Source organism: Cryptosporangium phraense, assembly GCF_006912135.1.
GTDB classification, from domain to species: domain Bacteria; phylum Actinomycetota; class Actinomycetes; order Mycobacteriales; family Cryptosporangiaceae; genus Cryptosporangium; species Cryptosporangium phraense.
The window spans coordinates 56,413-113,716 of record NZ_VIRS01000022.1; the positions used below are offsets into that span (position 1 = coordinate 56,413).

General features: G+C 69.1%; 49 protein-coding genes, 2 tRNA genes and 1 riboswitch (1 of these 52 cut by a window edge). Of the genes, 23 read left to right on the top strand and 28 right to left on the bottom strand.

Features of this window, described 5'->3' with window-relative positions; all coding sequences use genetic code 11:
* The 4 genes from FL583_RS27615 to FL583_RS27630 all read left to right on the top strand — a co-directional run.
* Positions 1-352 carry the 3' end of a S8 family serine peptidase gene (locus FL583_RS27615; protein WP_170323891.1) on the top strand. It extends 2,423 nt beyond the left edge of the window, so the window shows 352 of its 2,775 coding nt (coding positions 2,424-2,775); its start codon lies beyond the left edge, outside the window; the stop codon is at positions 350-352.
* 31 nt (positions 353-383) lie between these two features.
* Positions 384-827 carry a GGDEF domain-containing protein gene (locus FL583_RS27620; protein WP_142707767.1) on the top strand — a complete coding sequence of 148 codons (444 nt, stop codon included), beginning with the start codon at positions 384-386 and terminating at the stop codon, positions 825-827.
* A 272-nt stretch (positions 828-1,099) separates the two neighbouring features.
* Complete coding sequence (locus FL583_RS27625; RefSeq protein ID WP_142707768.1) at positions 1,100-1,756, top strand: tyrosine-type recombinase/integrase; 657 nt, start codon at positions 1,100-1,102, stop codon at positions 1,754-1,756.
* Between the two features lie 433 nt (positions 1,757-2,189).
* Positions 2,190-2,756 (top strand): replication-relaxation family protein, encoded by a 567-nt coding sequence (locus tag FL583_RS27630; protein WP_205752498.1) that lies wholly within the window; start codon positions 2,190-2,192, stop codon positions 2,754-2,756.
* Positions 2,757-4,320: 1,564 nt separating this feature from the next.
* Here the strand turns inward: FL583_RS27630 and FL583_RS27640 are convergent.
* The 11 genes from FL583_RS27640 to FL583_RS27690 all read right to left on the bottom strand — a co-directional run bounded on the left by FL583_RS27640 (position 4,321) and on the right by FL583_RS27690 (position 14,649).
* On the bottom strand, positions 4,321-5,133 hold the full coding sequence (locus FL583_RS27640) for an aminoglycoside phosphotransferase family protein (protein WP_142707771.1): 813 nt from the start codon (positions 5,131-5,133) through the stop codon (positions 4,321-4,323).
* Positions 5,124-5,843, bottom strand: coding sequence for a histidine phosphatase family protein (locus tag FL583_RS27645; protein ID WP_205752499.1), 720 nt, complete (start codon positions 5,841-5,843; stop codon positions 5,124-5,126). Before FL583_RS27645 ends, FL583_RS27640 begins: the two co-directional genes overlap by 10 nt.
* The gene (locus tag FL583_RS27650; RefSeq protein WP_142707772.1) at positions 5,807-6,508 is read right to left on the bottom strand and encodes a phosphotransferase; all 702 of its coding nucleotides are present in this window, start codon (positions 6,506-6,508) and stop codon (positions 5,807-5,809) included. Before FL583_RS27650 ends, FL583_RS27645 begins: the two co-directional genes overlap by 37 nt.
* Positions 6,505-7,314, bottom strand: a complete 810-nt coding sequence (locus FL583_RS27655) for a class I SAM-dependent methyltransferase (RefSeq protein WP_142707773.1) — start codon at positions 7,312-7,314, stop codon at positions 6,505-6,507. The genes FL583_RS27650 and FL583_RS27655 overlap by 4 nt, the downstream gene beginning before the upstream one ends.
* A 3-nt stretch (positions 7,315-7,317) precedes the next feature.
* Complete coding sequence (locus FL583_RS27660) at positions 7,318-7,833, bottom strand: P-loop NTPase family protein (protein WP_142707774.1); 516 nt, start codon at positions 7,831-7,833, stop codon at positions 7,318-7,320.
* A 53-nt stretch (positions 7,834-7,886) separates the two neighbouring features.
* Complete coding sequence (locus tag FL583_RS27665) at positions 7,887-8,921, bottom strand: CgeB family protein (RefSeq protein ID WP_205752500.1); 1,035 nt, start codon at positions 8,919-8,921, stop codon at positions 7,887-7,889.
* Positions 8,918-10,639: a carbamoyltransferase family protein gene (locus tag FL583_RS27670; RefSeq protein WP_142707775.1), complete on the bottom strand. Its 1,722-nt coding sequence runs from the start codon at positions 10,637-10,639 to the stop codon at positions 8,918-8,920. The genes FL583_RS27665 and FL583_RS27670 overlap by 4 nt, the downstream gene beginning before the upstream one ends.
* On the bottom strand, positions 10,636-11,601 hold the full coding sequence (locus tag FL583_RS27675; protein ID WP_142707776.1) for a thymidylate synthase: 966 nt from the start codon (positions 11,599-11,601) through the stop codon (positions 10,636-10,638). The genes FL583_RS27670 and FL583_RS27675 overlap by 4 nt, the downstream gene beginning before the upstream one ends.
* Positions 11,598-12,599 carry an NAD-dependent epimerase/dehydratase family protein gene (locus FL583_RS27680; protein WP_142707777.1) on the bottom strand — a complete coding sequence of 334 codons (1,002 nt, stop codon included), beginning with the start codon at positions 12,597-12,599 and terminating at the stop codon, positions 11,598-11,600. Before FL583_RS27680 ends, FL583_RS27675 begins: the two co-directional genes overlap by 4 nt.
* Positions 12,600-12,901: 302 nt before the next feature.
* Positions 12,902-13,768: a Rossmann-fold NAD(P)-binding domain-containing protein gene (locus FL583_RS27685; protein WP_142707778.1), complete on the bottom strand. Its 867-nt coding sequence runs from the start codon at positions 13,766-13,768 to the stop codon at positions 12,902-12,904.
* A 14-nt stretch (positions 13,769-13,782) separates the two neighbouring features.
* Positions 13,783-14,649: an SAM-dependent methyltransferase gene (locus FL583_RS27690; protein WP_142707779.1), complete on the bottom strand. Its 867-nt coding sequence runs from the start codon at positions 14,647-14,649 to the stop codon at positions 13,783-13,785.
* Positions 14,650-14,880: 231 nt separating this feature from the next.
* Between FL583_RS27690 and FL583_RS27695 the strand changes: the two genes are divergently transcribed.
* Positions 14,881-16,254 carry a helix-turn-helix domain-containing protein gene (locus FL583_RS27695; protein ID WP_170323894.1) on the top strand — a complete coding sequence of 458 codons (1,374 nt, stop codon included), beginning with the start codon at positions 14,881-14,883 and terminating at the stop codon, positions 16,252-16,254.
* Here the strand turns inward: FL583_RS27695 and FL583_RS27700 are convergent.
* The 7 genes from FL583_RS27700 to FL583_RS41145 form a co-directional block, all read right to left on the bottom strand.
* Positions 16,241-16,783 (bottom strand): GNAT family N-acetyltransferase, encoded by a 543-nt coding sequence (locus tag FL583_RS27700; protein ID WP_142707781.1) that lies wholly within the window; start codon positions 16,781-16,783, stop codon positions 16,241-16,243. The two genes, FL583_RS27695 and FL583_RS27700, sit on opposite strands and share 14 nt — an antisense overlap.
* A 223-nt stretch (positions 16,784-17,006) precedes the next feature.
* Positions 17,007-20,084 (bottom strand): type I restriction endonuclease subunit R, encoded by a 3,078-nt coding sequence (locus FL583_RS27705; protein ID WP_142707782.1) that lies wholly within the window; start codon positions 20,082-20,084, stop codon positions 17,007-17,009.
* 3 nt (positions 20,085-20,087) lie between these two features.
* Positions 20,088-21,320, bottom strand: coding sequence for a restriction endonuclease subunit S domain-containing protein (locus FL583_RS27710; RefSeq protein WP_142707783.1), 1,233 nt, complete (start codon positions 21,318-21,320; stop codon positions 20,088-20,090).
* On the bottom strand, positions 21,313-22,881 hold the full coding sequence (locus tag FL583_RS27715) for a type I restriction-modification system subunit M (RefSeq protein WP_142707784.1): 1,569 nt from the start codon (positions 22,879-22,881) through the stop codon (positions 21,313-21,315). The genes FL583_RS27710 and FL583_RS27715 overlap by 8 nt, the downstream gene beginning before the upstream one ends.
* Before the next feature lie 126 nt (positions 22,882-23,007).
* Positions 23,008-23,835 (bottom strand): hypothetical protein, encoded by an 828-nt coding sequence (locus FL583_RS27720; RefSeq protein WP_142707785.1) that lies wholly within the window; start codon positions 23,833-23,835, stop codon positions 23,008-23,010.
* A 319-nt stretch (positions 23,836-24,154) separates the two neighbouring features.
* Positions 24,155-24,227, bottom strand: a tRNA-Arg gene (locus FL583_RS27725).
* 309 nt (positions 24,228-24,536) lie between these two features.
* A complete protein-coding gene (locus FL583_RS41145) occupies positions 24,537-25,163 on the bottom strand; it encodes a CGNR zinc finger domain-containing protein (RefSeq protein ID WP_205752503.1) in 627 nt (208 codons plus the stop codon).
* 39 nt (positions 25,164-25,202) lie between these two features.
* Here FL583_RS41145 and FL583_RS27735 point away from each other — a divergent pair, with 39 nt between their 5' ends.
* Positions 25,203-26,411, top strand: a complete 1,209-nt coding sequence (locus FL583_RS27735) for an MFS transporter (protein WP_205752504.1) — start codon at positions 25,203-25,205, stop codon at positions 26,409-26,411.
* On the opposite strand, the gene FL583_RS27740 is transcribed toward FL583_RS27735, so the two are convergent.
* Together FL583_RS27740 and FL583_RS27745 are read right to left on the bottom strand one after the other, a co-directional pair.
* Positions 26,382-28,040: a GTPase gene (locus FL583_RS27740; RefSeq protein WP_142707786.1), complete on the bottom strand. Its 1,659-nt coding sequence runs from the start codon at positions 28,038-28,040 to the stop codon at positions 26,382-26,384. The two genes, FL583_RS27735 and FL583_RS27740, sit on opposite strands and share 30 nt — an antisense overlap.
* Positions 28,037-29,731 (bottom strand): P-loop NTPase family protein, encoded by a 1,695-nt coding sequence (locus FL583_RS27745; RefSeq protein ID WP_142707787.1) that lies wholly within the window; start codon positions 29,729-29,731, stop codon positions 28,037-28,039. The genes FL583_RS27740 and FL583_RS27745 overlap by 4 nt, the downstream gene beginning before the upstream one ends.
* A gap of 74 nt (positions 29,732-29,805) precedes the next feature.
* Positions 29,806-29,892: riboswitch (TPP riboswitch) on the top strand.
* A 71-nt stretch (positions 29,893-29,963) separates the two neighbouring features.
* Between FL583_RS27745 and FL583_RS27750 the strand changes: the two genes are divergently transcribed.
* From FL583_RS27750 to FL583_RS27765, 4 genes are all read left to right on the top strand, one after another.
* Complete coding sequence (locus tag FL583_RS27750; RefSeq protein ID WP_142707788.1) at positions 29,964-31,007, top strand: thiamine ABC transporter substrate-binding protein; 1,044 nt, start codon at positions 29,964-29,966, stop codon at positions 31,005-31,007.
* Positions 30,983-32,584 (top strand): ABC transporter permease, encoded by a 1,602-nt coding sequence (locus FL583_RS27755; RefSeq protein WP_205752505.1) that lies wholly within the window; start codon positions 30,983-30,985, stop codon positions 32,582-32,584. Before FL583_RS27750 ends, FL583_RS27755 begins: the two co-directional genes overlap by 25 nt.
* On the top strand, positions 32,581-33,561 hold the full coding sequence (locus FL583_RS27760; protein ID WP_142707790.1) for an ABC transporter ATP-binding protein: 981 nt from the start codon (positions 32,581-32,583) through the stop codon (positions 33,559-33,561). The genes FL583_RS27755 and FL583_RS27760 overlap by 4 nt, the downstream gene beginning before the upstream one ends.
* A gap of 68 nt (positions 33,562-33,629) precedes the next feature.
* Complete coding sequence (locus FL583_RS27765; protein WP_142707791.1) at positions 33,630-33,980, top strand: hypothetical protein; 351 nt, start codon at positions 33,630-33,632, stop codon at positions 33,978-33,980.
* A gap of 514 nt (positions 33,981-34,494) precedes the next feature.
* Here FL583_RS27765 and FL583_RS40365 read toward each other — a convergent pair.
* Entirely contained in the window at positions 34,495-34,638 is a 144-nt protein-coding gene (locus FL583_RS40365) for a hypothetical protein (RefSeq protein ID WP_170323895.1), read from the bottom strand.
* Between the two features lie 441 nt (positions 34,639-35,079).
* Between FL583_RS40365 and FL583_RS41150 the strand changes: the two genes are divergently transcribed.
* Positions 35,080-35,508: a DUF4143 domain-containing protein gene (locus FL583_RS41150; RefSeq protein WP_205752506.1), complete on the top strand. Its 429-nt coding sequence runs from the start codon at positions 35,080-35,082 to the stop codon at positions 35,506-35,508.
* A gap of 295 nt (positions 35,509-35,803) precedes the next feature.
* Here the strand turns inward: FL583_RS41150 and FL583_RS27780 are convergent, their stop codons facing one another.
* Positions 35,804-37,489, bottom strand: a complete 1,686-nt coding sequence (locus FL583_RS27780; protein ID WP_205752507.1) for an enoyl-CoA hydratase-related protein — start codon at positions 37,487-37,489, stop codon at positions 35,804-35,806.
* 160 nt (positions 37,490-37,649) lie between these two features.
* Positions 37,650-37,907, bottom strand: coding sequence for a UBP-type zinc finger domain-containing protein (locus FL583_RS41925; RefSeq protein WP_240746823.1), 258 nt, complete (start codon positions 37,905-37,907; stop codon positions 37,650-37,652).
* 49 nt (positions 37,908-37,956) lie between these two features.
* On the opposite strand from FL583_RS41925, the gene FL583_RS27790 reads away from it, so the two are divergent.
* Entirely contained in the window at positions 37,957-39,618 is a 1,662-nt protein-coding gene (locus FL583_RS27790) for a Na+/H+ antiporter (RefSeq protein ID WP_240746824.1), read from the top strand.
* On the opposite strand, the gene FL583_RS27795 is transcribed toward FL583_RS27790, so the two are convergent.
* The gene (locus FL583_RS27795) at positions 39,607-40,272 is read right to left on the bottom strand and encodes an EcsC family protein (RefSeq protein WP_170323897.1); all 666 of its coding nucleotides are present in this window, start codon (positions 40,270-40,272) and stop codon (positions 39,607-39,609) included. The genes FL583_RS27790 and FL583_RS27795 overlap by 12 nt on opposite strands.
* Before the next feature lie 1,085 nt (positions 40,273-41,357).
* Here FL583_RS27795 and FL583_RS27800 point away from each other — a divergent pair.
* The 5 genes from FL583_RS27800 (at position 41,358) to FL583_RS27820 (ending at position 44,302) form a co-directional block, all read left to right on the top strand.
* Positions 41,358-41,451: transfer RNA gene (locus FL583_RS27800), tRNA-Ser, on the top strand.
* A gap of 103 nt (positions 41,452-41,554) precedes the next feature.
* Entirely contained in the window at positions 41,555-42,412 is an 858-nt protein-coding gene (locus tag FL583_RS27805; RefSeq protein WP_142707796.1) for an NAD(P)-dependent oxidoreductase, read from the top strand.
* Positions 42,409-43,071, top strand: a complete 663-nt coding sequence (gene mug / locus FL583_RS27810; protein ID WP_142707797.1) for a G/U mismatch-specific DNA glycosylase — start codon at positions 42,409-42,411, stop codon at positions 43,069-43,071. Before FL583_RS27805 ends, mug begins: the two co-directional genes overlap by 4 nt.
* Before the next feature lie 72 nt (positions 43,072-43,143).
* The gene (locus FL583_RS27815; RefSeq protein ID WP_142707798.1) at positions 43,144-43,338 is read left to right on the top strand and encodes a hypothetical protein; all 195 of its coding nucleotides are present in this window, start codon (positions 43,144-43,146) and stop codon (positions 43,336-43,338) included.
* A gap of 103 nt (positions 43,339-43,441) precedes the next feature.
* Positions 43,442-44,302, top strand: coding sequence for an NmrA family NAD(P)-binding protein (locus FL583_RS27820; RefSeq protein WP_142707799.1), 861 nt, complete (start codon positions 43,442-43,444; stop codon positions 44,300-44,302).
* Here FL583_RS27820 and FL583_RS27825 read toward each other — a convergent pair.
* Positions 44,255-45,502, bottom strand: coding sequence for a serine hydrolase (locus tag FL583_RS27825; RefSeq protein WP_142707800.1), 1,248 nt, complete (start codon positions 45,500-45,502; stop codon positions 44,255-44,257). The genes FL583_RS27820 and FL583_RS27825 overlap by 48 nt on opposite strands.
* A 221-nt stretch (positions 45,503-45,723) precedes the next feature.
* Between FL583_RS27825 and hrpA the strand changes: the two genes are divergently transcribed.
* The 3 genes from hrpA to trxA are packed head-to-tail and all read left to right on the top strand — an operon-like array spanning position 45,724 to position 50,738.
* Complete coding sequence (hrpA, locus tag FL583_RS27830) at positions 45,724-49,965, top strand: ATP-dependent RNA helicase HrpA (protein ID WP_142707801.1); 4,242 nt, start codon at positions 45,724-45,726, stop codon at positions 49,963-49,965.
* A gap of 59 nt (positions 49,966-50,024) precedes the next feature.
* Positions 50,025-50,429, top strand: a complete 405-nt coding sequence (locus FL583_RS27835) for a MerR family transcriptional regulator (protein WP_142707802.1) — start codon at positions 50,025-50,027, stop codon at positions 50,427-50,429.
* Complete coding sequence (gene trxA / locus FL583_RS27840) at positions 50,430-50,738, top strand: thioredoxin (RefSeq protein ID WP_142707803.1); 309 nt, start codon at positions 50,430-50,432, stop codon at positions 50,736-50,738.
* Positions 50,739-50,784: 46 nt separating this feature from the next.
* On the opposite strand, the gene FL583_RS27845 is transcribed toward trxA, so the two are convergent.
* Positions 50,785-50,988, bottom strand: coding sequence for a DUF397 domain-containing protein (locus tag FL583_RS27845; RefSeq protein ID WP_142707804.1), 204 nt, complete (start codon positions 50,986-50,988; stop codon positions 50,785-50,787).
* An 86-nt stretch (positions 50,989-51,074) separates the two neighbouring features.
* A complete protein-coding gene (locus FL583_RS27850; protein ID WP_170323898.1) occupies positions 51,075-51,941 on the bottom strand; it encodes a helix-turn-helix domain-containing protein in 867 nt (288 codons plus the stop codon).
* Between the two features lie 485 nt (positions 51,942-52,426).
* Here FL583_RS27850 and FL583_RS27855 point away from each other — a divergent pair, with 485 nt between their 5' ends.
* The 3 genes from FL583_RS27855 to FL583_RS27865 all read left to right on the top strand — a co-directional run bounded on the left by FL583_RS27855 (position 52,427) and on the right by FL583_RS27865 (position 56,545).
* Positions 52,427-53,062: a hypothetical protein gene (locus FL583_RS27855; RefSeq protein ID WP_142707806.1), complete on the top strand. Its 636-nt coding sequence runs from the start codon at positions 52,427-52,429 to the stop codon at positions 53,060-53,062.
* Between the two features lie 901 nt (positions 53,063-53,963).
* Positions 53,964-54,605: a bifunctional DNA primase/polymerase gene (locus tag FL583_RS27860; protein WP_142707807.1), complete on the top strand. Its 642-nt coding sequence runs from the start codon at positions 53,964-53,966 to the stop codon at positions 54,603-54,605.
* On the top strand, positions 54,602-56,545 hold the full coding sequence (locus FL583_RS27865; RefSeq protein WP_170323899.1) for a globin domain-containing protein: 1,944 nt from the start codon (positions 54,602-54,604) through the stop codon (positions 56,543-56,545). The genes FL583_RS27860 and FL583_RS27865 overlap by 4 nt, the downstream gene beginning before the upstream one ends.
* A 60-nt stretch (positions 56,546-56,605) precedes the next feature.
* Here FL583_RS27865 and FL583_RS27870 read toward each other — a convergent pair whose 3' ends face one another.
* Positions 56,606-57,103, bottom strand: a complete 498-nt coding sequence (locus FL583_RS27870) for an adenylyltransferase/cytidyltransferase family protein (RefSeq protein WP_142707809.1) — start codon at positions 57,101-57,103, stop codon at positions 56,606-56,608.
* Between the last annotated feature and the right edge of the window lie 201 nt (positions 57,104-57,304).

Consider the following 57,304-nt stretch of genomic DNA (forward strand, 5'->3'; position numbering starts at 1 on the left):
CGTCGATCTGGCGGTCTATCGGCGGGGCGTGCGCGTGGGGCGCAGTGGCGGTCCGGCGGCCCGCGAGCGGGTCGATTTGTCGACACCGGGCGCGGGGACGTACGACGTGTACGTGCGGCTGGTGGCGGCGCCAGGGACGGAGCCGGTGGCGGTACGGATGGATTCGTATCTGGTGTCGGCGGCGTACTCGGACGGCGAGGCGAGCGCGGAGCGGACGGTGACGTCGGGCCGGCCGCTGCGGATGAACAGCCCGGGACCGGCTACGCCGGGGCGGTGGCTGGGGCGGATCGAGTGGTCGGATGGGGGTACGGGCCAGGCGACGACGCTGATCAGCGGGTCGGACGCCGAGTAGGAGGTCGATTACCTCTCAGCCTGGCCGCCGGATGCCGATACCGCGTTCCTGTACGGGACGGGGTGGGCGCCCGCGTCGCTGGGCCTACGCCGCGAGCCACGACTCGCTCACCGGCCTGGTGAACCGGGCCGAGTTCGGCCGGGCGCTCGACGCGGCCTGCGCGGACGGCCGGGCCGCGACGCCCGCTGGTGGCGTACCGGGCCGCTTCGGCGGCGACGAGTTCGGCGTCGTGCTGACCGATCCAGCCGGAGCGGTTCCGCTGGCCGAGGGGATCCTGGAGCGCATGGAGACGCCGGTGCCGACCGGCGCCGGCCCGCTCCTGCTGCGGGCCAGCATCGGCGTCGCGACGCTCGACGAGGACGGTTCGCTGGGCGCCGGGGGCCTGCTGGGGGCCGCCGATCTGGCGATGTACCGCGCCAAGCGGAGCGGCACGCACCGGTACCAGGTGGCCGCCCCGGCCTCGGCGGCCGCGTGATTACGCTCGACGGGAAAGACAGAGGCCCCGCGCCGGAGTAGGGCTGCGGGGCCTCTGACCTGTCTCAACCAGACGCGCGCTCGGAGGGACTCGAACCCCCAACCTCTTGATCCGTAGACGCCATTTGCCGTTAGAAATGTCCACTGGAGACTCTCGGAATTTCGATTAAACTCCTGTTCAGAGGCCTACTGATATGCCGCTTCGTGATTTTCGGTGACGGCCTATGGTTCCGGGTCCACGGTCAAATGACGGTCAAACCAGTGGAGTAAGACGTGGGGTTCTCACGGAAACGGATCGGCGCGAACGGCAAGCCGCGGTACACAGCCTTCTACTGGGACGTACGCGGGAAGGAACGGTCAGCCGGCACGTTCAGCACCAAGAAGGCAGCCGACGACGCCTGGCAGCGCGCCGAAGTCGAGATCGCCGCCGGGAAGGTCGGCGACCGCCGACGCGGGCGACAGACGTTCCGCCGGTACGTCGAGCAGGAGTGGTTCCCGAACCACGTCATGGAGGCGACGACACGGCAGAGCTACGCCTACCAGCTCAACAAGTACATCCTGCCGGAGCTGGGCCCGATGCGGATGGCGGAGATCCTGCCCGTGCACATCCGCGAGTGGGTGCTCAAGCTCGAGAAGGAAGACGGCGCGGGCGCCGCCGCGATCCGCTACAGCAAGGTCATCGCTGACTCGATCTTCACGACTGCGCTCAACGATCAGATCATCGCTCTGCACCCCGGCAAGGGCGTCAAGACGCCGCCGGTCCCTCGCAAGCCCCGGCAGATCGTCACGCCGGAGCAGTTCGACACCTTCTACGCGGCCCTAGACGGCGACGCGATTCGCCTCCTGGTGAGGACCGAGATCGAGACCGGCATGCGCTGGGGTGAGCTGACCGAGGTTCGCATCAAGGATCTGGATCTGAGCCTGCCCTAAGGACTGCTCACGGTCTCCCGCGCGGTGGTGCTCCTCAACCCCAAGTTCCACCCCGACGGTGGGCGCTTCCTGGTGAAGAACTACCCGAAGGACAAGGAGACCCGTCCGATCCGGCTGGCCCGCCACCTGACGGCGAAGCTGGTCGCCTTCATCAAGGCAAACGACCTCGGTCCGGACGACCTCCTATTCTCGTACAAACCACCGACGGAATCCCGCCGACGGATCCCGGACGTGCTGCCAGACCCGGCCACCCTCGGATGGACCGAACCGAACGCTCAGGGTCGCACCTATCGGCATGGCACTCCGACTGCGTACGGGATGGCTCGCTGCCGGTGCCGCCACTGCAAGGACGCCGTCGCCGCTTACCGGGCTACCCGCCGCGCTGCGGGGAAGGATTCGCCCCGCACTCCGCGTGCGGTGGCCACCGACGCCGATGGGCACATCAGCCGGGACTGGTTCCGTCGCCGGCTCCCGCCAGCTACGGCATCTGCTCGGGGTCAACCAGTTCTTCGCCGACCTGATCGGCCACGCCCGCACCCACCCCGGCGTACGCCTGAACCGATGGTGGTCCGAGCAGCACGCCACTGACGTGCACGACCTCGCCGGCATCCGCCCCGACGGGCACGGCGTCTGGACAGCGGACGGCCGCACCGTCGGGTTCTTCCTCGAGCACGACAACGGCACCGAACCTCTCAGCGTCGTGCGACGCAAACTCGGCGCCTACACCCGCCTGGCCAACGGCGGACCCCGATACCCAGTCCTGTTCCGCGTGCCCAGCGCCGCTCGCGAAGCCAATCTCCTTGATGCCCTTGCCGACGAGCGCCCGACCCCGATGCCGGTCGCCACGTCCACCCACGACCGGCATCCCGCCGAACAGTCCTGGTTGCTGGCCGCCAACCCCCACCATCGCTGGGCTCTCCACGAATTGCCCAGCGACCACGGTCCCGTCGGCTCCGTCCTCAACCAGGGCCGTTATGCCGATACGGAGGCCGACCGGTAGAGCCCAGCCCGCCGTCGCGAGCCGCCGGCTGTGCTCTCACTCCCATCCCGCACTTGCCCGGTTCCTTACACCGCAGGTCAACGGGGGGTCGGAGAGATTTGTCCGGGCGATCGTGAGAGAGCACCGAGCTAACGTTCTGTCACCACCAAACCAACTCACACGCATCACCCGGTCCCGCTGCCCGGACTACCTCGCCGATCCGGCACCTCACACGGTGGACCCGTCCACCCGCCCTAACCAGGGCCGGTCGACTCTCACCTCCCGGCGAAGCCTCCGCACGGCCGCACCGGCCCTTCCCTGACCGACCAGCAACTCGGCGCATCGAACCTGTACTCAGTCGCCGACCGCGACGCCCTCACCCCATCCACGCCACTGGCCAACCCGCCACCTGACGCCTCGACTGTGCCGCGATGCGATTCCGCCTGACGCTGGACGCAATTCCGCCAGCGTGAAGCCCGCCTGCACCGCTGTCGAAGCCCGCGATTCCGCTCACTCTCGTAACCAGCCTTGTCATGTGCGCTGTGCTCCTCGCACCGACGATGAGCGGCGACGTGCTGAGCCAGGTCTCGGCTGCTCAATTCGGTTCGCCGTGCGCCCCGGGCCGGGGCACCGAACGCCGGTGCGGCCCGCAAAGAGCCGCCCTTTCCCTCTTCGGCGACCCGGCCAGGAGGCACTACGTGGCATCCCGCGCGCCCCGCCGCGCGCCTCGTCGGCAGCGTCCCTTACTTCAGTGCCTCATCCGTCTCGCGCGGGCGAGTCCCTCTGCGCGACTTGATCCATCGCCGAAGTCGAGCGTCCATGCCTCCCACCGCTCCGAACCGACCGCCTCCCCGTTCCTGGGCGGCGCATCTGGGCGGACGGCACCTGCTCCCGCCGATCGGAGGCGCACCTAATGGACCAGCACCCACGCGCACGCCCCAGCGACACCGCAGAGCTCCCGGCCGGCGTCGCCGACCCACTGCTCTGGAGGGTCGCCTACGACGTCGCTGCCGCCCATCAACCAGGAGCCGACGGCCGCTGTCTCAACTGGCAGTGCACCAACCTGGCCCCTGGCGAGTGCGCGGTCGCCGCCGATGCCCACCGCGCTCTACAACTCGCCTGCCCTGGTTGGTCCCCTCATCCCGAACCGAAACCAGCTCCCGCGAGCCCCTCTACACCTGTTTACGCAGGCCAACGGCAGGTACCCAAGGCCGCCGACCTGCCCGGAACTCGCGACTGGGCCAACCGCTTTCCCGGTTGGTTCACCCCACGCTCCGCGGAAGCACCGACTGCGTCCGGCGAATCCGTCCGCTGGCCGGGGCCCGAGCAGCGGAACCTCACATCCTCCGGGCGCCGAGCCTTTCCCCCTGCAGGTACCAAGCCTGCAAACACCGAAGCGCAGCATCGAACTGGAGCCCGTACTTTCGTGTGGCTTCCCTACCGGCCACCCTGCTCGACTCCACAGCGCCGTGAACGTGCGGAAAGGCCGCCTGGGCCGCGAGCCCACGCCGCCTATGCGCAGTCGGCGTGATCCATTCCCGCAACTTCGGCCAGCTCAGCCACCTATCGGGCCTCAGGAAGAACGCTATTGAAGGGATACCGAGCGCGCCTCTGAGTGCCGGACGGTGCCGGTCAGCCTGTCCAACGGGATGCAATGGGCGATGACCTCGCGATCGCGCTCGTCCAGTGCCCCATACCCCGCGAGAAAGGCCTCTTCAAGGTCCGGCCGCTCCGGCCACACGCGGTCCGCGAGGCGCACGACGTCGCGAGCTGCAAGGTCGTATCGGGAGTGCTCGAAGTCGATCACCGCTACTCCACCACCCGGACGAACCAGCAGGTTGCGCGGCATGAAGTCGAGGTGGCACGGCACGGCCTCGATCGGCGCGAGTTCCGTCAGCGCGTGAAGGTGCGCCCGGACGTCTGCGATCTCGGCAGCGGTTATGACGTCCCGGCCCCGGTTGAGCCAATATTCGCCCCGTTCCGCCAGCCGTATGGAGATGTCCGGCTCGAGCCGGGGTGGACCCGCGTCGTGGAACAGCCGCAGCAGCGCGCCTGCCCGGGAGTACGCGGAAGCCTCCTCCTCGCAATCGAGTGAGGCTTCGCTCAGTTGCTGGCCGGCGATCGCGGCGACGATGATTGCTGGAGGGTCGGTGCTGACTGCCACGATCTCGGGCGCGCCATCCCCGAGCACACCCACCCAGTTCCGGTAGGCGTGGACCTCCTGGTGGTGACGCTCGGGACTTCGATGCGCCTTGACGATGACCTCGCCGGCGGAGGTCGACGCCCGTAACACCGCTGTTCCGTCGTGGCCAGGATGCAGCGCCACCTGGTGGGCGTCGGGATCGACCAGTTGGCGGCAGAGGGTGAGGAGTTCGTCTGCGGGCGCTGCTACGCGCATGGCTCCGCCAGGTGGCGGGTGTCGTTGTGCGCAGTGAGCATCCAGGTCTCCCGATCGAAGCGGTTGACGTGCCGCTCCCAGCGGCTGATGCCGGTGTGATCAGTGACGTATCCGGTGGTCACTCGCACCTCGGAGGGAACGCAGAGCAGCAGGGTGTGGGCCGCCTCGATGGTCTCGCCGTGCGCGACGACAAGGATGCGGTCGCCGACGTGTTCGTCCAGCAGCGACCGCAAGGTGCGATGGGCTCGGTCGAGATAGACGTTCCATGGTTCGGCTCCGGGCGCGTACGGCTCGTCGGGCCGATGCTGAGGCGGGCCGCCGAACACCGTCTTCATCTCGCTCCAGAGCTGGCCGTCGGCCTCGCCGTGGTCCGGACCGCGCAGGTCATCGACGATGGTCGGCTGGCTGGACAACGCGAACGCCACGGTGGCGACGGTCTCTCGTACGCGTTGGCGGGGCGTGCCGTAGATCGCGCAGAACGGCCGATCTCGATGTTCGGCGGCGAGGCGGGCGGCGAGCCTCCGCGCCTGCTCGTGACCGCGAGGGCTGAGCCCGGTGCATCCACGGTCGCCGCCGACGGTGCCGGTGACGTTGCAGCTGGCTTCGCCGTGTCGGACGACGACGAGTTCGGTGGTCACTGCCACGGTGGCGCGCTCCTTCGGGAAGCAGCAGGTCAGATTGGTATCGGCCACGGCCGCGTGTCGGCCCACGAGTGCTCGTAGCCGTTGCGGTGCAGGTAGCGCGCGGTGAGGACGTGGTGGATCTCGGCGTAGAGCGCGAGGTCGTACGCGGTGGCGGACGACGCCGGGCCACCTGCGTGCACGACCGCGGTGTTGTATGCGTCAAGCGCCTCGTGGATCGCCGAAGCCGCGATCGAGCCGTAGGTCATGACGAGGGAGACGACGAGCTTGGCGAGGTCGTAGCCGAACGGCGCGAGGGTGAGGTCGTCGAAGTCGACGACTGCGGGCCCGTCGGTGGTGATGAGGAAGTTGCGGAGATTGGCGTCCTTGTAGAAGGCGACGTCGCCGCCGACCGGAACGTCGAAGCGCGCGAGCACCTGCTGCCGGCAAGCGCAGAAGTCAGGAATCGTCAGCGCGGGCGTCGCGGTGAATGGATCGTCGAGCTGCGCGGCGTGCAGGTGCTGTTGGTAGGCGGTGCCATGGAGTCTGCCGAGCACGATCGCGAGGTCGACCAGGTCCCGAATCTCTGGCTGGCGTCCTTCGATGCGTTCGAGGATTTGAAGCGTGCCGGTTCCGGGGTGGGCGTGCGGGAGCCGGATACCGCTTCCGAGTTGCTCCAGCCAGTCGCGGTGGCGCCGGGCGGCGAGCACGCAGGCGGCGTCCGGGTGGCGCTTGACGAAGACCGGCGAGGTCATGGACGCGCTGCTAATAGATAGGTGACGGTCGAGAAAGTGGTCAGCCCGTACTCAGGCATCTCGGCGCGAAGCGCCTCCACGAGATCGTCGGTGCGCACCTGGTACTTGGGGCTTGTACCGGCGTATTCGGCTAGGTGCTCGGCGTCGCTAAATCGGAAGGTGTGGCATTCGTCGATGCGCCCGCGGACCATGAGGCCAGCGCTCTCGATCGCGTTCTCCGCGTTCGCGGAGTGGAAGCTCTGATAGAGGCTCGGCCGTCGCGTCGCATCCGGGTCCATCCCGCTGGCGACCATGACCTCGTCGATCTCGCGATAGCTGTCGGCGGACTTGGTCACAGCCACGATGACGCCGTCCGGTCGGAGGCAGCGAGCGATCTCTGTGAGCACACTGTCGGGCTGGCTGGAGTGATAGAGACAGAAGGCGGCCACTGCGAGATCCACGGTTCCAGTGGCGACCCGCAGTTGGTGGAAGTCGGCGACCACGACGTCGGGATGGTGGCCGGCCGACCGCAGGCGTTCAGCGGCCACGTCGAGGAGCGCCTTCGACTGGTCAATCGCGACGAGGTGCGCTTCGGGGTAGCGGTTCGCCAACTGGACTGTACTGGTCCCGCGTCCGCATCCGATGTCAAGGATGCATTGCGCATGCGGCGCCGCCTCGACCGCTAGATCGACGATCGTCGCTGTGGCGTCGGCGCCTTCGATCTTCGCCCGGTGGAGGGCACCGGTCCGTTGTTGGAGCCGAGCCGGTGCGGCGTAGAGCGCACCCCGAACGAGACCTTTGTCAGTGAACGGACTGTCGGTCGGCACGGCTCACCTCTCCGAGTCTCCGTCGTCGAGGCGCTGCAGGAACTGGTTCGCGCGGCGTCGGCTGGTGAGGCGGACGTAGGTCGCGTGCTGGCCGTGCTCGGCGATCAGCGCGTCCACCCGGGGCCGCATCGTCTTGCGGTAGCCGAGGATGTATTTGACGAACGACCAGGTGATCCGGTCGTAGACCCCGTCGGCATGCTGGCCACCCCGGTAGCGCCAGCGGCGTTGCGCGATCCCCCAGAGGCAGGCCCAGGCGGGCAGATCGAGGAAGATCACCGTGTCGGCGCGAGCGAGGCGGACGGGCAGCGTCGAGGCGTAGTTGCCTTCGATGAGCCATCGATCGGCGGCGACGAGATCGCGCTGGAGCTCGGCGAACTTCTCCATCGGGGTGGGGTTCCAGCCGTCGTCGTAATACAGCGCGTCGAGGTTGGTGACCGAGAGCCCGAGGGCGTCGCCGAGCCGGCGGGCCAGGACGGTTTTCCCGGAGCCTCCACAGCCGAGGATCGCGATCCTGTTCATGCTTCGCGACGGTAGTGAGAATGCCGGACCAGCCTCCGGAGGCAGGCCGCTGCTCATCCGACTCGCCTTAAGGCGAGTCCGGTGAGTGTGTGCTCGACGGTGTCGAGCTGCCGAGACAGACGAAATTGGTCGAGGCGCGCCAGGCAAGCGTGGAGCACCTCGGCGTGGTCCTGCTCCCCGACGACCGCCAAGAGTTGCTCCAATCGGTTGGCCGCGTCGTCGCCGTCGCTGATGTGTAGTTGGCGCGGCGTGAACCGGCTGGCCTCGCGGATGGTGGCCGGTGTGAGCGGGAGACACCCGGCGAGGACCGCTTCGAACAGTCGCTGGGTCATGTGCCCGACGGAGGCGTACCGATCGGGCAGCAGCAGGACCGTCGCGACGGACCGTCGGTAAAGACGGTCGACGGCATCGAACGCGATACGACCAGCGAAGTTCAGATCACTCCACTGGCTGGACCGAGGCCATTTGCCGGCGATCAGATGCGTGTGACGGCGAGCGGCCGGTGCGAAGTGCCGATCGAAGGCCTCGTCGCGGTCGTACTGGTTGCCGATGTAGACGAGCGGGAGGTCGCGGCGCAGCTTGGTCAGTGTCACCGGGTCGGCGCCGTCGAGAGCTTCGTCTGCGACGGGGAACAGGAGCGACACCGCGCCGGGCGCGGGATGCAGCGCCGGCTCGCAGACCGCGACGGCAGGCGCACGCCGGATTGGGTGCTCCGCGGGGAGCTGGCGGTCCTTGTCCCACAGCAGCACAGGCACTCCACGAGCCGAGTAGACGTCAAGAAGTTGCTGCTGGCGGTGCAGGTCGCAGGTATGGCCGGGAGTACCGCACGTTGTGGTGTTGCGGCCGGGAATCGGCCAGCGCCATTCGAGGAACAGCACGTCGATGTCCGGGTAGCCCGCGTCCCAGTCGTAGATCGGGGTGAGGTCGAGGTGCGCTTCGTCGCGGTCCCGGTTGGCCTGGAGGAACACGACGCGGTGCCCGCGTTCCCGGAGTCCGTCGATCAGGGCGCGGCGGTGGCTGCGTCCGCCGTCGGGGGTGTCGACGACCCCGGACCCGAGGAAGCCCCAGAAGCTGTAGCCGAGGATCACTTGGAGACCCACCATCCTTCGATCAGGAGGGCGTCCAACCCGGTGGTGGTCAGGCAGTCCAAGGCCATGTCGGGGGTTCCGCAGATCGGCTTGCCTTTGACGTTGAGCGAGGTGTTGATCAAGACGGGGACGCCGGTCAGCGCCTCGAACTCCATGAGGACGTCGGCGAGGAAGGCGTTGGACTCCGCGGTGACGGTCTGCACGCGGGCGGTGCCGTTGACGTGGATGACGGCGGGGATGCGTTGTCGGGCCAGGTCGGTGACGCCGGAGGCGATGGACATGAACGGCGCGGGCTGGCCGAGGGTGAAGTAGTCACTCGCTGCGTCGTTGAGGATCACGGGCGCGAACGGGCGGAACGGTTCGCGGAACTTGATATCGTCATTCAGGCGCCGGACGACGTCGGCGTGCAGCGGCGAAGCCAGAATCGATCGGTTTCCGAGGGCGCGGGGTCCTGCTTCGAGCGGCCCTCGGAAGAGTCCGACGATCGCGCCGTCGGCGAGCTTCTCCGCGAGGCTCTTCGCCGGCTTGGTGGGACGGAACGCGGCCAGTCCCGCACGAGGATGCGTCGGAAGCTCGAGCGGGGCGTACTGCGGTCCGAGGTAACAACGCCCAGCGACTCGCGCGGGTAGGCGTCGACCGGCGTCGAGCACCGCTGCGAGGGCGGCGCCGATTGCCGTTCCAGAGTCACCGGGGGCCGGCGGGACATGAATCTCGTCGAACAATCCGGCCTCGGCGATCTTGCCGACGGCAACACAGTTGGTCGCGACCCCACCACCGAGGCAAAGCAGCCTGCTTCCGGTCACCTCGCGCACCCGGCGGGCGAGATGGAGCATCACGTTCTCGGTGTGCTCCTGGAGAGCGGCGGCCAGGTCGGCGTGGATCTGTTCTGGTGTCTCGTCAGCCTGCCGTGGCGGGCAGGTCGCGTCGGTGAAGGCGTCGCTGACGCGCGAGTATCCGCTGCTCAGCACGCGAAGCGGGAACCACCGGGGGTCAAGGGCGAATCCGTGCTCGGTGAGCGGGACGGCAGCGCGGAAAAGTTCACGGAAGCGTGCCGGGTCGCCGAGCGCGGCGAGCGCCATGACGGTGCCTTCTTCGTCGCCGCGGCGCCAGCCGAGGTGCTCAATGACGGCACCGTAGACGTATCCCAGCGAGGCGGGGTCGTTGAGTTCCTCGCGGATGTCGAGCGAGCATCGCCCGTCATCCAGGCGGCGGGCGTCGCTGAGGGTTGTCGTCTGTAGCTCGCCGAGGCTGTCGACGACGAGGACGCCGGCCGCGTCGTAGGTGCTGGAGGCGAACGCGTAGAGCGCGTGTGCGCGGTGGTGCAGAACGGGAGTGACCGTGCTATGCGGAAATCGTCGCTGAAGGTCCCGCATCCGGTCCTCGTATCGGCCGTGGACCTTGCGGAAGCTGGCTGCGCGCGGTTCCGCACGGGTCTGCGTTTTGGGCTGACTCGTGTAGTGCGTGGTGGCAGAAAGCGCGTCTAGATATCGGGTGCCGTCGAAGTTGTACGCGACGATGTCGACGTCGTTCGCGTCGAGACCGGCGCGTTCGAGCAGCCAGGCCACTGCATGCTCGGGGAAGGCTGCGGTGTGCTTCTCCCCGTTGAGACGCTCTTCCTCGACGAAGCCGATGAGGCGGTCGTCGACGATGAGGGCGGCGGCGGAGTCGTGGGTGTAGCTGCACAAGCCGAGCACCACGGGTGACTGAGCGGCGGTCATCGGATGGCCGCCTTTGTCGATGTGACGTGGGTCCGAGCGGTGAGGTGCTCGTACCAGGCGTGTAGATGGACGCCGAGGTCGCCATCGAGGCTGTCCGCCAGGGCGGTGGCGCTCGTGCGGTCGCCGCTGTTCCAGCGTCGATAGCTCTCCAGCACCTGGCCCATGGCGTGCCAGATCGGGTCAGCGTCCATTGGTGCCTCACCCGCGATGACCGCTCCGAGGAACCTCGTTAGGTCATCCGGCGGTGCGACGAGCGGGGGCATCGCCGTCGAGGCCGCTGTCGGAGTGCGTGCTACTTCGGCGGCGCCGTCCCAGTCGTGGGCGTAGAGGTGCAGGGAATCGACGTGATGGTGATAGCTGCCCAGGTCGACGTCGAGCCAGCCCGCCATCAGCTCGTGCAGGATGGTCGCGGCGAACAGGTCGTAGGGCAGCCCGAGCCAGACGTCATTGCTGCGCATGGTCGTGTGCATGTGCAGCTGCCCGGCCCGGACGAAGAACCGGTAGTTCAGCGTGCAGGGCACGTCCCGGTTTCCCTGGGTGTCGAGTTGCGGGTCGTAGAGCTGGATCACGGCCTGCCGGCTGTCGGGATCGTGCCGCAGGAGTTCGCGGACACCGGTCAGTTGGTCGATTTCGCCGCGCCAGAGGCGGATGCGTGGGCCGTAGGCGCCGCGAAGTCGTCCGTCGTCGGCGTACTGCGCGAGGTTCCGGTTGAAGTCGAAGATCCACGGCTCATCGGATCCGGCGAGGATCCACAGCACCTCGGCGACCGCGAACGCGGGATTGAGCAGCCGGGCGGGAGGTACCGCGACGAAACGCTGCCGCGGATTGGTGAGGGTGAGGTGGGCCCCGAGGATTTCCTTGGTGAGCTGGCCACGCGGTGACGTTCGGTGACCTTGCTCCAGGACCTGGCCGCAGACAGCGGTGAACAGTTCGTTGGCGGACGTCGCGGTGAGCGTAATCATGCGGGCACCTCCGACGCTGCGGGCACGGGCGGAAGGAACTCCTGAAAGGCCGGAGCCGGGAGACTCCGGAGCCAGTCCGCGTGCTGGGCGATACCGGCTCGCAGGTCGGTACGCGGCTGGTAACCGAGCAGCCGGCGGGCGGTGTCGAGGTCCGCGACCGTAATAGGGGCGTCTCCGGCCTGTTCGCCGCTCCGGTGCAGTGGCACATCGCGGCCAGTCACTTCTTCGACGAGGTGAAGTGCCTGACTGACCGAGACGCTCGTTCCTCCACCGACGTTGATCGCGACCGCCGTGGCGTCAGCGGTGGCGGCGGCGACCGTCGCGTCCACCACGTCGTCGACGTACGTGAACTCGCGGCGCTGCTGCCCGTCGCCGAACACCGTGTATGGGATGCCGGTGAGAGCGGCCATGATCATCCGGCTTATCGCCATGTCGGGTCGTTGACGTGGCCCGTAGACGGTGAAGTACCGGAGCGCGACGGTGCTCAACCGGCTGTCGCCTCGGAGTGCGTGTGCGAAGCACAGTTGCTCGCCGGCCAGCTTGGTGACGCCGTACGGCGAGAGCGGCAGAGTCGCGTGAGCCTCGCGGCTGGGCGAAACAGCGTGCCCGTACACGCTGGAAGACGACGCGTAGACAAGGCGGCGGACTCCGGCTCGCGCGCAGGCGGCGAGCAAGGCATCGGTGACCAGCACGTTCACTCGGACGTAGTCGGGGAATCCGGTTCCCCAGGAGCGCCGGACACCGGGCACGGCTGCGAGATGGAACACGCAGTCGACGCCGTCGAGTAGTGCGTCCAAGTCGATCATGGCGAGGTCGGCCTGCACGGCGCGGTAGCGGTGGTGATTGACCGCAGCGGTCAGGTTGAACTGCGCACGGATGTCTCCGTGTACGGCGCGGAGGTCGACGCCGATCACCGCGAAGTCCGCGGCGAGAAGCCGATCGACCAAGTGCGAGCCGATGAATCCAGCAGCGCCAGTGACGACGACGGTCGGACTCACGGCAGGCACCTCGCCGCCGCGATCGCAGCTCGGCGAGGTACCGCGGCGCGAGCGACGTATCGCAAGGTCGTGCTTCTGCGAGCTGGGAGTGGTGGCCCGCCGGTGTATGGCCGGTGCGGCTGGAACCAGGACTCCGGCTCCCAGGGAGCGCGTCCGTGCACGACCGCGGTAGCGCCGCCGACCTCGGTGTCTAGGGCGAACCCGGGGACGCGTTTGGGCAGTTGGGACGTCGAGCGGGAGGACAGCGCGGGGGCGAATTGCTGAGCGGTCACGGGAACTCCAGGTCGTTGAGAAGGGTGCCGTCAGAACCAGTGGGCGGTCGGCACCTGCGAGTGAGGGCAGGCGGCTCGCCCTGCGGCGGCGAAGCAACAGGCGTGCGCAGCGGCCCACTGGGCTGCGGTCTCTGGCTGCCTGCCGAGCTGCACAGTCAGGGCTTCGCTGGGCGGAGGTTCATCTGCGGTGTCCCATCGGCGCCAAGCGGCGTCAGCTGCCCTGGCGGAGAGTCCTGCATCGGTCAGCGAGGCAACGAACCGCGGTCGGCATTGAGGGCGGTAGCTGATTCGTGTTCCGGTGGCCGCCGACAGCATGTCCGCCCACTCGGCACACGTCAGACGCTCCGTGGCCGTCCAGTACCGCACAAGGTGATCCGACGGCGGCTCGCTTAGTAGCGCAGCGACCGCTTCGCCTACGTCTCCGCTGGTGACGTAAGCGAACGGAACCTCCGGATCGATCGGAAGTCGGAGCTCGCCGCCGTTGGCGATCGCGGGAGCCTGGCGAAGGACCTGGTCGAGGACGATCGGGAGACGGACGACGCTCGCCTGGCACCCCGCGTCGCGCAGCAACGCCTCGGCCTCCGCCGTACACGTGTCGCTGACTTGCGGTTCGACGTCGAGGATCAGCGCGTACGTCCTGCGGGCTGCGTGGTGGACAGCGCGCATGACGTCGGCGTCTGCATAGGCCGAGGGAAACAGCACCAGGCTGTCGCAACTATCGAGGGCCTTCTGCAGCGAGTCGGGCTCGCTCGGCCTCCAGCGGACGACGTCGACGCCGGTGGTCACGCCGCTCGTATCGGCCGTATCGGGAACGCCGAGCCGAATGCTGTGCCCGGCACGCCCGATGGCCTGAATGCTGGTCTGGGCGATCAGGGGGACCTGGTCGTCCGGAGCCACGAGGCAGACGGGGCTCACTGCGAGTTCCGATCGTCGAGGCAGGCCACCGCGCCGAGGAGGTGGCAGGCGGCCGGGTCCGGTTCGACCAAGTCGTCGGCCCATCGCCATTCGCCGACCGGCACGACGGTCGTTGGCTCGTCGTCGGCCGGCGCCAGCAGATTCCAGCCGTCCAGCAGTGCGGTGATCTCCTCCAGGGTCCGCAGCGTGAGCGGCGCCCCGACGCGCTCGTACAGCTCCGCGATGTTGATGTACTGCCCGACGCCCAGGTGATCCCAGGTTCCGTGCGAGAGGACGAGATGGCTCCCGGGTGCCAGGGCCGCTCGGTAGGCGCGGAGGAGTTCGCCGGGCTCGTGAACGTCGGAGACGTAGTGCAGGACGGCCGTTGCGACCAATCCGATCGGCTCGCTCAGGTCCAGCAGATCGGCGACCTCGGCGCTGGCCAGGACCTCCGCCGGATTGCGAATGTCCGCGTGCACGACGCGAACGTGGACGGCGTCTCCCAGCGTCTGCTGCCACGCCGCCACAACCACCGGATCGTGATCGACGTAGACGACCCGCGTCGAAGGCGTGTCTCGTTGAGCCAGGTCGTGGAGGTTCCCCGCAGTCGGCAGCCCGGCGCCCAGATCGAGGAACTGGCGGACACCCGCACTCGTCAGATGGCAAATTGCCCTCGCTACGAAGGCGCGGTTGGCGTAGGCATCGGCGGCTATGCCCGGGGCGATGTTCAACAGATGCGAAGCGGCCCGGCGGTCGGCGGCGAAATTCGCTGAGTCCCCGAGCAGGCAGCTGTAGATTCGCGCGGCATTCGGTCGATCGGTGTCCTGGTCACCCGCCGCAGAAGCGGCAGAACTCGTGAGCGGCGATCTGGTGGACGGCGTCATCAGCGAGGTCTCCGGTCGTCGGTTCGCATCCGGGCAGGGCACTACCTGGCGCTCAACGACGTCTCTCGTTGGGTGGCAGGTGGACTACGGTGGGTTGCGGAAGGGCGGTCGGACCATCCGGTTCGGGAAAGCAATTCGTCCGGCGTGGAAACGAGAATGACCCGCGGCAGGAAGGTGCCGCCTGTTGCGGCGTTGCCGCAACGAACGTTGCGGCAACCGAGGGAGGTCTCCGTGGTGAGCTCGGAGGAGTTGCGCGCGGCGCGGGAGCAACAACGACTCACGCTCGGGCAATTCGCCGATCTAACCGGTCGCGATAAAGGACACCTGAGCCGTGTCGAACGCGGCGAACGCGCGATAACGCCGGCGCTGGTGCGGGACTACGAGCGTGTGCTCAACACGTCCTTCGCGCCCAGCATCGTGGCGATGCCTGATGGCCCGGTTCGAGCCGTGGGAGTACCCGATCGCACTCTTTCGACTGGCGAAGCGGTCTCTGCCCTGATCGACTGGAGCGCGGAGACCGATCGAGACACACCAGGCCAGGCCGCGGCCGTCAGTGATCTGGCCGAGGCTGTCGCCGAGTGGGCAACGAGGACGAGTGGCACAGTGAACCGCCGTGAGCTGCTAACCAGGTTGAGCACCGTGTTTGCCGTCGCCGCCGCGTCGCCGATGCTCACGCAACGAGTGCTCGATCTCGCGAGCAGCGCGAGCACGGATACCGGCGCTCGGCATCCGGCCGGCGTCGCGTTGATCGCCGACAACCTCATGCGCTGTCGGCAGCAGGCAGACGTCCTCGGCCCGTCCGCCTCGTTGCCCGCCGTGGCCGCACAGCAGCAAATCCTCTCCGAGTTCCTGTCCGCGTCCGGCGCGGACAACTCGACGCTCGCGGTGTTCGCCGAAGCCAACCAGCTGATGGGCTGGCTGCTGTTCAACCTCGGCGACTACCGCTCCGCCCAGCACTACTACGAAGAAGCGCGAGCCGCCGCGCACGAAGCCCACGACATGGAGCTGGTCACCTACGTCCTCTGCGCCATGAGCCACCTTGCGACCTGGCAGGGACGGCCGCGCGTCGGAATCGACCACGCGGTGGCCGCCGCCCAGTGGGCGTCACGGACGAGCAGCGCCCCTGCCCGGGGCTACGCGGCCGATGTCATGGTCCGCGCGTTCGTCGCAGACCGCGACGCGTCCTCGGCCCGCCGCGCCCTCGACCAGGAGCACACCGCGCTTGCCTCAATCAGCGCGGATCAGCCGCCCACTCGCTGGTGGTACTTCTACGACGAGTCCTTCGCACTCGGCACCGAGACCGAATACGCACTCGGCTTCGGGTTCACCGAGCAGGCCGACCGCGCGGCGAAGAAGACGCTGCGCCTGGCCGACCCCTCCAACGTGCACAACTACGCGTTCTCGCTGCTGCTGCAGAGCGAGGTGCTGATCCAGGCGGGCGAGATCGCCGGCGCGGCACAGCTGATCGGCGACGTGGCCGGCTTCGGCCCATCCTCCCCACGAGCGCAGCAGCGGATCAGTGGGCTACGAAAGTCGCTGGCACCGTGGGCCGACCACTCGTCCGTCCGGGAGTTGGACGAGCGCCTGCGAACTACCGCTCCTTGACGAAGAGGACGTAGCCAGCGAAGTAGTCGTTCGGGCCGCCGGGGACCGTGCCCGCCCGCGTCCAGCCCCAACGCGGGTAGACCTCTTGCGATGGGGAGTCAGCGCCGGTCGCCAGGGTGGCGCGAGGCTCGGGCCGGGCCGCGAGGAACGCGTCGTGTAGCCGCCTGCCGATGCCTTGCTGCTGGACGGCGCGGCGGATCTCAATCTCGGAGAGGACGACGGTCCGCGTTCCGTCCTCGTCGGCGAACCCTACGACCGGCTCCGGGACCAGGCCGTCCCACCACTTCGTGTCCGGACGCAGCGGATAGCCGAACGCGAACCCGACGAGCGCGCCGTTCGCTTCGACGGTGAACAGCTCGAACCCCGGGTCGGTCGAGGCGCGCTCCATCCGGCGTCTGAAGCCGTCGACCTTCTCTCCGGGCTCGACGCCGTACGCGTCGGCGTAGACGTCACAGAGTTGATCGATGAGGGTAGGTACAGCTGACGCGTCGTGGCGATGGACATCGATGGCGAACTCGCTTCCAGCCATATAGCGACCCTACGACTCCGAGCGACTCCGCTTCAGAGCAAGTTCCGTAGCGCTGACCTGGGCCCTGTCCCCGAGGCCAAGGTCATCCCGGCTTCGACGAATCGCATCAGCATGACCTACGGCAGTAGGTCGGCCACCGATCCACTGGTGCGGCGCAACTTTGGGATTGGCCTGCAGGGTTCTGCGCTGAACCTCCAGACTTGCGCCCACTGAAAGTGCGTCGTCAGTCGACGAGGTAGTGGGCTTCGATGTAGGCGACAGTGGAGTCATACGGTTCGCCGACCGGTTTGAGTGCGTAACGGCGGAAGACCGCCGCGGTCGCGCGGCGGACACCTCGGTTGCGGGCATCAGCGTTGTCCCATGACTGCGCAAGGGCTCGCTTGACGACCTGATCGATTTCCTCGGCCAGCCGACGCTCCGTGACCGTAAGGCCGGGCGGCGCGTGGTCGTGGATGATCCGCGAGAGGACGCCGATGTGGTCGTCGTCGAGCACGATGACCGCTTCGTCGGGGTGCTTCTCGGCGTCAACGATGGCGCGGGCGACCCGGAGTGCTTCGGCGAGGAAGTCCAGGGCATCCTGGGCGTTCTGGATGATCCGGTCGCGGAGTTGCCGGATTCGATCGGCGAGGGCGGTGTACTTGGCCGACGCCGGCTCGACGCCCCGATCCAGCGCGGCTTTGATCTGATCGAGGATCTCCGCTGCGGTCGGAGGCTTCGGATCATTACCGTCATCTGTGCCGGGTTTGGGGCGGACGAGGGTCATAAGTTCCTTGAGGATACCGATGCCCTGTGCGTCCAGAACGAGGGCTTCCTCCTGGGAGGCGAGAACGGTGAACGAGTGGACGTGGGCGTTGATGATTTCCAGCACCATCGGCCCGAGTTCACCCAACCGTTCCTTGCGCTCCTCGTCCGTAGATTTCTTGAAGAGGGTCGTGTAAGCGGACCCGAACAGCGCGAATCCGTCCCGGAACTTGGCAACCCGCTTGTCAGTGCTAATCAGCGGGTAGAGGCGAGCCAGGAGTCGGTAGTCCCTGCTGAAGGCCACAGCGACTTCAGGGTCAGCGTCCAGGAACGCATTGATTGCACGCACAGAGGCGTACCCGTGAACGGTGAGGTCCAGATCCTCGACGTCCACGAGAAGGTCTTCGACCCTGGCGAAGGTGGCGCGGAACTCGGCGATCAGGTCGGTCAGGTCGGTAACGAACCCGCCGCCCTTGCTGCCGCTGGCGGCGGTGGGGTCGACGACGGCGCGCTGGACTTCTTCGGCCAGGCCGATAAAGTCGACGATGACGCCGGAGGTCTTCACGAACCCCTGGGGAGAGACCCAGGTGCGATTCGGGCGAGTGATGGTCTGGAACAGGTTGTGGGCCTTGAGCGGCTTGTCCAGGTACAGGACACCTTCGTTAGGGGCGTCGAACCCTGTCATCAGTTTTGCGGTCACCACCAGGAAGCACAGCGGGTCGTCCGGGGTGAGGAATCGCCGCTTCTGTTCCTCCTCGTCGGTCTCCGAGAGCCGGAACGGCTTCATGGCGGGGTCTTCGTCTTTGGAGTCGGAGACCGAGATGTTGACCTCGGCGGTGATCAGGTCGTGTTTCCCCACCTCGGCGAGTACCTGTGATGCCTCGGCGCCGACGAGCAGTTCGTTGATCTTGTCCGTGTAGGTGACGGCCAGTTCGCGGTTGTAGGTGACAACCTGAGCTTTGAGGCCATTGCGGTAAGCGCTGGCCAGGTAGTGGTCGACGATGTCCCGGCAGACCGCCTCTACACGGTCAGGGTTCGCGAACACCGAGGTGAGACGGCCGAATTTCCGCGACAGCGCTTCGCGGTCGGGGTCGTCGAGGTCGAAAGTATCGGCGAACTGGTCGAATTCGGCCTGCAACAGCAGGTCGTTCATGTCGAAGGAGACCGGGTGCGGGTCCAGCATGACCGGGACAGTCGCCTCGTCCTGCAGGGATCGGGTCACCGAGTATCGGTGCAGCACCCTGCCTGGGTCGGCCTCGTCACCAAAGAGCGCGAACGTGTCGGTCGCCAGGGTCCGGACTGGAGTTCCCGTCATGCCGAAGAACTTCGCGTTCGGCAACGCCGCGCGCATCTGCCCGGCCAGGGACGTCTTCCGCACCGACTGCGTGCGATGCGCTTCGTCGACGAGCACGATGACGTTGTCCCGCGTCGAGAGGTTCGCGCCGGCGTCGGCGAACTTATGGATCGTCGTCGAGATGACCCCGCGTACATCGTTCGCCAGCAACGTCCGCAACTCGTGACTGGTCGCGGGCTCGTAGAAGTGCGCGTGCCCCATCGCGGAGGTGAACACCCCGGAGGTCTGTCGGACCAGTTGGGTGCGGTCGGACAGCAAGATGATGGTGGGCGACTCGGTTCGCGTGTCGGCGAGCAGCATCGAGGCGGCGAAGACCATCAACAGCGTCTTCCCGGAACCCTGGTGGTGCCAGATCAGGCCCCTCGATCCACCCGCGAGGATCCGCTGATGAATTAGGTGTGCGCCCTCCATCTGCGGGTAGCGAGGCAGGTACTTCTGGTCCGCCCCACCGCCGGAGGTGTCGAAGAGGGCGAAGTTCGCAAGCATGTCCAGGACGGTCGCCGGGTTGAGCAGCAGTTCCGTGGAGCGCTGCACATCGGCCTGACCAGCGAGGGTTTCGTCGTCGGCGGTGGATCGAAAAGGCTGCCACAGGTTCGTGGGTGCACCGGCGGGGCCGAAGCGCAACTTCAGCCCGTCCGAGGCTATGGCGAAGACATTCGGGGCGAAGAACCACGGGTACTCGGTGACATAGACGTCATTGATCTCGTGGACAGCATCGATCCAACCGGTCTTCGCCGTGGGTGACTTCACTTCCACCACGACCAGCGGCAGTCCGTTGACCCAGTACACGAGGTCGAACCGGCGGGACGTCTTGCCCGGCACCGTGATCGTCACCTCGTCTGACACGACCAGAGTGTTGGCGGGCGGGTTCTCAAAGTCGATGACCTTCAGGGCATGCCACACTCCATCGGCGTCCCGGAACTCCTTCCGCCCACGCAGAATGAGTAGGACTTGCTCATTGGCCCGTACCAATCCACCCTCGACCGCGCTGACCGTGGCGACGATCTGCGCGACTACATCATCCACATCGTATCCATCGATCACGCGCGGATTGAGCCGGACTACGGCGTCCCGCAGGTGGTTGTTTAGCACGGTTTGCGTCGTCGACCGCGGCAGGTCCCATCCAGCCGTGAAGCGCCAGCCCATAGGGAGGGACCACTGAATCATCAAATTTTGGAATTCGCGTTCCCGGATTCCTTTCGCCACGGCTCAGACCCCTAACCCAGCGGACTCGATGTCGATTGTGCGGTCCAACAACCCTGATAGGAGAGCGGCCCGAAACTGGCGGATTCTATGGGATTCTGCGCGGCACGCACGCCCGACTGAACGCATCGAAAGAATAGTTTTCGCCACTTTGCGCTGCTCGGCCAGATCGGGCATTGGTATCTCAAGGTTAACAATCTTCGACTGGCTAATATTCTTCATCGATGCCGACCCCGACGCAGCGATCGCTATCTGGCTCCGCACCCGCGACAGCGCCATAGCAACAACCAGGAAGTTCGGGTCCAGGCCGTCATCAGGAACTATTCGAAGGGTCTTGTCGCTCAGATATAGGCCACTTCTAACGTCTGAGGGGACGCGACAGGCCGCTCCCACCCGGTGAATAGTCCCGCTCGCACGGGTGACCAGCACATCTCCTGCCCGCACCTCCGCCGCGTTTGGCATTTCAGTTCCCGGGGCGAGTGTCTTTGACTCATCGGCGCTGAACTGGAAGGGCTTCACCGCACTGACCTTTAGAACGCCCGGTTCATGCTCAGCGGGGATTCTATCGACCGCCTGCGGGCTGCGCCCACCTTCGATGCGACAGATCCGGCCCTTCAATGGTACGAAAGTCGAACTTGCTAGCATCGACTCGGCCATTGCGCTGGCGGCCGAATCGGCGGCTGTTTCTTCACGGTCGAGCGCGGCGATATGGTCGTCGACCGCACCGATCACCCCCACGATCCGCTTTTGCAGGGAAATCGGCGGGATATTCATGACAATACTGAGGAAATCCGAGGCCTTCACTCGCTCGCGCCTACCCCCCATTCCCTTGGACATACTTTGAAGTGCGCTCCACATCTCCGATGTGGTGATGAGTATGCGAAAAAAATCGGGATCTGCTTCGGGCGTGAAAGCGAAAGTCGGAAACTCCTGCGATGCGAACGATTCCGGCAGGTCATTAGGCGTAACCGCGATGGCACCCTCAAATGCCTTGAGGCGACTGTAGATGAGCAGACCGGGACCTATCCGATTTAGATTCTTGTAAGAAGTGGAGCGTCCTGAAATCGGCTCTCGATAGAGCAGCCCTCTGCCTTTATTCAATACTCCGACAGTTGCGTAATCCTGGCCTGGGTCCACAGCAACCGTCCGAACGCTGAGCGCGAGGAATCGCGATAGAGGTGCTCTGACCCATCGCTTTTGGTCGCCGGCCGCAGGATCACTATTCATCGAGTCACTCATCGAAGCCTTCGATCCCTGCATCAGCCAGAACGGAAAGCATGACCTGCTCGGCTTTCCGTCGCTCCGCACGGGCAAGGCGATATGCCTCGATTAGGGCGCCGAGGTCTTCCTGCGTGGCGGCAGTCTGTTTGATGTACCGTCCAATTTTGAGATCGTAGTCGTTTGCGACGATCTCCGCAGTAGGAACGAGCCGCGCCGCGAGACCACCTCCTCCGGAGCTGATCACATCATCGTAATTGAATTTCGAGTGATATACAGCTACGACATCCGCAATATCTTCCTTGGTAAGCATATTGCGCTTCTTGGACTTAATGAAACGCATTGAGGCGTCAATAAACAGCACGCCGCCCTGCCGCTCTGGGGCTTTGCAGCCTGGGGCGCGGAATACCAGGATCGCGGTCGGGATAGTCGTGCTGTAAAAGAGGTTGGGCGGTAGGCCGATGACGGCCTCCAGCAGGTCATCATCCAGGACGCGCTGGCGGATCGCCGCCTCCGTGCCACCTCGGAAAAGGACGCCGTGAGGCAACACAACACCAGCACGACCCTTTGTCGGAGTCATCGAGGCCATCATGTGCTGCACGAAAGCCCAGTCAGCCAGTGCCTGAGGCGCAACCCCGCCGATAGCGCGCGGATCCTTCGACCACGGTTTCCACTTGAGACTGTAGGGCGGGTTCGCCATGATCACATCGAACTGCGCGATCGATCCATCTGGCTTTTTGTGGCGAGGATCTTTCAGAGTGTCGCCGACCTCAATGTGGAAATCGGTGAGGTTGTGCATGAAAAGATTCATCCTGGCCACGCCCGCTGTGTCCGGCACAGCTTCCTGCCCAAACAGTCGCAGCGAGTAGCCGCGCCCTCCATGGGCTTTCAGGAGGTTGGCCGACGCGATGAGCATGCCACCCGACCCACATGTAGGGTCATAGACCGATTCGAACGCCTTCGGCTCGAGGACTTCGACGATCAGTTCGACGACCTCCCGCGGTGTGAAGAACTGGCCGGCGCGGGTGCCCGAGCCGTCGGAGAATCGCTTCAGCAGGTATTCGTACGCCCCACCGAGCACGTCGAAGGACATGTTGCCCTCGTGCATCTTCGGCGTGCGGTTCATCGCCCGCATGACCGCCGCCAGCACCTCGTTCGACAGGACCTCCTCGGAGGTCCACGTCATCGAGCCGAACAGGCGGGAGAACTTGTCCGGATTGGCCGTTTCAATGGCCTGCAACGAGGTACGGACCCGCTGGCCCAGCCTCGGCTGGGTGACCGTGCCAAGGACCGCGGACCAAGACGCGCGGCTGTAGTGGCCTGCACCGGAACTGACGAACGGAATATCGAACGACTGATAGTCGCGGTACTCGATCTCGTGGGCTTCGTCGTCGGTGAGGCTCTCCAAACCCTCGTTCTCGGCCAGGAACTCCTGGTGGTGATAGTCCCAGGTGTCGGAGAGGTACTTCCAGAACATCAGCGGGAATATCACCGAGGCGTACTGCGCTTCGGGCATCGCTACGCGCAGCTCGTCCGCGGCGTCCCACAACCGGTTCTCGATCTCCTGCTGGGTCACTGCCATCAGTCGAAGGCGTCCTTGCTCGTCAGAGGTGCTGACCCGAGGGCCACGATGTGTTGGCGGCAACCCTATTTGGAGCACGCTGAGGATGTGCACCGGAGGGACGAGCGCGCCGACGAGACCGACCTCTCAGCGCCACTCGTCGGGGAGAAAATCCTCGAGGGAACCGGTCCGGCGGAAGCCCCGGTACTGGCTGCGGGGGAAGGGGCCTACGCCAACGCGCCGGATACGTTCGATCGCCTCGGCTGGGAGGACGCCGGCGCGATGCAACTCCTCGATCAGTGCGTCGAACTGCCGTTGCTGCCCAACCACAGCGTCCTTCAACCGTGCGAGGTCGGGCTGACCCACTCCGACATAGAACTGATCGTCGCCCTCCTCTGACACCAAAACCACAAACTCCCGATACTCCGAACCAGCGGCCTCCCAGACGCACTGCCCGAACCGCATCGACACCGGTTCAGCCCGCACGCCATGCAGCACGACCGGGAAGTAGTCCTCTGCTTCGTAGTGCTTCTCGATCAGCACCGACAGTGCCTCATGCGCAGCCTCGTCCGTGGCGAACAGCAACTGCACCATCAGCGACATTTCGGCGCGTCCGGCATCGGCAAGATGGCGCGTCAACGGCAACGTCAACCCGTCAACGGTCACGGCGTCCACGGTGACGTGCTCGTATTCGATCAGCTCGAGCGCGTAGTTGACCGGGCCATCGTTGACGGAGGTCGACGACCAAGTCTCCACCAGCCATTGACCGCCCTGCCGATCCAACAGCGGCCGGGTACTGGCTCGGCGAATCGCTTCGGCCGCGGCATCGTCCTCGCCACCTTCTATACGGAGGCCACTCACCGCGATCCGGCGGAGTGTCGCGCCCGTCAACACAGACCGCACGGGCTCCTGAACAGTCATACGCCCGGGCGCTGACCTACCAACGATCACCAATTCCACAACGTCCGCAGTCATACGCCCAGGTTGACACTTACCTACGACAATTCCGCTCGCGCTCGCACGAGACAGTGCATCCGACGAGGCGAGGAGCACGAAACTGACGGGCCAGTGCTTCAGCGCCGGGCCGGGCCATCGAGGCTCACCGATGTGTAGCACCGGCGCGCACGTCAGTACACAGTCCGGGGTGACACTCGTCCGCCGGCCAGGGGCAGTGCCGTCGGCTGCGTGTAGCCGCCACCCGGTCCACGGTCAAACGACGGTCAAGCAACAGAACGCCCGACTCCCCGGTGGAGGGGAATCGGGCCCTGACCTACTTTTTTGTCTCAACCAGACGCGCGCTCGGAGGGACTCGAACCCCCAACCTCTTGATCCGTAGTCAAGTGCTCTATCCGTTGAGCTACGAGCGCAGGTCGTTCGGGTCAGAAGCATAGCGCAGGCTCCGGGGTGCTCGCCGCCGCCCCCTCGTCGCATCACCTCGTGATCCTCAGCGAGACCCTTACCGTGAATCCATGCTCCCTCTGTCCCACCTGGCCGCACTGTTCGTGATCGGGCGTCGCGGCGGGCTGATGAGTGTGCTCGGAAACACTCTCGGGATGCTGCCCCAGGTGGCCGCGACCGAAGCTCCGCCGGCGCGGCGGCGGCGTCGCCTCGCCCGCTCGGCGATGAGTTGCCGACTCGAAGCGCCGGAGCCAAAGACTGAGCCCGGTGAAAACCCTTTAGGGGGTAGCTCGCGCGACCCTTCGGCGGGCGGTGAGGCGTCGGGCCTTGGCCTGGGCGCCGCAGTCCTCCATCGCACACCAGCGGCGGGACGAGTTGCGGCTGCGGTCGAGGAACAGCCACCCGCAGCCGCCCTCGTCGAGCGGGCAGGCCCGGACATGTTTCGGGTCGGCCGTGCGCAGGAACTCGACCGCCGAGACCGCCAGACGATCGGGGATCAGCGTGGCCGGCGCAGTGCCCACGACCAGCGCCAACGACCCGCCCCCGAGAGTCAGCTCCGAGCGCGCCGTGGCGGCCGTCCATCTCAGCCCGAGCTTCTCGAGCGCCGGCCCGGCGTCGGACGTAGTACCGAGGACGTTCAGTAAGACGTCGTACGTCGCTTCTCGAACCTCCCGGGAGGCGCGTAGCGCCTGCTCGCCGGCTGACGGCGACGCGGCCCAGGCCGATCGGACCAATTCCACCTCGACGTCCGTCAGTATTTCGAGGCGCAGGGCCCAATCAACGAGATCGGTGGGACTGGTGAGGTGTTCGCGAAAGTTGGTCGCTCCGGGTAGCCGGGGCTCTACCGTGTTGACAAGGTCGAGCGCGACATGGCCACCCACGATTCGAAGATCTTTCGGTGCCATGCTATTTACGCTACCACTAAAACCTGTTACACCGGAATCATGACCAAGGCGATCGCCGCACTTGTGGTCCTGTCGACGACGACGTTCATGTACGTCACGACGGAGACGTTGCCGATCGGGCTGCTGCCGCTCATCGCCAATGACCTCGGCGTGTCCCGGTCGGCCGTCGGGCTGTTGGTCACCGGGTACGGGCTGGTGGTCGTGGTGGCTTCGGTGCCGCTGACCGCGCTCACCCGTCGGTGGAACCGGAAGTGGCTGCTCACCGGGCTGGTGGGGCTGCTGGTAGTGACGACGCTGATGTCGGCGCTGGCCGGTAACTACTGGGTGTTGCTGTCGGCCCGGCTCATCACCGCGCTCGGCCAGGCGCTGTTCTGGTCGATCGTGACGCCGACCGCTTTCGCGCTGTTCCCCGCGCACGTCCGGGGCCGAGCGGCGTCGGCGCTCGCCGGTGGCAGCTCGCTGGCCGCGGTGCTGGGAGTGCCGATCGGCACCTGGCTCGGCCAGCAGGCCGGCTGGCAAGTGGCGTTCCTCGCGGTGTGCGCGTTCGGCATCGTGCTCACGGTGGGTGTCGCGATGCTGCTCCCGACCGCACCGGGGGGCACGGAGGCTGCTTCACGGGGAACGGAGCCCGACACCGGCCGCTTCTGGGTGATCATCCTGACGACCGTGCTGGGCGTGACCGGCGCTTTCACCGCCTTCACCTACATCAGCGCGTTCCTCACCGACGTCAACGGCTTCTCGACCGAGGCGATCGGTCCGATCCTCTTCGTGCGGGGCATCGCCGGCGTCGTCGGGGTTGCACTGGTCAGTCTCTTCATCGATCGGGCGATCCGGGCGACGCTGACGACGGTGGTAGCGCTGCAGGGCGTCGGGCTCGCATTGCACTACGTTTCCGGGGACGCCCAGTGGCTGGCGATCGGGTCGGTGGCGCTGGGCGGGCTGGCGTTCTCGGGGATGGCGTCGGTGTTGGGCGTGCGGGTGCTGCAGGTCGCGCCGCGGAGCACCGAGCTGGCGTCGGCGTCGATGTCGACCGGGTTCAACGTCGGGATCACCGCGGGGGCGCTGATCGGGGGGTTGCTGCTGCCGACGGTCGGGGTGCGGAGCACGGCGCTCGTCGGTGTGGTGCTGACGTTCGCCGCGCTGGCGGTGCTGCTCATGGAGCCGTACTTCTCGGCCGCCGAAGAAAGCGACGTCCGGGCCCTGGAGCCGCCGAAGCCGTTAGAGAGCAGATTTACGCCGGCCCCGTAGCTGCGTGATGGCTTGACACAGTTCCTGCCGGTTGGTCAGCTCCTCGCGCACCGGGTCCAGCACGGCCTCGGCCGCGACCTGCTCCACCCGAGCCCGGATCCGGCGGCGGGCCCCGCTCGACCTCCGGCGTGCGCCGAGCGCCCCCAGCCGCGCCCCGACGAAGCCCAGTACCCAGCCGACCAGCACGCCCGCCAGCAGCATCCCGGTCGGCACCGGCACCCGCCACGACCACACGTCGACGTCCGGCAGCGGCGGCTCCGGCAACCGGAACCAGTCCAGCACGAACAGCCCGAGCAACCACAGCGCGCCGACCAGCGCCACCAGCGCCAGCACGTTCTGCAGGACCCGCACGAACCCCCACCAGTGCGGGCGCCGCGAGAGGCCGAGATCCGTGCCCGCCACCGCCCGGTCGAGCAGATCCGGCAGTTCGTCCCGGCGGCCGTTGGCCGCTCGGTTCACCAGGCCCGGCCACGGCTCGGGGAGCCCCGCTCCGGCCCGGTCGACCAGGCCCCGCAGTGCCGTGTCCACTCTGGCCTGCTGCACGGCCGAGGCCCCCGGAAGAGAGGTGCGCACCAGCTCGCTCGGTGAGGCGTCCCCGGACAACCGCGCCCCGGGCAGCCCCAACCGCGTCGCCGCGCTCGGCCGCACCTTGGCCACCCAGCGCGTCACCGGCCAGCCGGTCGCGGCCCGCGTCCGGCTGCGGTGCGTCCGGGCGACGGCCGCGGCCACCGCGTCCGCGCCCGACGCCTCGGTCAGCGCCGAGATCACCTCGGCCCGGTCCGCCCGGTCGACGTCTCCGGGCGACCCGGAACTTCCGCACATCGGGCCCAACCGATCCGCCAGCGCGCGCAGGTCCGCGCTCAACCGGCGGACCGACGCCTCGTGCTCCGCCACCGCGCCGGCCAGCCGGGCCCGCAACGCCGGAACGCCCTCGCCGGTCCGCGCGGACACCGGCAGCACCGGCACCCGCCCCAGCTCCTCGTCGGCCAGCAATCGGCGCAGGTCGTCGACCATCGACGAGCGGCCGGTCACCGGCACCCGGTCGATCTGGTTGAACGCGACGACCGTCAGCTCGGCGTGCGTCCGCAACGGCTTGAGGTAGCGGTCGTGCAGGGCCGCGTCCGCATATTTCTGCGGATCCACCACCCAGACGATCAGATCGACGAGCTCGACCAGCCGGTCGACCTCGAGCCGGTGGCTGACCTGCACCGAGTCCACGTCGGGGAGGTCGAGCAGCACCAGTCCGGCCAGGTCGTCCGCGCCCTCCTCACCCAGGTGGTGCCTGCGTGGGACGTCGAGCCAGTCGAGCAGCGGGGCCGCGCCGTCGGGATTCCAGACCGCGGCCTGAGCCGTCGAGGTCATCGGACGGCGCAGTCCGGTGGCTGCCAGCTCCGTTCCGACCAGCGCGTTGAACAGCGACGACTTGCCGCTACCGGTCGTGCCGGCGAGCGCGACGACCGTGTGCTCGGCGCCCAGCCGCAGCCGTTGCGCGGCCTTCCCGGACAGGTCCCGAGCGGTCGCCAGCAGCGCCGGGTCGAGCCGGGCGTCGCCCAGCGACACGATCCGGTCGAGGGCCTCCAGCCTCGGGCGCAGCGGCGACGAATCGGTCGAGCGGGTCAGCAGAGTCATCGGACCAGCCCCGGCGACCGCACGTTGGCCCCGTCGAACGCGGCCAGCGCATTCCGCAGCGCGGCCGCCTGCTCCTCGGTCGGCGCGACCGCGTCCACCGCCGAGATGAACCGCTCCCGCTCCGACTCCAGCAACTCCTCGACGCTGTCGAGCAGGTCGTCCCGGGCCCGGGCCGCGAGCGTCCGCACCGCGGTGTCGCCGAAGATCGCTTCGAGCACCTTCTGGCTCACCGCCGACGTCCCGCCGGCCACCACGACCTCCAACCCGGACAGTCCGCCGGTCTGCGCGAACACCGCGAGCATCAGCACGAGCCCGGCGCCGTTGACTCCGAACGACGTCAGCCGGGCGACGCTCCGGCGGTGGCCGCCTTCTTCGCGGACGAGTTCGAGCACCCGTCCCTGCCAGGCGCGTATCTCGGCCTCCAGCCGCTCGCCGAATCCGGACGAGGCCCGGTCGGAGAAGACCAGCGAACGCCCGGCCGGTCGGCCCCGCCACAGGGCGGCCGTCTCCTCCGCGGCCCGGTCGGCGGCCGCCCGGATCAACGCGTGCAGGTTGCTCTCTACCGCGTGCCCGACCGCGTCGACGGTCGGCGTCCGGCCGGTGAAGAACGCGGTCACCCGGTCGCGCAGCGCACCGATCCGCGCCTCCAGGTTCCGGGTGAACTGCCCGGTGCCCACGAACTCCTGCCAGCGGGCCAGCACCTCACCCCGCAGCACGGTCCCGCTACGGACGCCCTCGTCGACGGTCCGCAACGCGGTCCGGTACCGCTCGGTGGCCTGCTCCCGCAGATCGCCCGCCGTCGTCAGCTGCTCCGACAGGTGCGACGACAGGTCCAGAACCCGATCGTGGACGCTGTTCAGCGCGCCGGTCAGCGTCGAGCGGATCACCGCGTCCCGGGCCTCGGCGTCGGCGGCCAGCCCGTCGAGCCACTGCCGGAGCGGGGCGATCTCCCGGGCCGGAATCCGTTCGGACGCGAGGTCCACCTCCGGGATCGGGAACAGCGCCGCATCGCCGAGGTGCTCCTCGGCCAGCATCGACGCGAGGTGGCCGCCGATCTCGTCGACGCCCTCCGGCGGCACGCGGTTGAGGACGACGGCCAGCGCGGTGCTGCGCTGGGCCGCGGTGTGCAGCAGATCCCACGGGACGGCGTCGGCGTACCGGGCCGCGGTCGTGACGAAGATCCACAGGTCGGCCGCGGCCAGCAGCTGGGCCGCCAGATCCCGGTTCTCGGCGACGACCGAGTCGATGTCGGGCGGGTCGAGCAGCGCGAGTCCGGGCGCGACGGCGTCGTTCGGCACGAGCCGCAACGTCCCCGGCGAGTCGGTCTCCCCGGTCGTCCGCGACAGCCCGGGCAGGATGCGCGCGGTCTCGAACCAGCCGACGTCACCCGGGTTGCACACCAGCACCGGCGACCGGGTGGTCGGGCGCAGCCATCCGGCCCTGCTCACCTCGGCCCCGACCAGGGTGTTCACCAGCGTCGACTTACCCGCGCCGGTGGAGCCGCCCACCGCGACCAGCATCGGAGCGTCCAACTGACGAAGGCGCGGCAGCAGGTAGTCGTCCACCTGACCGACGAGTTCGGACTGCGACCGGCGGGCGCGCTCGACGTCGGCCATCGCCAGACCGAAGCGCACGTCGGCGACCGAGGCCCGCAGGGCCTCCAGCGCATCGGCAACCCGCGGACCGTCCATGCCCGAGGTAGTGACCGTTCTGCGGTCGGATCAACCACGGTTAGTATCGACAACGCGGGCGGTCAGCCGTCCGTCGGGGAGCTCGGGCGAAGCCGGGCTGAGAGGGCGACCACCGCGTCGCCGACCCGTCGAACCTGCTCTGGGTAATGCCAGCGGAGGGAGAACCGGCGTCTCGCCGGCGGCTTCAACGCCCCCACGGCTCATCCCGGTGCCCGAGTCCGGAGGAAACCGGATGCGTGCCCCACGTTTACTGGCGGTCGCGGTCGTGCTACTGGCCGCTGCGTGCTCGACCGACACGAAGACAGATACCAGCACCGTCACCCTCGTCACCCACGAATCCTTCGTGGTGAGCAAGGAAGTCCTGGCCGACTTCCAGAAGCAGAGCGGTCTCACGGTCAAGATCCTGCGCAGCGGCGACGCCGGCGCCCTGGTCAACAAGGCCGTGCTGAGCAAGGGCAACCCGCAGGGCGACGTGCTCTTCGGCGTCGACAACACGTTCCTGTCGAGGGCGATCGACGCGGGGATCTTCTCCGCCTACGACCCGAAGAACCTCGACCAGGTCGCGGCGAACCTGAAGGAAGGCACCGACGGCAAGGTCGCCCCGGTCGACTACGGCGACGTCTGCGTCAACTACGACAAGGCGTACTACGCCAAGAAGGGCATCCAGCCCCCGTCGTCGTTCGCCGACCTGCTGAAACCCGCCTACAAGAACCAGCTCGTCGTCGAGAACCCGGCCACCTCGTCCCCCGGTCTCGCGTTCCTGCTCGGTAGCGTCGCCACCTACGGCGACACCGGCTGGAAGGACTACTGGGCGAAATTGAAGGCGAACGGCGCACTCGTGGTCGACGGCTGGGAAGAGGCCTATCAGCAGCGGTTCACGGTCGGGTCGCAGGGCAAGGGCAACCGGCCGCTGGTCGTCTCGTACGCGTCGAGCCCGCCCGCCGAGGTCGTCTACGCCGAGAAGAAGCCGGCCGACGCGCCCTCGGGCGTCGTGACGAACACCTGCTTCCGGCAGATCGAGTACGCCGGTCTCCTGGACGGCGCGGCGAACCCGACCGGGGGCAGGAAGCTGCTGGACTTCCTGCTCTCGCCGCAGTTCCAGAAGGACATGCCGCTGCAGATGTTCGTGTACCCGTCGGTGACCGGCACCCCGCTCCCGGCCGAGTTCACGAAGTACGCGGCGACGCCGGAGAAGCCGCTGACGCTGCCGGCCGCCGACATCACGAAGAACCGGGAGGCGTGGATCGACGAGTGGACAAATACCGTCCTGCGCTGACCCGCGCCGCGCTGGCGGTCGTCCCGCTGGCGTTCCTCGCGGTGTTCTTCGCGTATCCGGTCGCGTCGCTCGTCGGGCTCGGGCTCGGCGGCGACGGGCCGGGCCTCGGTCTGCTCACCGATTCCGGCGTCCGGCACGTGCTCTGGTTCACGGTCTGGCAGGCGGTGGCCTCCACGGTGCTGACCGTGCTCGTCGCGCTGCCGGGCGCGGCCGTGCTGGCCCGGTTCGACCTGCCCGGAAGGGCGGTGATCCGGGCGCTGGTGACCGTGCCGTTCGTGCTGCCGACCGTCGTGGTCGGGGCCGCGTTCCTGGCGCTGATCGGGCCGGACGGCCTGCTCGGCATCGAGCTCGACCGTACGGTCTGGGCGATCCTGGCCGCGCACGTGTTCTTCAACTACGCGGTCGTCGTCCGGATCGTCGGGAGCGTGTGGGCGCAGCTCGACCGTCGGCAGGAGGAGGCGGCCCGGATGCTCGGGTCGTCGCGGTTCGCCGCGTTCCGCCGGGTGACGCTGCCCGCTCTGCGGCCCGCGATCGCGGCCGCTTCGTCGGTGGTGTTCCTGTTCACGTTCACGTCCTTCGGCATCGTGCAGATCCTCGGCGGGCCGGAGTACGCGACGCTCGAGGTCGAGATCTACCGCCGCACGGTCTACCAGCTCGACCTCTCCGGCGCCGCGGTGCTCTCGCTGGTGCAGTTCTTCGCCGTCGCCGTGCTGCTCGCGCTCGACGGCCTGCTGACCGGGAAGGCCCGGGCCTCCCGTCTGGTGGAGCCTGCGCCTCGGCGTCCCCGTGGGCGTCTCGAGTGGGCGTTCGTCGGGGCCAATCTGGTCGTGCTCGTCGTGTTGTTGATGGCCCCGCTCGCGGTGCTGGTGGAACGCTCGTTCGCGAACGGCCTCGGGTCCTGGAAGGCGCTCGCCTCGTCTGATTCGTCCAGCGTGCTGCCGGTGCCGGCCTGGCAGACCGTCGCCACGTCGTTGCAGTACGCGGTCATCGCGACCGCGCTCGCGGTCGTCGTCGGCGTCTGCGCCGCCGTCGTGCTGACCCGCCCCGGCCGGCTGGGCGGCGTGTTCGGCCTCCTGCTCATGCTCCCGCTGGGGACGTCGGCCGTGACCGTCGGTTTCGGCTTCCTCGTCGCGCTGGACGAACCACCGCTCGACCTGCGCGACTCGCCCCTGCTGGTGCCGTGTGCCCAGGCGTTGGTCGCGGTGCCGTTCGTCGTCCGGGCCGTGTTGCCGGTGTTGCGGGCGATCGACAACCGCCTGCGGGAGGCGGCCGCCGTCCTCGGCGCTCCGCCGCTGCGGGTCTGGTGGCGCGTCGATCTGCCGCTGGTCTGGCGCGCGCTGGCCGCGGCCACCGGTTTCGCGTTCGCGATCTCGCTCGGCGAGTTCGGGGCGACGGTCTTCATCGCGCGCGCGGACAGCCCGACGATCCCGGTCGCGATCGCGATCCTGCTGGGCCGCCCGGGCGAGGTCAACAGCGGTCAGGCGATGGCGCTGGCCACGATCCTGATGGTGCTGTGCTCGGTCACGCTGGTCGTCCTCGACCGGCTGCGTCCGTCGAACGCGGGAGGAGAGCTGTGAGCCTGTCGGTGACCGGCGTGTCGGTCCGCTTCGGTCCGCATTCGGCCTTGTCGGACGTCTATCTGGACGTCGCGGACGCGGAGGTCGTCGCCGTCCTCGGGCCGAGCGGGAGCGGGAAGAGCACGCTGCTCCGTGTGATCGCCGGGCTGCAGGAGCCGTCCTCCGGACGGGTCTTTCTCGACGACGTGGACGTGACCCGAGTGCCGCCGCACCGCCGAGGGCTCGGGCTGATGTTCCAGGACGGGGCTCTGTTCCCGCATCGGGACGTCGCCGGGAACATCCGGTTCGGCAACGGTTCGGCCGACGTGGCCGCGTTGCTGGAGCTGGTCGGGCTGCCGTCCGTGGGGGCCCGGCGGGTCGACACGCTCTCCGGCGGGGAGCAGCAGCGGGTCGCGCTGGCCCGGGCGCTGGCGCCGTCCCCGCGCTTGTTGATGCTCGACGAGCCGCTCGGCCAGCTCGACCGGGCGCTGCGCGAGCGGCTAGTCGTCGACCTGCGCCGGCTGTTCGTCCGGCTCGGGACGACCGTGCTCGCGGTGACGCACGACCAGCGGGAGGCGTTCGCGCTCGCGGATCGGCTCGTGGTGATGGAATCCGGCCGGATCGCCCAGGTGGGCACGCCCCGCGAGGTCTGGGAACGGCCGGCGTCGGAGTTCGTGGCCTCTTTCCTGGGGTTCACGAACGTCGCCCGGGTGAAGGTCGTCGGCGGGCAGGCGTCGACACCGTGGGGAACGGTCGCGCTGGACGCTACGGACGGTGAGCACGCGATCCTCGTGCGGCCGTCCGGGGTGCTGCTCGACGGCGGGACCGAGGCGACCGTCGACCTCGCCACGTTCGCCGGTGACCGCGTCGAGGTGCTGCTCACGATCCCCGGCGCGCCGCCGCTGGAGGTGCACTGCCCGCCCGCTGTGGCGCCCGAGCCGGGTGAGACGGTGTCGGTCCGGCTCGATCCGGCGCAGACCGTCGTGTTGGCCGGATGACTCTGGCACTGACGGGTGGACGTCACTTCTGGCGACATACTTCAGAAACGTTTGTACGGTCCGGAGTCATGGGATCTTTCGCTGAGCAGCACTCCGACGACGACGATCTGCCGTCAGATCACGCCAGTGGGCCGAGCACGGCGGAGCTGCTGGAGACCGGTACGCCGGCCGTGGCGACGATCGTGGCCAGCGGGCCGCTCGGAATGCGCAGCCCCTACGGCGTCAGCCTGTACGAGTTCGTGCTGAACGTGGCGGGCGCGGAGGTCTACGAGGTGCGCATCGGCAACCCGGTACCGCCGGCCGCGGTGCCGCTGACCTACCCGGGAGCGTCCATCTCGGTGCGGGTGCTGGCCGACGACCCGCAGGCGGTCGCGATCGATTGGGAAGCCACGCTGGCCGCCGTCCAACGACCGGCGTGACGTACGGAGAGCGGTAAGCAGTTCGGCCATCGCTTCAGCGTCGGCGCGGCCAGCGGAGCGAGCGCCCGGATCAGCGACCGGAGCACCGAGCCCTCGCCCGTCCCGGAGGCGCCGGCCACCACCGATCCAGCGGCCCGCCTGCGGCGGGCCGGGCACGCGCCGACGCGGTCGTCTGGTGACGCCGTCGGCGTTTCCGCGTCCGGACCATGCAGCCTTCGGCCGGCCACCGCTGGCGAGCTAGCCGCCGTCTTGGCGTCCAATCCGTCTGATCGACGGCAGACGGGATGAGGCGCAAGCAGCGTGGGAAACCGAACCCCTGCCCTGACCCAACGACCGCAGCACGAGCCGGACGCCGGCGGATCGTGACGGACGTCGAACCGGACCGTCAGAGCCCGACTACCTTCCACCGGGGAGGCGGGTTTTCTGTTGCTCGACCGTCGTTGGACCGTGGATCAGGTAGCCGCGACCGGCAGCGCCCGTCGTGGCGGTCACGTCACCCGCATCCTGACTTCGACTACCTTGACCGCGCGCCGCAGACGGCGAGCGTCGCTTTCAGCTCGGCGACCACCTGGCGCCGCTCATCCCGGCGGACCTGCTCTGGGGTCATGCCGATGTCGGGTTCATCGTGGTCGCGGACGAACGGCTCGAGCGGCTCCACCGGACCGGGAAGCGTCCGGGCGAGGTCGGCGCATCGCGGAAAATGTGACGCTCTGCAGCGGTGGGTGGCGAACTTACCGGTCTTGCGCAGCGGCGCCTTGCTACGTCCTCGGCACCAGGCTGTCGGAAGAGCCGGCGATCGTGCTAAACGGCCCGCGAACGGTCGGTAAGAGCACGCTGCTGAGCGCGCTCGGGCAGCGACTGTCATCGATTGCGATGATCCGGCCACGCGGGCCGCGGTCCGCAACGATCCGGGTCGATTCGTTGCCGGACCTGGGCCGATTCTGATCGACGAGTATCAGCACGTGCCCGAAGTCCTCGATGCGATCAATGCTCCCAAGGCTGCTGAGCGTGCTGGCCGCCCGGTCGGGGCAGGTGCTCAACATCGCTGCCGCAGCTCAAGCCATCGGCATGGAGAAGACCAGCGCGGAGGTATGTCCGGTTGCTCGAAGCGGTCTTCCTCGTCCAGCGGCTGCCCGCGTGGGGAACCACACTCGGTTCCCGCGTCGCGCGGATGCCCAAGCTCCACCTCGTCGACGCGGGCGTCATGGCATGGCTGTTAGGGCTCACGCCGGAGAAGCTCGCGAGGAACGATCCGGCGGCGCTGACCGAGTATGGGCATTTGGTGGAGACGTTCGCCGTGGGGGAGATTCGTGCTCTTCGTACCCGGATCGTCGACAACCTGGTCGCAGCAGTCGTTCTGTACACCGGCCAACTGGCTTACACGTTCGAGGACGGGGGGCGGGGAGTTCCCGTCCGAAGGGTGATGGCCGTCGTGCGGGTTGAGACGGCTCGGCGAGCCGCTCCAGTAGGTGGGCATGGTGTGGTCAGGCTGCTTACCGGTCAGGGGTGTCGAACCGGCGTCGGGTGAAGTCGGGGGCTTCGAGGTCGCAGGGCTCGGCTATCGCGTCGTCGTGGTAGCCGAACCGCACGAGCACCGGGTCGGGTCGTCGTCGAGCCGGACGTCGGCGACGCCCGGAAGGGCACGAGGATGCGGTTGCCGGGCGCGCCGCGGCCGCGAGCTCCGTCGCCGAGGGCCGTGTCGACCTGCTCGGCCTCGGTCGGCCGCGGCGCGATCCGGGTCGGGGAGACGTCTCGGAAGGGGCCCCACATCCTTGCGCCGCCGCGACCACGAGAAATCCCGGCGCCCGACCTGAGCGGTCCCGTCAGCCCCGGACGAACCCCGGGGCTCGATGCAGTGCCAGCTTGGCCGGGGTGCGTTCCGGCGCCTCCTTGCCGACGAAGGCCCGCCGGGCGGCCGCGAACCCGTGCCGGTCGTCGAACATGTCCTGTGCCATCTCGCCCAGCTCGCACGCCTCGTACGCGTCCAGCGGCCGGGCCGACAGGTCGCGGTCGAGCGTCTCGGCCTTCCGGCGCAGCGTCCGTTCGCGCAGCTCACGATCCCGGTACCGCAGCGCGACCTCGTGTAGCCAACCGCTGAACCGGACCGGATCCCGCGGCCCGACCTCGTCGACCAGGCCGAGTCGCTTTGCCTCGGCCGTGCCGACCGGCAGGGCGTCCCTGAGCAGTCGTTTCGCCGCGTCCGGGCCGACCCGGCGGGGCAGCGTGTAGGTGTGCAGCTCGGAGCCGGTGAGCCCCATCTCGTAGTACGGGTTGAGCACGACGCCGTCGCGGGCGACGACCAGGTCGGCCCCCAGCGCCAGCATCACCCCGCCGGCGCCCGCGCTCCCGCTGAACGCGGCGATCATGACCTGGCCGCGGTTGGTGATCAGCTCACGGCACACGTCGTTGATCGCGGTGATGTTCGCCCAAGCCTCGGCGGCCGGGCTCTTGGCCGCTTCGATCTCGTTCAGGTGGATGCCGTTGCAGAACGGCCCGTCGCCGCCCCGCACGACGATGGCTCTGGTGTCCTGCCGGGCGGCGTGCCGGAGCGCGTGCAGGGCCTGGTTGCACCCGTTGGTCGAGAGCGCGCCGTTGTAGCAGTCCAGGACGACGTATCCGACCTCGCCGCGGCGCAGGTAGTGCACACCCTGGTTCGCTTTGACCGCGACGGTCGTCGGCGAGGCCAGGCCCGGGGGGAGATGATCGGCGAGAACGGTGGCCGCGGGTAGTTTGATCGGTTTTTTGCCGGCTGGTGAGACGTCCGCCAGAAGTTTGAGGTGGCCCAGCCAGACGCTGCCGGTACCGGCCGCGACGAGGACCGCGCCGTCGCGGGACGCGACGACCGTGCCCGGCGGGTCCGACTGACGCGGACCGACGGAGGCGTCGAAGGCCGAGACGCGGACGCCGGCCACCTCGGTCCGGACGCCCGGCGCACCGTCGGCGGCGCGGATCCTGCGGACGATGGCGTCGGCGGGTTCGTCCCAGCGGAACGCCCGGTCGGTCTGGCGCATCGTGGGTCTGGTCCGCGTCTTGGCGAGTTCTTCGGGCGGGGTGGGGCGGAAGTCCGGGTCGCCGACCTTCGTGAGCACCTCGGCGATGCAGCTCATCGCGGCGTCGGCGACCGGGCCGTTGTAGAGGCTCGATTTCGTCGGCGGGTCCGTCGGGAGCGGGAACGTGCGGGAGGCCCAGACCGGGCCGGCGTCCATCTCGTCGACCGCCTGCAGGGCGGTGACGCCCCACTCGCGGACGCCGTCGGTGATCGCCCAGTCCAAGCTGGACGGTCCGCGGTCACCGACCGGACCGGGGTGGACGATCACGGTCGGCCACTTCTGCCAGACCTCGGTGGGGACGCGTTCCTTCAGGAACGGGCAGAGGATCAGCTGCGGGTCCGCGCGGCGGGCCGCATCCGTGATCGACTCTTCGTCCCGGGCGAACTCGACGGCTACCGAATGGCCCCGTTCGCGGAGTTCGCACCAGACCCGTTGCGTGAGTCCGTTGAAGGACGACACCAACAGGAGGATCCGTAAGGATTTCTCTTCTGGGGGGCGCCTGGGGCGGGTGTTTCTTCTTCTACGGAAAGTAAGCAGAAGACTACGCATGCGGGTTAGTGTGCCGTGTTGCCCGGTCCCGTGGGGGGCGCCGCCGCTGAGCTGCGGCGACGCCAGGGACTTACGGGGCCAGCACCTCGTCGACGAAGCACCACTTCCAGCTCTCGCCGGGCTCGGCCGACCGGACCACGGGGTGCTTGTCCTCGTGGAAGTGGGCGCTCGCGTGCTTGTTCGGGGACGAGTCGCAGCAGCCGACGTGTCCGCATTCCAAACAGGTCCGCAGGTGAACCCAGTATCCGCCGATCTTCAGACATTCCTCGCAGCCGTTGGCGCGCGGCTGAGTGTCCTTCGCTTCATCGATGTGTACGCACGTTGCCAAACTTGCCTCCTCGTTCGCACTCCCATTGTCCCTGCTGCACGATGTTGGCGTGCACTTCGAGACCGTGGACCTGATGGCTGCGTTCGGACTGATCATCGGCGCGGCTACCGTCGCCGGTCTGGCGCGCCGAGTACGCATCCCCCCGCCGATCCTGCTCGTGCTGGTCGGACTGGGGGTGTCGTACATCCCCGGGGTGCCCGACTACACGCTGAATCCCGAGATCGTGCTCGCGCTGTTCCTGCCGCCGCTGCTGTACTCGGCGGCCTGGAGTTCGTCGTCGCGGGGGTTCCGGCTGAACAAGCGGCCGATCCTGCTGATGTCGGTCGGGTACACGCTCTTCAGCACGGTCGTGGTCGCGGTGACGGCGTGGGCGCTGATCCCCGGGATGCCGCTCGCGGCCGCGTTCGCGCTGGGCGCCATCGTGGCCCCGCCGGACGCGGTGGCGGCGACCGCGGTCGGGCGCGAGCTGGGCATGCAGCGGCGGTACCTGCAGGTGCTGCAGGGCGAGAGCCTGGTCAACGACGCGACCGCGCTGACCGCGTACAAGGCCGCGGTCGCCGCCGCCGCGGGCGGGATCACGCTGTTGGAGGGCGGCGGGATCTTCCTGCTGGCGGCCGGCGGTGGGGTCGTGCTCGGCGGGGTGCTGGGCTATCTCCTGCGGTTGCTGCGACGGCACATCCACACGCCGGTGCTCGAGAATGCGCTGAACCTGGTCGTGCCGTTCCTGGTCTACCTGGCGGCCGAGAGCGTCGGGGCGTCCGGGGTGCTGGCCGTGGTGATCACCGGGTTGTACCTGGGGAACACGGCGACCGAGACGACGCCGGCCGCCCGCCTGCAGGCCGGAGCGACCTGGGAGGTGATCGACTTCCTGCTCGAGTCGGTCGTGTTCGCGCTGATCGGTCTGCAGCTGCCCGCGGTGATCGACGAGCTGCAGGGCCGGGACGTCGGGACGGTCGTGTGGTGGTCGGTGGCGGTCCTGGTCGTGACGATCTTGGGCCGGTTCGTCTGGGTGTTCTCGACGTCGTACCTGATCCGGGCCCTGTCCCCGGCGGTGCGCGCCCGGACGCCGTCGCCGTACTGGCCGACGCCGACCGTGTCGTCGTGGGCCGGGATGCGGGGTGTGGTGTCGCTGGCGGCGGCGTTCGCGCTGGTCGCCGACTTCCCGGAGCGCGGCCTGATCTTGTGGCTGACGTTCGTCGTCGTGTTCGGGACGTTGGTGCTGCAGGGGCTGACGCTGCCGGGGTTGATCCGCCGGTTGGGCGTCGGAGGCCAGGACGACATGAACGACCGGTTGGCCGAGGCCAACGCCCAGCACCAGGCCGCGCGGGCGGCGACCGAGCGGCTGGACGACCTGGTCTCGTCGGCGCCGCACCCGCCGCCGGCCGAGGTCGTGGGGTTGTTGCGGCACTACTCGGATTATCGGGCGAACAGTGCGTGGGAGCGGCTCGGTGGGGGGCTGTCGCACGGCGGGAAGGAGACGCCGGGGGCGGCGTTCCGGCGCTTGCGGCAGGAGATGCTCCAGGCGCAGCGGGACACGTTCACGAAGTTGCGCAACGGAGGGGAGCTGGATGACGAGGTGATGCGGGAGATGGTGCGGGAGTTGGATCTGGAGGAGACGATGTTGGGGCGGCACGGGGATGATCCGAGCCCGAGTTTCCCGGTGTCGAGGCCGGCTGCGGAATCCTCGTCCGACGGGGCATCAACTGTCTGAGGCGGGGCCTGGCGGGAGGGCCCTCGGTGGGCGGGCCTGCGTGTAGTACGCGACCGCATCGGCGGCGAGCTTCTTCGTAGCGCCCGAGTTGGCGATCGCGCCCAGCGGCACGCCGGCGAACGGCACGAACTTCATCGCGATCTTCTTGGCCGCCGCGAGCCCGGCCAGCCGAGCCAGCTGCCAAGCCAGTTCGCCGTACGCGAGCCCCACCCCGCTGCCGAAGTTGCGGACCCTCTCGGGGAGGTGTTGGGCCAACGCAGAGGGCGCCTGCTGCCGCCGAGCCACGTCGATGGCCGTGCGGGCGGCGTCCAGCTTGGTCTGCAGTCCCCGGATCACCAGGAGTTCGGCCGCACGATCCGGATGCGTGGGGTCGAAGCCCAGCGCCGCGGCGATGTGCAGCACCATCCGGGCCTGGTTCCAGGCCAGGACGCCGACGTCCACCACCGCGCCGAGCGCGCCGGTGACGCCGGCGGCCGCCCCGGAGTAGCGAGACAGGCGGACGAATCGGGTACGGATGACCGGGACCCAGACCCGGTCGGCGACGTAGGGGTGCGCGGCCCGGGTTCGAGCCATCCAGAGGGCGGCCTCGGGGCCGAACCGCTCGACCGCGGCCAGAGCGAGGAATTCCGGCGCGTGGCCGGGGTCGCTCTTCATCCGGGCGAGCAGTCCGTCGGGGAGAGCGTCGGGTCGCTCGTTCTGGCCGGCTTGGGCCTCGGCTGTTCGGGGGTTCAGGCCGGCGCCGGGGACGGCCCGGAGGGCCGCCGTGTCGGCTGATTCCCAGATGGCGCCGGGAGCGGCCGGCCCGATCGGCGGAATCCGTGCATCAGGGGTGTTCGATGTCGGGGCCGTTGGGGCCAACGGCGGCGGGGCATCGTTGGTGGATTCCGCGCGCCTGGCCAGGGCTGGGGCCTCGGCCGGCGGGGTGGGCATTTCGGCGAGCGGCACGGGCGGCCCGGTCGGCGGCAGAGGGGGAGTTCGATCGTCCGGCGCGCCGGCAGGCATCCCTGCCGAGTGACTCGGTCCGGGAGAAACGCGGGGGTCACTCGGGCCGGCGGGAGCCCGCGGCGGCTGCTGGCCCGGCGCCGCGTCCGGCCCGGAAACGCCAGACGGAGGCGCCGGGGGTGGGGCCGCGGTTGCGCCCGACGCGCGGGCAGCCTCCGAGGCGGGGACGGCCTCCGAGGCGAGGACGGCCTCCGAGGCGGGGACGGCCGAGACCGCCGGGACCGTGGGCGCCGCAGGGGGCGCGGCGGAGGCAGGGGCCGCGGGGGTCGCGGGTGCGGCGGGGAAGGTGGCGGTGGGTGCCAACGGCGGCGAGCCCGGTGCGCTCGGGAGCACCTGAGTCGCCTCCGCGGCCGGAACCGCCCCATCGGCAGGCAAGACCCGAGTCGGCGCCAGCGGAGCGCGCGCGCCCGAGCCTTCGTCGGCAGCCTCGACCGGCAGCACCTTCGTAGGCGCAGGCGGGACGCGGGGACCCTCGCCGGGCGCCCCGGCGGCCAGCACCTCTGGCGGCGCAGGCGGCCGCTCGGGCGCATCGGCCCGCTCAGCGGCAGGCAGGATCCGGGTGGGTTCGGGGGCGGCGGGCTCAGGGCGGCGCGGGGTGTCGTCCATAGCTCTTCGAGGGTACGTAACCAGGTCGAATGCAACCTGAGCTCCGCCTGAGAACCCGCCCCGCCCTACTGTTTTGCCCGACGCGAACCGGTCCCTGTATCCTCTGACGTCGGTGGCCTGCGAAGGTCCCTGGAGGCTTCGCCTAGTCCGGTCTATGGCGCCGCACTGCTAATGCGGTTTGGGGTTTATCCCCCATCGAGGGTTCAAATCCCTCAGCCTCCGCCACCCACCAGCCCGCTTGCGCTCCGGCGTACGCGGGCTGTTCCGCGTCCTGCGGCCCCGGGCCTCAGTCGCTCGACGAACCCGGATGTCGCACTAGCGTGGGGGTATGGGAGACACCACCGTCGCTGTGCTCGGAACCGGGATCATGGGCTCCGGCATGGCCAGGAACATCGCCGCCGCCGGGTTGCCGTTGCGGGTGTGGAACCGGACGCGGTCGAAGGCGGAACCGCTCGCGGCGGTCGGCGCCGTGGTCAGCGACACCGCGGCCGCCGCGGTCGCTGGGGCAGACATCGTCGTCACGATGCTCTTCGACGCCGACTCGGTGGCGTCGGCCATCGAGGACGCCGACCCCGCGCGCGGGACGTTGTGGATCCAGACGGCCACCGTCGGCATCGAGGGGACCGATCGGCTGGCGGCGCTGGCCGCGGAGCGCGGCCTGGTCTTCGTCGACGCGCCGGTGCTCGGGACGCGGAAGCCGGCCGAGGACGGGGCGTTGACCGTGCTGGCCTCCGGGCCGGACGACGTGCGGGGCCGGTGCGCCCCGATCTTCGACGCGATCGGCGCGAAGACGCTGTGGGTGGGGCCGGCCGGGCAGGGGTCGCGCCTGAAGCTGGTCGCCAACCTCTGGGTGGCCACCGTCACCACCGGGGTCGCCGAGGCGCTGGCGCTGGCCGGGAACCTCGGGCTCGACCCGGCGCTGTTCTTCGAGGCGGTCGGCGGTGGGGCCACCGACGCGCCGTACGTGCACGTCAAAGGCCGGGCGATGCTGGCCGGCAACTACGACCCCTCGTTCACGCTGGAAGGCGCGGCCAAGGACACCAGCCTGATCGTCGCGGCGGCGACCGGGTCCGGGCTCGAGCTGCGGGTGGCCCAGGCCGTCGCCGACGGGTTCGCGGCCGGGCTGGCCGCCGGGCGGGGTGACCTCGACATGGCCGCCGCCTACCTCAACTATCGCTCCGAGTGAGCGCCCGACCGCCGGGCCGGAGTGACCGCGCCGATACCGGACCGTCCCCTCGATCGGACGCGGGCACGCGTCCGGATCGGAGTACGCCAGAGACGGCCGGTCGGCCTCGGCGGCCGACCAAGATCGACCTGCAGACGGCCTACGGGCAGGCGATCCCGGACGTGGTCGGGCCCGACCTGCGCGTGCTGTTCTGCGGCATCAACCCGAGCCTGTGGTCGGGGTGGAGCGGGCACCACTTCGCGCGGCCGGGCAACCGGTTCTGGCCGGCGCTGCACCGGTCGGGGTTCACGCCGCGGCAGCTCGATCCGTCGGAGTCCGACGCGATGCTGGAGCTGGGGTTCGGGATCACGAACCTGGTCAACCGGGCCACGGCGCGGGCCGACGAACTGGAACCCGACGAGTTGCTGGCCGGCGGCGAGCGCCTGGTGCGGACCGTGCAGACCTGGAAGCCCCGATGGCTGGCGGTGGTCGGAGTGACCGCGTACCGGGCCGCCTTCCGGCGCAAAGACGCGGCGATCGGCCGACAGAGCACCGATCCGCTGTTCGAGCCGACGAACGTTTGGGTGCTGCCGAACCCTAGCGGGCTCAATGCTCACTACGACCTGCCTGCGCTGGCTGTGGCGTACGGGGAGCTACGAGACGTCGCGAACAATTCATGACCCCGCTTCCGTTAAGCCCGTTCACTGGCCTGTACGTTCAGCTCGTCCCCTTGGTTCGTGGAGGGTTTCCCGATGCCGATTTCTGTCGTGCTCAAGGGGGGTCCCGTCCGTGAGCGGGTCGTAGACCTGCCGGTGGACGAGGCCCCCGAGCTGCTGCCGATCCAGACCGCGTCCGGTGAGACGCCGTATCGGCGCACCGGCGCTCGTGACAAGCAGGGACGCCGGGTGTACGAGCCCGCGCGGCTGATCGATCGGCTGATGGCCTAGATCGCCCCAGGCCGCCGCGCTCCGTTATCGACGATAACGAAATCTTGCTATCACTGGATTTCCGGTGTTAGCGTCAAGACGTTATCAGCGATAAGGAGCTCAGATGATCGTCGTTACCGGCGCTACCGGCGCCCTCAACGGCCGTACGGTCGACCACCTGCTCGAGCGCCTTCCGGCGTCGGAGATCGGCGTCAGCGTGCGGGACGTCTCCAAGGCCCAGCGGTTCGCCGACCGGGGCGTGCGCGTGCGTCCGGGCTCGTACTCCGACCAGGCCGCGCTGCGCCACTCCTTCGAAGGGGCCGACCAGGTTCTACTGGTCTCGACGAGCGACCCGACAGCCCACGGCCCGTCGCTGCACCAGGTCGGCATCGACGCGGCAAAAGAAGCCGGCGTGCAGCGGATTCTCTACACGAGCCACCAGGCCGCCCGGGCCGAGTCGCCGTTCTTCCCGGCCGAGCATCACTTCGAGACCGAAGCCCTGCTCGCCGAGTCGGGCGTCGCCTGGACCTCGCTGCGCAACGGCTTCTACGCCCACAGCCTGCAGTGGATGCTCGGGCCGTGGCAGGAGACCGGGGTCATCGCGACCCCGGCCGACGGCCCGGTGTCGTGGACCGCACGCGAAGACGCCGCCGAGGCGGCCGCGGTGATCCTGGCCGGTGACGAGCGCTACGACGGCCCGGTGACACTCACGGCCTCCGCGGCCCCGGACTTCAACGACATTGCGATCGAGCGCCCGGTCGCCCGCCGGGTCCTCGACGACGAGGAGTGGGTCGCCGGGCAGGTGGCGAACGGGACGCCGGAGCCCATGGCCCGCTTCATGCTCGGCTTCTACCAGGCGGCGAGAGCCGGACACTTTGCCGGCACCGACCCGTTGCTGGGCAAGCTGCTCGGCCGGGAACCCCGCACGGTGCGCGACCTACTCGGCGGCGAGCAGTCCGAACGCGGCCACGGCGCAGGCCAGTAGCTGGGCCCGGGCCGCCTCGATGTCGAACGGCCCCTTCGGGTCGCTGGCCATCAGCGACACCGCGACCGTGCGGCCGGACGACGTCCGGGCCAGGAAGTTCTCGGTGACGACGCCCGGCTCGGCCCCGTCTTTGCTCCAGCCGACGGGCCAGCGGCCGACGTCCAGGCCGAGGGCGGCGGTTCCGCGTTGTCCGAGGACGGCGCCCACTTCGGGCTGGGCCGTCGACTGCGCGGCCAGGCCGGCGAGCGCATGGCAGATGTCCGACGGCGACGCGAACCACTCCACGGAGTCGGTCAGCCGGGGCTCGTCGGGCCAGTCGTCCACCTCCGGACGCGGAACGTGGGCCACGACGTCACGGAGGTAACCGAGCCGCTCGCGCGGGTCGTCGGTCGCGACGTACTCGGCGCCCATCCACGGGTGGGCCTTCAACGCGACGACCTCGCGGGTGGTGAGGAACGGCAGGTTGGCGCCGACCTGCGTGTGACCGAACCGGACCTGCTGGGCCTCGACCGCTCCGCGCCCGAGCCGCCCGATCAGGTGGTCGATCGCCGACGCGTCGCCGGTGAAGATCGCGTCGTCGGCGTAGCGGCGCAGCGTCAGCATCGTGCCGTCCGGCAGGACGCCGGTCGACGAGCTCAGGTCGGTCTTCCAGTCGTCGCGGACGGCCAACGGCTCGTCCCAGCTCAGCCGGCCGGCGTCGACGCCGTGGGCGAGCGCACCCAGTACGTAGAGCGCCACGGCCGACCCGATCGGGCGGCGCGCGGTGGCTTCGACCCCGTACACCGGGGCCACCGCGGAATCGGACAACACCTCGGTGGCCAGGAACGACGTGTCGGGCGCGAGCGCACGCATCCGCTCGCCGATCTCGCCCCACGACCGCGGGATCGGCGTCAGCCAGAGCGAATCGATCCGGCCGGCGGCGTCCGTGATGACCTTGAGGTGGTGGCGCTGACCGGAGGCGTCACGCAGCACGGCGGCGCCGGCACGCTCGGCCCGCCGCGGGCGGGCCCGGAACGACTCGACCCGCAGGCCGGCCGGGAGCGTCAGCGACGGCAGCGTGGTGTGGGCCCGGAGCTCAGATGACGGCACCGGACCGCCGGAAGCGACCGAACACAGCCACTCGAGCTGACGTCCGACCGGGGTCGAGGGCAACAGGATCGGCCTCGAGGGCAGCAGGGGCTGCTCGGCCTGCACTCGCACTGTTGCCCTCCTCTCCGTCTGCGCCACTCCACGATCGCTCGCCTCGCGCGTCCCGGCATCGGGGGTGTCCCTGAGATCCGCTCTACTGTCCTGGACGCGACAGCAGGGCCACCAGGTTCCAGTTTTCACACCGGTGCCAAGAGCACGCTGTGAGACAGCGCGGCACCGTAGATGAAACCGACTCGGCGATCCGGCGCGTCCGCGCCTACGCTGGAAGCGCAATGACGAACGACCTCATGGACATCGCCGATCTCCGATCCCGGCTTCCCGAGCTGATGCTCCGCGACGAGCACCGGCTCCGTCGGCAACTCGAGAAAGCCGCCCCCGAAAAGCTGGCCGCCCTGGCGGCCCAGGTCGAGAGCGCGGCCGCGAAGGTCGAGAAGCGGCGCGAGGCCGTCCCGCCGATCTCGTACCCGCCGTCGCTGCCGGTCAGCCAGCGCAAGGACGACATCCTGGCCGCGATCCGCGACCACCAGGTCGTGATCGTCGCCGGCGAGACCGGCTCGGGCAAGACGACGCAGCTGCCGAAGATCTGCCTCGAGCTCGGCCGTGGCGTCAGAGGCCTGATCGGGCACACCCAGCCCCGCCGGCTGGCCGCCCGCACGGTGGCCGAGCGCATCGCCGAGGAGCTCGACACCGACCTGGGCGACGCGGTCGGTTACACGGTCCGGTTCACCGACCAGGTCAGCGACGGCACGCTGGTCAAGCTGATGACCGACGGCATCCTGCTGGCCGAGATCCAGCGCGACCGCGACCTGCGCCGCTACGACACGATCATCATCGACGAGGCCCACGAGCGAAGCCTCAACATCGACTTCCTGCTCGGCTACCTCAAGCAGTTGCTGCCCCGGCGTCCGGATCTGAAGCTGATCATCACGTCGGCCACGATCGACCCGGAGCGGTTCGCGTCGCACTTCGGCGACGCGCCGATCGTCGAGGTCTCCGGCCGGACCTACCCGGTCGAGGTCCGGTACCGGCCGGTCATCGATCCCGACGACCAGAACGCCGACAAAGATCGGGACGTCACCCAGGCGATCCTCGACGCGGTCGGCGAACTGTCGGGCGAGGGCCCCGGCGACATCCTGGTGTTCCTCTCCGGCGAGCGCGAGATCCGTGACACCGCGGACGCGCTGACCAAGGAGAACCTGCGCAACACCGAGATCGCCCCGCTCTACGCCCGGCTGGCCGCGGCCGAGCAGCACAAGGTCTTCCAACCGCACTCGGGCCGCCGGATCGTGCTGGCCACGAACGTCGCCGAGACGTCGCTGACCGTGCCCGGCATCAAGTACGTGATCGACCCGGGCACCGCGCGGATCTCCCGCTACAGCCTGCGCACCAAGGTGCAGCGGCTGCCGATCGAGCCGGTCTCCCAGGCCTCGGCCAACCAGCGGAAAGGCCGCTGCGGCCGGACGTCGGACGGGATCTGCATCCGGCTCTACACCGAAGACGACTTCGACTCCCGCCCGGAGTTCACCGACCCCGAGATCCTTCGCACGAACCTCGCGTCGGTCATCCTGCAGATGGCCAACCTCGGTCTCGGCGAGATCGCCGCGTTCCCGTTCGTCGACCCGCCCGACAAGCGGTCGATCACCGACGGCCTTCAGCTCCTGTCGGAGCTCGGTGCCCTCCAAACTGCCAAAGCCAATTCTTACGCTGAGCCGGGAACCGCCGCCGGACGGTCGCCGAGCCCCGGCTCCCGATCGCCTGGCGTGCAGTTGACCGCCGTCGGGAAGCAGCTGGCACAGATTCCGATCGATCCGCGGCTGGCGCGGATGGTGATCGAGGCCGACAAGAACGGCGTCGTGCCCGAAGTGCTGGTCATCGCGGCCGCGCTGTCGATCCAGGACCCGCGCGAACGCCCGTCCGAGCACCAGCAGGCCGCCGACGAGAAGCACAAGCGGTTCGCCGACCAGCACTCGGACTTCGCGTCCTATCTGATGCTCTGGAACTACCTGCGTGAGCAGCAGCGCGAACTGTCCGGCAGCGCGTTCCGCCGGATGTGCAAGGCCGAGTTCCTGCACTACCTGCGGGTGCGCGAGTGGCAGGACCTGCACGGGCAACTGCGTCAGATCGTCCGCGGGCTGGGCGTCACCGTCGATCGCGCGGCCGACCCGGGTGCGGACGGCCACAAGGTCGCGAGTTCGCTGCTCGCCGGGCTGCTGTCGCACATCGGCATGCGTGACGAGCGGGCCAACGCCAAGGAGCCGCCGGCGCGCGGGCGACGTCCGCTGACCGAGTACTTCGGTGCGCGCGGGGCGAAGTTCGCGATCTTCCCCGGGTCGACGCTGGCCAAGCGTCCGCCGCGCTGGGTCGTCGCGGCCGAGCTGGTCGAGACGTCCCGGTTGTGGGGACGGATCACCGCGCGGATCGAGCCGGAGTGGGTCGAGCCGCTGGCCGGTCACCTGGCCGTCCGGACGTACAGCGAGCCGCACTGGGACGCCGAGCGCGGCGCGGTGATGGCGACCGAGAAGGTGACGCTGTACGGCATCCCGATCATCGCCGGGCGGCCGGTGACGTACGGGAAGGTCGATCCGGAGCTGTCCCGGGACCTCTTCATCCAGCACGCGCTGGTGGAGGGCGAGTGGCGTACCCACCACAAGTTCTTCGCGCGCAACCGCGACCTGCTCAAGAACGCGGCCGAGCTGGAGAACCGCGCGCGCCGGCGTGACCTGGTCGTCGACGACCAGACGCTGTTCGACTTCTACGACGAGCGCATCGGCCCGGACGTCGTCTCGGCTCGGCACTTCGACTCGTGGTGGAAGGGTGTTTCACGGGAAACGCCCGACCTGCTCGACTTTTCGGCGTCGATGCTGGTCAACCGGGCGGCCGGCGAGCTCGACATCGCGACCGCGTACCCGGACTGGTGGGACGCGGACGGCGTGCGGCTCCGGCTGACCTACCAGTTCGAGCCGGGTACCGCGGCCGACGGCGTCACCGTCCACATCCCGCTGGCGGTGCTCAACCAGGTCGGGCCGGACGGGTTCGGGTGGCAGGTGCCGGGTCTGCGTCAGGACCTGGTGACCGCGATGATCCGGTCGCTGCCGAAGGAGATCCGGCGCAACTTCGTACCGGCGCCGGACGTGGCCCGGGCCGCGCTGGCCGGGATGTCACCGTCCGACGGGCCGTTGCCGGTCGCGCTGGCGGCCGAGTTGCGCCGGCTGACCGGTATCTCGCTGCCGGTCGACGCCTGGCAGGACGATCGGATCCCGGATCACCTGTCGATGACGTTCCGGGTCGAGGACGAGCGGGGTCGGCGGGTCGGCGAGGGCAAGGATCTGGTCGTTCTCCAGCGCGATCTGAAGCCGCAGGTGCGCGACGCGATCGCGGCCGCGTTGACGGCTCCCGAGGAGACCGAGGCCCGTCGCGGGCGGCGAGGGCGCGGGGGCCGGGGTCGTCGGGGCGCCGGCGCTGGAGTGACTGGGGGCGCCTCTGCCGGGGGGCCGGGTGGCGCTGGTGTGGGTGCGGGTACCTCTGCCGGCGGCCCCGACGGGGCGCGCGGTTCCGAGGCTGCGGCGCCTACCGCTGCCGGGCCGCGCCAGCCAGGCGCCGACGGTGACCGTGGGCAGGCGTCGACATCTTCTCCGGAGGCGAGCCTGGAGCAGACCGGGCTGAAGGCCTGGACCTTCGGGACGCTGCCGGACGTGGTCGAACGGCGGCGGGGCGGGTACCTGGTGAAGGCGTACCCGGCGCTGGTCGACGAGGGGGACAGCGTCGCGATCCGGCTGCTCGGCAGCCCGGCCGACCAGCAGCGGGCGATGGTGACCGGGACGCGGCGGCTGGTGCTGCTGACGGTCGCGTCGCCGAACAAGGCGGTCGTGTCGTCGCTGTCGAACGCGGCCAAGCTGGCGCTCGGGCGCAACCCCCACGGGAGCGTGTCCGCGCTGCTCGCGGACTGTGTCGCGGCGGCGGCGGACGAGTTGATCGCGGCGGCCGGAGGGCCGGTGCGCGACGCGGACAAGTTCGCGAAGCTGCGGAACGCGGTCCGGGGGTCGTTGGTCGACACGACGCTCGACGTGTTGCGCCAGGTCGAGAAAGTACTGGCGGCGGCGCACGCGGTCTCGGTGCTGTTGCCGTCGGCGCCGCCGACGGTCGCGGCCGACGTGCGGGCCCAGCTGGACGCGCTGGTCTACCCGGGGTTCGTGGCCGCGTTCGGGCGACGTCGGCTGATCAACGTGCTGCGGTACGTGCAGGCGATCGAGCGTCGGCTGGAGAACGTGCGCCGGGATCCGGCGCGCGACCGCAGCTGGCAGGACCGGATCGCCGCGGTCACCGAGGTGTACCAGGACTGGCTGCGTCGGCTACCGCCGGAGCGGCGGTCGGACGACGCGGTGCGGGAGATCCGCTGGATGATCGAGGAGCTGCGGGTGAGCCTGTTCGCGCAGTCGCTCGGTACCGCGTACGCGATCTCCGAGCAGCGGATCTACAAGGCGATGGACGCGGCGGGCGGCGGAGTCGTGGCGTGACGGACGCTTGCCTTGACGTCGACGGAAATGTCTAGCGTTCGGTGTCGGAGGAGGTCGGGATGCGGATCGGTGAGCTGGCCTCGCGGGTCGGGACGACGACCCGGGCGCTTCGGCACTACGAGTCGCTCGGGCTGCTGTCGGCCGGGCGGACGTCCAACGGGTACCGGGAGTACTCGGCGGCCGACGTCCGGATCGTCGAGGAGATCCGGATGCTGGTCGGGATCGGGTTCGCGCTCGAGGAGACCCGGCCGTTCGTCGAGTGCCTGCGAGCCGGGTACGCGACCGGGGATTCCTGCCCGGCGTCGGTCGCCGTCTACCGGCGGAAGATCGCCGAGATCGACGACTGCGTGGCCGCGTTGGCGGCGGTGCGTTCACGGTTGGCGTCGGCGATGGACGGAGACTCGCTCGGTCCGGCGCCGCAGCCGATGTGCTCGCTGACCTTCTCCCTGACGAGGGAGGTCTGAATGGAAGCGGTGACCGACGAGACCTGGACCGACGAGGTCCTGCTGTCGGACGTGCCGGTGCTGGTGGACTTCTGGGCGGACTGGTGCGGACCGTGCCACCGGGTCCGGCCGGTGCTCGAATCGCTCGCGGCCGAGTGGGAGGGCCGGGTGCGGGTCGTGTCGCTCGACATCGACGTGAACCCGAACGTGACCAGGGACTACGGGGTGCTGGGAGCGCCGACGATGATCCTGTTCGAGGGCGGGGAGCCGGTGCGGACCGTGGTCGGGGCTCAGCCTCGCGGGCGGTTGGTGGCGCAGCTGGGGCTCTGAGAGGTCGGAGCCGCCGGGGTTCTACGTCGGCGGCTCCGGTTCCGAGCTACGGCCGGTCGAATTCCCCGCGCTTGATGCCGGCGAGGAAGGCGGACCAACCGGCGGCCGGGTAGCGCAGGACGGCGCCGCCCGGGTTCTTCGAGTCACGCACGCCGATGACCGACGGCGTCTCGGCGACCTCGACGCAGTTGATGCTGGCGCTGCGTCGGGACTTCCGCCACGACGACGGAGAGAATTCGCTGTTGAGCATAGTTATCCCTGGTGATTGGCTGGATGGCGGCAGACCGCGGTCGCGGGATCGGACCGGCGGCAGCGGCCGCGTTGTGCGCGGCCGAATCAGTGGTGCTCGGGTGGGCGGATCTCGTCGCGCACCGCGGCAATGAAGTCCATAGAGTTCTTCGGTGACAGAGCAATCGACCTGAGCTGGTCGAACATGCGCTGGTAGCGCTTCAGGTCGGCCGACCCCTCCAGGTAGATGTCACCGGTGTGCCCCTCGACGAAGACGATGCTCGAGGCGGGGCTCTCTTCAATCTCGACGATGCCGAAGGGACCGCGTAACGCGGGGTGTGCCCCGGCTTCGAAGTCGAGCACCTGAAGACCGATCTGGGAGCGTCCGGCGATCGTCAGGAGCGCGTCCAGCTGGTTGGCCAGAACGCTCCGGCCCCCGATGAGGCGACGGATCGCGGCCTCGTCGAGGATGAACGACACGTACGGCGGGTCGGAACGATCGAGGATCCGTTGACGGGTGACCCGCAGGGTCACCTGGTCTTCGATCTCCTCTTCGGTTCTCCTTTCACCCGTCCCCCGGATGAGCGCTCGTGCGTAGTCGGGCGTCTGCAGCAGGCCCGGGATGACCGCCGGCTGGTACTCGGCGATCGCGGTGGCTGCGGACTCCAACCCGATCAAGGTGCGGTAGGTCGCGCCGATGTCGTAACCCTGCCACCACGCGCGTTCCTTGCTCTCGCGGGCGAGAGTGAGCAGATGGTCCTGCTCGGCCGGAGACACCCGATAGAGGCGGCAGAGTTCGCGGACGTCACGGAGGACCGCTCCGCGTCGACCCGTCTCGATGCGACTGATCTTCGTCGGGGAGCAGGCGAGCTCCCTGGCGACCTCCTCGATCGTCAGTCCGGACGTACGCCGCAGAGCCCGCAGCCGTGCGGCGAGTTCACGCCGACGCAGCGTGGGGGTGCGTTCTCCCGCCATGGCTAATTGCCCTTTCGGCGCGCCGAAGGCGCGCGAAGAAATGGCACTTGCCATGGCCAGGCGGGGACGTTACCAGTCCGCCGACCACACGAGTCACAGTGGTATCGAGAGCCTCGTTCGTGTCGCAAAACGCGATTCACAATCCGGGATGGGAATCCCGTCACCCCAGGTAGGAGGGGCGTTTCTGGAGGTTTCTCGCTCTTGTGGTTCGAGTGATGGGTGGGGTTCGAAATAGCTGGCGTAAGTGCGATTTCTGTCGAGTCCACGACTCCGAATGGCACTTGCCCTCACCGTCCTGAGCGTGCCAGGATCTCACTGACTGTTATACGAGGGTAGCCAATGAGCCACCGAGGCGCCGTCAGGGGGACGGCCTCTCCCGTATTTGGAGCTTATTGGCTGCGTAAGTTTCGCTCGAAGCGGTTCGTGGTCGAGGGCCGCCGTAGTGCAGTGGAACCCACCAGGTGGACGGCATGGAGGGTGCCAGAATGAACACGGGGCCGCAGAACTGGCACGAAGAGTTACGTCCGCCTACTCCTGTCCTGCGTCGGGGTGCGTTCGCGGGCCGGCCGGTGCGTCCGGCGGTTGCGCGTCCGCTACCGACGACGGTGCTGTGGCGGTGGCGGTACGAGGCCGCGCTGCTGGGTGGCGCGCCGCTGTTCTGGTGGGGGTCGGTCCACGCGGTCGGCGGTCTGGTCGGCCTCAGCTTCGTCACTGCTCTCTTAGCCTTCGTCGCGCTGGTTCCGCCGCTGCGACGGTGGGCCTTCGCGGTCTTGTGGACGATCGTCACGCCGCACCGCATCCGGGTGGCGTGCGCGCAGGCCGGTCTGGTGTCGCACACCGGCAAGCTGCCCGCGGTTCTGGTCACCTGCCGGAAGGCGTACGGCGAGCGGGTCTACCTGTGGTGCCCCGACGGAGTGTCGGCGGGTGACGTCGCGGCGGCCCGGTCGGTGTTCATGGGAGCCTGCTGGGCGCGTGACGTCCGGGTGTTCGAGAGCAGCGGGCAGTATCCGCGGGTGGTCGCGATGGAGGTCGTGCGTCAGCGGACGGCCGAGCCCACCCCGCAGGTGCCGGCGTTATGGGCGCGGTTCGAGCGGCACTCGGGGCGGTTCGAAGGGTTCTGACGCGCTCCGCGGGGCGCCGTGACGGAGGTGTGGGCTTCGGGCCTGCACCTCCTTTTCGTCGGTGTCGGGTAGGTGACACTTGCGGCTCGCCGGTTGCTGATAGCGTGCGTCAAATTTCGCTGCGCAATTGTATTTCGGGGGTCGGGACAATTGTCCCGGGCGGCCGGGAATTGTTCCCGGCCGAATTGGCTGAACGCCTGAGCGGATAGGCGGAATTCCCGAGCGGTTGCCGCTATTTCCTGAGCTCGACAATTGGGTCGTAAAAGGGTTGGCTCGGATTACGGAACGGCAACGATCTTCCGGGTTCTTCGGAAAGCGACTTTCCGGCACTCTTGCGGCCGATTCGCCGTCTCGGAGCTGCGCTCGCGGGGCGGGAGGAGTGAGGCGCTGACCTGCGGCTAGCTGGGGTTCGGAAGGCTCGGTTGTGCAGGGTGTGACGCCAGTCGACGGTTACCTCAGCTTTTGTTAAGCGGGCGGCCAACGTGCGTGCCGTGCCGTTTATTTTCGCACCACTGGTCACACCAGTAACTAAGGATCTGATAAGGCCGAAATCAGTTCGGGCTACGAGGCGAATTGGCGCGTCGGTGCCATGATCAATTTATTCGCCGAGACCGATTGTGGCCGGGTGTGCGTCGCCTCCCGCTCCGGTGAATAGGAATGCGGTTCTGGGAAGGACAGGGGTAACTGCCATGGCACGGAACATTCTCACCGACGACTCCGGACGTAGAGCGCTTGGGCTAGTCGAGGTCGGGTCGGCCGTGCTACCGGCAGCTCTTCGTCGGGACGGGTCGGCCGGGGCTGGCGTGGCCGGCGGCATCGGCGCAGCCGGTACCGGTGCCGCGGGTGTGGAGGCGCCCGGGTGGGCGGTCGCTTGGACGACCGTTCGGGCCGGCGGTGCTCGATGAGCGCCCGGCTCGAGCGCGCGGTGCTGGCGGCCGCGGCCCACGAGTACTTACGGGCCGGGTGGCCGGTGGCGCCGGGCGCCTGGTGGTCACCGCAGTTGCAGCGGTACCGGTGCGGACGCCCGCGCTGCCGGACGTCGAGCCCGCACGCTGTGGACCCGAACACCGGCGCCGGCGACCGGTGCACGGCGACGGTCGCCGAGTGCGTCGTCACCAGCCCGACCGAGGTCGACCGCTGGTGGACCGGGCACCCGTACGCGCTGCTGATGCCGACCAGCACCGGACCCGGCGTCGTGGACGGCACCGAGGACGTCGTCAACACGATCGACGAGCGGCTGCGCGCCGACGGGTACCTGGCGCCGATTTCGAGCTCGAAGGTCGGTCAGGCCCAGCTGTTCTGCCAGCAGCTCCGCCCGAGTCAGGAACTCTGGCTCGCGGCCGCCGGCGCCGGCGTCCTGCTCCACGGGGACGACTCGTGGGTGACGCTGCCGCCGTCGACCGTTCGGACCGGCCAGGTTCGCTGGCTGCGGTCCCCGCAGGAATGTGGGTGGAGGCTGCCCCCGGCGGCCGTGGTCTCCGCTGCGCTACGCGTCGCGCTGACCTTTCGAGCGCGGCCAGTGATAACCGGGCTGTCGGGATGATCCCCCGGCTGCCCGACGAGACCCGACGCCCGGACGCGGCCACGATGGCGCTGCTCCGGGAGTCACGGGCGGCTATCGCGGCGCGGCCGGTGGATCTGGCCGCGGCGGTGTACCGGCATCTCCCGTCGTTCGCGCCGAGGACGAAGGAGCTGATGGCCGCGACGGTTCGCTCGCACGGCGAGCGGATCGTCGAGGAGCTGTTGCGGGCGGTCGAGGTGTTGGACGCGCTCGCGGTGCTCTCGGAAGACCTGCGGAAGCTGGGGGCCGAGCACGCGGCCGAGCACGGGGTGCCGGCGGAGCACTATCCGTACGTCGGGCAGGCGTTGGTCCGGGCGGTCCGGGAGTTGTTCCCGGATGCGGATACCGGGCCGGTGGGGTCGGCGTGGCTCGAGGTCTACGAGTGGGTCGCGGCCGAGATGTTGGCCGGGGCGGTAGAGGGGGCGCCGTCTTCTCCGCCTGGGCGGGATCCGGAGTCGTCGCCGGCGTATTGGCGGCCGTACATCGAGCCGTTGGAGCCGGGGGAGTCCTCGTCGGCGTCGGGTTGGGCGTGGTTGGAGAAGCCGTCGGCGGAGGGGCGGGAGGGTTCGGCGTCCGGGGGTGGGCAGTCGTCTTCGCGGGCCGGGGCGGGCTGGTTGGGCGCGTTGGAGTCTCCGGAGGTGGCTCCGGTGTGGCCGGGGGCGCCGTCGGACGTCGTATCGGACGCGGAGAGTTCGACGCTGGGGCCGGCGTGGCCGGTGGCGGCGGGGTCCGAGGACGGGGCGTCGGGGGCGGCTGAGGGACGGCGCGCGCCGCTCGTTGAAGAGTCGGTGGCGGAGGAGTCGGCGGCCGGGGAGTCGATCGCGTCGGTTGAGGTTCAGCGGCGGGAGGCGTCCGCGGCCGAGGCGGCCGCGGGCGAGGCGTTCGCGGGGGAGGCGTTCGCGGGGGAGGCGTTCGCGGGGGAGGCGTTCGCGCGGGCGGAGGCGGATTCGAGCGGCGAGGAGGTCGCTGACGCCGAGAACAACGTGCAAGCCTCGGACGAGCCGATCGGCGGGGAGCCGGTTGAGGCGGCCGGCTGGCCGGTGGCGGCGATTGCCGATCCGTGGCGTGAGGCGGCGGCGATTCGGCAGTCGGGTGCGCCGGACGGGTCGGGTGCGGGCGAGCGACCCGGTGCGGTGGATCGGGCGACCGCGCCGTCGGCGGACGCGGGTGCGCGGGCTCCGGAGGGTCTCGAGCCTGGTCGCGATCTGGATCCGGTGGCGTCGACCGTGCCGTTCAACCGGGGGGAGCTGCTGGAGCGGCTCGCCCGCGCGGATGAGATCGACGCGGCCGAGCTGCCCGCGCGTCCGGTGTCGCCCGTGCGTCCGGTGTCGCCGGCGCGGCCGGGGCCGTCGGCGGGGCCGGTCGGTTCGGCTGCGGTCCGTCCGGTGTCTCCGGCTCGGGGCGGGCGGCACGACGTCGAGGCGGCTCCCTCGGGACGAGGGCGGCACGGGGTCGTCGACGAGCGGGCGGAGCGCCGACGAGGGCGGAATCCCTGGGCCTGGGGGGCCCGGTTCCGGAGCTCGCAGCCGGTTCCGGTCGAACCGGCGCCTCCCCAGTGGCAACCGCCGGCCCTCGACCCGGCGATGTACGACTCGCCACCCGAGGTGGTGCCGTCCGGTCCGCAGAACCTGGACTTCCGGCGTCCGGCGCCGGGCGAACCCACCGGCGAGAAGGACCTGTCGCCCACCGGAACTGCGGCCGTCGGGGAGTCGGCCGCACCGCCGGAGGCGCCCTCCGCCGACCCGGTCCCGCCCACTGCGCCCACGTCCGGCGCCCGCACGCCGACGGCGTTGCGCGGGGTCGGCACGGGCTGGCCCCGAACGACCACAACCCGGCCGGTCCGGCCGGCCGCGCCCGCGGACGATCCGCGCGGCGCGCCGCCGGACCCGCTAGACCTGGGCGACGCCCCCGCCCAGGAATAGAGGAGGGGGCGTCCCGGCTTGACGCACCGCGACGCCCCCTCCTCCCCGCTTCGGCGGCCCTCAGGCTCCGGCGTGCGACGCGCGCCGTCCGTTGAGCAAGGCGCTGGTCGAGCGGCCCTCCACCAGCGGGATCTCGATCGCCAGCGCGTCGAGCAGGTGCGCGGACCGGCGCTTCTCCTCGGCGAACGGGTCACCCTCGGTGAACGCGAGCACGGCCGGATCGAGCGGCCGCAGCAGGTCGGTGTACGGCTCGGGCTCCTTGACGTCCGGATCGCCGTGCACCAGGAAGACGCCGTCGACCGGTCGCAGCGCGGCGAGCATCTCGGCCCGCTCCACGCCGGTGTTGATCGGGCGGCCCGGCCCCTTCCAGGCCGAGACCCGCTGGTCGTCCTCGACGCCGACCAGCAGCACGTCGCCGGTCTCCTTGGCGGCCCGGAGAAACCGCAGGTGACCGACGTGCAGCACGTCGAACGCGCCGGTGACGACGACCGTGGCGCCGGACCCGGACGGGTTGGCGAACCAACTCAGCTGGAGCCCCGCTCGCGGTGAGTCGGGCATCCGGTCACGTCCTTCCGCGGTGGCTGTCGGTTCACATTCTGAACGGTGAGGGCGACCCGGCGTGGGCGCTGTGATCGGAAACATTGCGGTGTTGCGTTCTGTAACCGTCCTGAAGCTAATCGTGCGTAGCGTCGGTTATGCACGGTACTTCCGGTGCATCTGACGGGGGACCTCGGATGGTCGAGAACGTCGAATTGCTCT

Bases quoted from the DNA above. Each gene is read 5' to 3' on its own strand.
- FL583_RS27620 (WP_142707767.1), top strand. From the start codon at position 384: ATGCCGATACCGCGTTCCTGTACGGGACGGGGTGGGCGCCCGCGTCGC.
- FL583_RS27630 (WP_205752498.1), top strand. From the start codon at position 2,190: ATGGGCACATCAGCCGGGACTGGTTCCGTCGCCGGCTCCCGCCAGCTA.
- FL583_RS27640 (WP_142707771.1), bottom strand. From the start codon at position 5,133: ATGCGCGTAGCAGCGCCCGCAGACGAACTCCTCACCCTCTGCCGCCAA.
- FL583_RS27650 (WP_142707772.1), bottom strand. From the start codon at position 6,508: ATGACCTCGCCGGTCTTCGTCAAGCGCCACCCGGACGCCGCCTGCGTG.
- FL583_RS27660 (WP_142707774.1), bottom strand. From the start codon at position 7,833: ATGAACAGGATCGCGATCCTCGGCTGTGGAGGCTCCGGGAAAACCGTC.
- FL583_RS27670 (WP_142707775.1), bottom strand. From the start codon at position 10,639: ATGACCGCCGCTCAGTCACCCGTGGTGCTCGGCTTGTGCAGCTACACC.
- FL583_RS27675 (WP_142707776.1), bottom strand. From the start codon at position 11,601: ATGATTACGCTCACCGCGACGTCCGCCAACGAACTGTTCACCGCTGTC.
- FL583_RS27690 (WP_142707779.1), bottom strand. From the start codon at position 14,649: ATGACGCCGTCCACCAGATCGCCGCTCACGAGTTCTGCCGCTTCTGCG.
- FL583_RS27700 (WP_142707781.1), bottom strand. From the start codon at position 16,783: ATGGCTGGAAGCGAGTTCGCCATCGATGTCCATCGCCACGACGCGTCA.
- FL583_RS27710 (WP_142707783.1), bottom strand. From the start codon at position 21,320: ATGAGTGACTCGATGAATAGTGATCCTGCGGCCGGCGACCAAAAGCGA.
- FL583_RS27715 (WP_142707784.1), bottom strand. From the start codon at position 22,881: ATGGCAGTGACCCAGCAGGAGATCGAGAACCGGTTGTGGGACGCCGCG.
- FL583_RS27720 (WP_142707785.1), bottom strand. From the start codon at position 23,835: ATGACTGCGGACGTTGTGGAATTGGTGATCGTTGGTAGGTCAGCGCCC.
- FL583_RS41145 (WP_205752503.1), bottom strand. From the start codon at position 25,163: ATGGCACCGAAAGATCTTCGAATCGTGGGTGGCCATGTCGCGCTCGAC.
- FL583_RS27735 (WP_205752504.1), top strand. From the start codon at position 25,203: ATGACCAAGGCGATCGCCGCACTTGTGGTCCTGTCGACGACGACGTTC.
- FL583_RS27740 (WP_142707786.1), bottom strand. From the start codon at position 28,040: ATGACTCTGCTGACCCGCTCGACCGATTCGTCGCCGCTGCGCCCGAGG.
- FL583_RS27745 (WP_142707787.1), bottom strand. From the start codon at position 29,731: ATGGACGGTCCGCGGGTTGCCGATGCGCTGGAGGCCCTGCGGGCCTCG.
- FL583_RS27750 (WP_142707788.1), top strand. From the start codon at position 29,964: ATGCGTGCCCCACGTTTACTGGCGGTCGCGGTCGTGCTACTGGCCGCT.
- FL583_RS27765 (WP_142707791.1), top strand. From the start codon at position 33,630: ATGGGATCTTTCGCTGAGCAGCACTCCGACGACGACGATCTGCCGTCA.
- FL583_RS27795 (WP_170323897.1), bottom strand. From the start codon at position 40,272: ATGAAGAGCGACCCCGGCCACGCGCCGGAATTCCTCGCTCTGGCCGCG.
- FL583_RS27805 (WP_142707796.1), top strand. From the start codon at position 41,555: ATGGGAGACACCACCGTCGCTGTGCTCGGAACCGGGATCATGGGCTCC.
- FL583_RS27815 (WP_142707798.1), top strand. From the start codon at position 43,144: ATGCCGATTTCTGTCGTGCTCAAGGGGGGTCCCGTCCGTGAGCGGGTC.
- FL583_RS27820 (WP_142707799.1), top strand. From the start codon at position 43,442: ATGATCGTCGTTACCGGCGCTACCGGCGCCCTCAACGGCCGTACGGTC.
- hrpA (WP_142707801.1), top strand. From the start codon at position 45,724: ATGACGAACGACCTCATGGACATCGCCGATCTCCGATCCCGGCTTCCC.
- FL583_RS27835 (WP_142707802.1), top strand. From the start codon at position 50,025: ATGCGGATCGGTGAGCTGGCCTCGCGGGTCGGGACGACGACCCGGGCG.
- trxA (WP_142707803.1), top strand. From the start codon at position 50,430: ATGGAAGCGGTGACCGACGAGACCTGGACCGACGAGGTCCTGCTGTCG.
- FL583_RS27845 (WP_142707804.1), bottom strand. From the start codon at position 50,988: ATGCTCAACAGCGAATTCTCTCCGTCGTCGTGGCGGAAGTCCCGACGC.
- FL583_RS27850 (WP_170323898.1), bottom strand. From the start codon at position 51,941: ATGGCGGGAGAACGCACCCCCACGCTGCGTCGGCGTGAACTCGCCGCA.
- FL583_RS27855 (WP_142707806.1), top strand. From the start codon at position 52,427: ATGAACACGGGGCCGCAGAACTGGCACGAAGAGTTACGTCCGCCTACT.
- FL583_RS27860 (WP_142707807.1), top strand. From the start codon at position 53,964: ATGAGCGCCCGGCTCGAGCGCGCGGTGCTGGCGGCCGCGGCCCACGAG.
- FL583_RS27865 (WP_170323899.1), top strand. From the start codon at position 54,602: ATGATCCCCCGGCTGCCCGACGAGACCCGACGCCCGGACGCGGCCACG.
- FL583_RS27870 (WP_142707809.1), bottom strand. From the start codon at position 57,103: ATGCCCGACTCACCGCGAGCGGGGCTCCAGCTGAGTTGGTTCGCCAAC.